This window comes from Acidovorax sp. LjRoot204, from assembly GCF_056175785.1.
This window is the reverse complement of sequence record NZ_JBGFFF010000020.1, coordinates 1-45,187: the sequence shown is the minus strand read 5'-3', so window position 1 is coordinate 45,187 and position 45,187 is coordinate 1. Positions and strand designations below refer to the sequence as shown.

The following is a 45,187-nucleotide window of genomic DNA, read 5'->3' as shown; positions in this document are numbered from 1 at the left end:
GGGACGCGGTCCGGGTCTTGGTGGGAGTGGCAGACATGGCGGGTCCTGGTGGATGAGGCGGGCCCCCGGTAAGGGGGCCGCCGGGGGATCACTGCTCTGCGAACGCGCGCTCGAYCACGAAGTCGCCMGGCTTCGWGGTGTTGCCTTCCTTGAAGCCACGCTCTTCCATCATGTGCTTGAGGTCGCGCAGCATTTCGGGGCTGCCGCAGATCATCACGCGATCTTCGGTGGGGTTGAGTGCGGGCAGGCCCAGGTCGCGGGCCATCTGGCCGTTTTCGATCACGGTGGTCACACGGCCCTGGTGCTTGAAGGGCTCGCGCGTCACGGTGGGGTAGTACTTGAGCTGCTTGGTGACCATCTCGCCCAGGAACTCGTGTTGTGGCAGCTCCTGCGTGATGTAGTCGTGGTAGGCCAGCTCSTYSACCTSGCGCACGCCGTGCACCAGGATGACYTSCTCGAACTTCTCATAMGTSTCGGGGTCGCGGATSAAGCTCAKGAACGGGGCCACGCCCGTGCCGGTGGAGAGCATGTACAGCCGCTTGGCGGGCAGCAGGTAGTCGATCAGCAGGGTGCCTGTGGGCTTCTTGCCGACCACGATGGTGTCGCCCACCTTGATGTGCTGCAGGCGCGAGGTCARCGGGCCGTCSKGCACCTTGATGGAGAGGAACTCCAGGTGCTCTTCGTAGTTGGGGCTCACGATGCTATAGGCGCGCAGCAGGGGTTTGCCGTTTTCGCCGCGCAGGCCAATCATCGTGAAATGGCCGTTGGAGAAGCGCAGCGCGGTGTCGCGCGTGGTGGTGAAGGAGAAAAGGCGGTCCGTCCAGTGGTGGACCGTCAGGACGCGTTCGTCAAGAAAGGCGCTCATGGTGCGTTAGATGGAAAAGTTGGAAGCAAATAAGGAATTTGGCTGAAGAGCAGGGCCCCATGCGCTCTACAGCGCAATGTTCAGGCCTGAAAGCTTGTGGCTCACAACCCTCCATTGTTCCGCATCTGGCAAAGCCGCTTTTCTTTTGGTGATTGTGGGGAGCGTGGGCGCCAGCTTTTTGTTGAACTGCAGAAAGATTTCCATGCCTTCGGGCAGGTCGTCTTCGGCATAGATGGCGTTGGCCGGGCACTCCGGAATGCACACCGCGCAGTCGATGCATTCGTCCGGGTCAATGACCAGGTATTCCGGCCCTTCCTTGAAGCAATCGACAGGGCACACATCGACGCAGTCGGTGTACTTGCACCGAATGCAGGCGTCTGTCACAACGTGCGTCATTTTGGGGCTCCTCATGCACCATTTTTGGGGGCGCAAAAACACCATTGCAGAGTCTGATTGATTCCGCTACATTGACATCGAATGTAGTGTTCACAACATTTAATTTAAGTGAATGCTACACAAAATGCAATGCGCGTACAAGCACTTGCCACAATGCAATGAATGGGCCGCCACGATGACTGAACACACCAAGACCGACGGGCTACCTGGCATGGATGCGCCGGATCTGCCGCAGGTGCTCGAGCGCGCCCGGCCCCGCAACGAGCGCATGAACGCTGCCAAAGTCGAGTGCAATGCGTGTCCGGTGCTGTGCCAGATTTCCGAAGGCCGCGCAGGGGCCTGCGACCGTTATGCCAACCACGCGGGCGTGCTCGTGCGGCTGGACCCGGTGGTGCTGCTGCGCAAGACCCTGGAGGCGGGCGAGGCGACGCTGGTGCCGTTTGCGGGCCGCGCCCCGGCTGCACAAGACGCTGAGACCGCAGTGGTTCCAGCACCCAAATGGAACGGCGACCTGCTGCTGTCTGAAGAGGTGTTCGTGACSGGCGTGGGCTCGTCCACCACCTAYCCCGACTACAAGCCGGCGCCCTTCATCGTGGGTTCCCAGACCGATGGCGTGGACATGGTCACCGTGGTCACCGAGGGCATCTTCAGCTACTGCAGCTTCAAGGTGAAGATCGACACCGACCGCTTCCTCGGCTCCGAGCAGGCCAACGTGCGCTGCAAGGGCGAGGTGGTGGGCCATGTGACCACGGCAGAGTACGGCTCGCAGATGCTGTCGCTGGGTGGTGTGCACCACCTCACGGGTGGCACCAAGAAAGAAGGCCGCATCACCGCCGAGATGATGCAGGCGCTGGGCAACAAGCAGGCGGTGGAGTTCACCATCGACGGCGGCTCGCAGCTCGTGATCCAGGCGGGGCGTGCGCCCATCGTCAACGGTGTGGCCGAGGAGCGCATGCGCGTGGGCTGCGGCTCGGCGGCCATTGGCATCTTTGCGCGCCAGTTCTTCGGCCATGCGGACGAGGTGGTGGTGGTGGACGACCACATCACCGGCGTGCTCACCGAGCACCAGGCGGGCCGTTGCCTCGACATGAAGCCTTCGGGCATCCAGATGCGCGGGCGCAAGTCCACACCGGGCCGTTACTTTCAGGTGGCCAACCCGGGCATCGGCTGGGGCGGCACCGACATTGCCGACCCGCTGTCCATCATTGAGGGTTGGGACGAATCCGTGGCCTGGCCGGGGCTGCGCTTGTTGATGACCTCCACCACCGGGGAGCATGCCTCCTGGTACGTGCTGGACGAGCAACTCCATCCGGTCGAAGCCGAAATGCCGGCCGAGGTGCGCCGCATCGTGGACCGCATCGGCGAAAACTGCGAGCCCTCGCTGGCGTCTGTGCTGTTCCTTGGCGGAGCCGGCGGCAGCCTGCGCGCGGGGGTCACCGAGAACCCGGTGCTGCTCACGCGCTCCATCAAAAACGCGCTGGTCAACGTGACCTGTGGCGGTGCCCCTGCCTATGTATGGCCGGGCGGCGGTATCACCGTGATGGCCGACGTGCTGCGCATGCCGGACAACAGCTTTGGCACCGTGCCCACGCCCGCCATCGTGGCACCCATCGAGTTCAGCATGCGCCGCGCGGACTACGAAGCGCTGGGCGGGCACACCGAACAAATTCGCAGCCTGCGCGAAGTGCTGGAGCGCGGTGCGTGGCACAACGACGGTGCGCCGCAGGCGCGCGTGTGGCAGACCTTGCCCGCGGCCAATCCGTGGCCGCTGGGCCGCCCACCCCTGCTAGGCTGAGTGAGCCGCGCTGTGAACGCTTGCCGCAAACTCCTTTCCGACGGCCGCTGGCATTTCCAGCATGGCCCGATGGACCTCATCCTTCAGGCCGAAGGGGCGCGCGACGCCGTGGCCCACGCGCACGAGCGCGCCTGGCAACGTTTTGAAGGGCTGCTGCAGGAGCTGGTGAGTGAACTCCCTGGCCTGCGGGCGCCGGTGGGTGCGCACTGCACGTTGCAGGGCGTGGTGGCGCGTCGCATGTGGGCGGCCTGCAGCCCCTACCGCGCAGGCTTCATCACGTCGATGGCTGCGGTGGCGGGTGCGGTGGCCCAGGAAATTCTGGCGTGCTACGACCAGCAAGGCATAGACCGCGCCTGGGTCAACAATGGGGGCGACATTGCGCTGCACCTGGCGCCGGGCCAGTCGGTCACGGTGGGGGTGTACGCTGATATCGCTGCACTCAACGCTGCACAGATGCGCAACGGCTTGGTGCTGGATGGGCAGATCCGCATCGACAGCGCCATGCCGGTGCGCGGTGTGGCCACCAGTGGGTGGCGCGGGCGCAGCCAGTCGCTGGGCATTGCGGACAGCGTCACGGTGCTGGCGCGTTCGGCGGCGCAGGCCGATGCGGCCGCAACCATCGTGGCCAACGCGGTGGATGTGGCCGATGCGCGGATTGTGCACAGGCCCGCGTGGCAGGTGCGGGACGACAGTGACCTGGGGGCCATTCCTGTCACCGTGGATGTCCCTGCCTTGCCCAGGGAGCTGGTGGCCCGGGCATTGCACCAGGGGCTGCAAAAAGCGCAAGAATTGCAGTCCAGCGGCCTGCTGTGGTTTGCGCTGCTGGCGTGCCAGGGGCAGTTCGTGGCGACCTCGGCGCCCCAGGCGCTGGCGGATGCGGTATGGCCCCGGGATCCGGCGGTGGCATCGGAAGTTGGTTCAGTATTTGCTTAACGAAATGCACAGGTCTCCAGAATGATCCAGATACGACGCGTTTTCACCCATCTTGAGGAAATCCGGCACGAATTCGGGCCGGTGGCCGACGTGCCGCTGSTGCGCGGTGCCATCGGCGCGGTGCTGACMAAYCCSTTTGCGGGKCGSTACGAGCCCGACATCCTSCCSATGATGGACGCGCTGCAGGACGTGGGGCTGGACATGGCCCAGCGCCTCCTGAAGGCCATGGCGGTGCCTGCCGAGCGCATCGAGACCTATGGCAAAGGCGCCATCGTGGGCGCGGCGGGTGAGCTGGAACACGGCGCGCTSTGGCATGTGCCCGGCGGCTAYGCSATGCGCGAACTGCTSGGYTGGAAGGGCGACCGCRMSGCCTACRCCRMGGGCMAGGCSGAAGAGAAGACCGGSCAGCCCGSSAATGCGCTGTCCATCGTGCCCTCSACCAAGAAAGTGGGCGGCCCCGGTGCAGCGCTGGATGTGCCGCTGACCCATATCAACGCCAGCTACGTACGCAGCCATTTCGACGCGATCGAAGTGCGTGTTCCCGGCGCGCCCTCTGCCGATGAGATCGTGTTCATACTTGCCATGACCACGGGTCCGCGCATCCACGCCCGCGTCGGTGGGCTCAAGGCGGCAGACATCAGCCAGTGGAACGGCCTGCGCTGAGCCGCCCGCCGACCCGCACACCATCGAACAAGACAAGATCCCAAGGAGCCAAAAAATGCCAGCCAAGATTCGAAAGATCATCGTCCAGACCGACGAGGTCCGCGTGGAAATGGGGCGTGACGTTCAGCCCCCGGTGCGCAAGGCGCTGGCCATGGCCGTGATCGAGAACCCCTTTGCGGGACGTTATGTGGAAAACCTCGACGAACTCATCGCCATCGGCGAGGAGCTGGGAGGCCTTCTGGGCGCCCGCTGCGTGCAGGCCCTGGGCATTGCCCCGGGCGATGCGCACAGCTACGGCAAGGCCGCCATCGTGGGCGAGGCGGGCGAGCTGGAGCACGCCGCCGCCATCCTCCACCCCAAGCTGGGCGCACCACTGCGTGTGGCTGTCGAGAAGGGTGCCGCGTTGGTCCCATCCAGCAAGAAGATGGGCGGCCTCGGCACAGCCATCGACGTGCCCCTGGGCCACAAGGATGCGGCTTACGTGCGCAGCCATTTCGACGCCATGGAAGCCCGTGTAGCCGATGCCCCGCGGGCCAATGAAATCGTGGTGGCCGTTGTCGTGACCGACAGCGGGCGGCCGTTGCCACGTGTCGGCGGCCTCACGGCCTCTGAAATAAAAGGCGTTGACGGCCTGCGCTGAGCCCGGCGCGCGTACAACACACACCTGTCCTGTCTCACCCCCGTTCGATCTCTCTCCAACCATCCTTCAGGAGTCTCCCCATGATGATGCGACGAAACCTCATGCGTGCCACGGCTGCGGCTGCATTGGCCCTTACCCTGGCCCCTGTTTTTGCCCAGGGCGTGATCAAGATTGGCGAGGTCAACAGCTACAAGGCGCAGCCCGCTTTCCTSGAGCCCTACAAGAAGGGCATGGAGCTGGCGGTTGATGAGATCAACGCTGCGGGCGGCGTCAATGGCAAGAAGATCGAACTGATCACGCGCGACGACAACGCCAACCCCGGCGACGCTGTTCGCGTGGCCGAAGAGCTGGTGTCGCGCGAGAAGGTCGATGTGCTGGCTGGCACCTTCCTGTCGAACACCGGCCTCGCAGTGGCCGACTTTGCAAAGCAGAAGAAGTTCTTCTTTCTCGCGGGCGAGCCGCTGACCGACAAGATGACCTGGCAGGGTGGCAACCAGTACACCTTCCGCCTGCGTCCCGGCACCTACATGCAGGCCGCCATGCTGGTACCCGAGGCCGCCAAGATGAAGAAAAAGCGCTGGGCCGTGGTCTACCCCAACTACGAGTACGGGCAGTCTGCCGTGGCGGCGTTCAAGCAACTGCTCAAGGCCGCCCAGCCCGACGTGGAGTTTGTGGCTGAGCAAGCCACACCGCTGGGCCGCGTGGATGCCGGCAGCGTCGTGCAAGCGCTGTCCGATGCCAAGCCCGACGCCGTCTTCAACGTGCTGTTTGGCGCGGACCTGTCGAAGTTCGTGCGCGAAGGCAACACGCGCGGCCTCTTCAAGGGCATCGAGGTGGTCAGCGTGTTGACGGGCGAGCCCGAATACATGGACCCCCTGAAAGACGAGGCCCCCAACGGCTGGCTGGTGACCGGCTATCCCTGGTACGGCATCAACACCCCCGCACACAAGGCGTTCGAGCAGGCATACCAGGCCAAGTTCAAGGACTACCCGCGCCTGGGCTCGGTGGTGGGCTACAGCATGATCAAGTCGGCTGCAGCCGGTATTGCCAAAGCCAAGAGCACTGACACCGACAAGCTGGTCGCAGCCTTCAAGGGTCTGCAGGTAGACACCCCGTTCGGCAAGATCACCTACCGTCCTGAAGACCACCAGGCCACCATGGGCGCGTTTGTTGGCCGCACCAAGAACGAAGGCGGCAAGGGCGTGATGGTGGACTACGTCTACCTGGATGGCGCCGATGCCAAGTACCAGCCTTCCGCTGCCGACGTGAAGAAGTCACGAAGCGCTGATTGATTCCCCTAGGAGTCTGAGGCGCCTGCTGCGCCTCGGTCCCAGCAGACGCTACCGGCAGTCCGGCGCAGCCGGATTTCTGGTGGCGCTGGCGGGGGCGCGCCTGGCTTCTTTCATGTGCTGCGAGCGATGCGCAACACGGGTGGTGATGACTTGAGGGTTTTTCGAACATGAGTTTTTCGGGTTTCATCGTCCAGCTCATCAACGGGCTGGCGAGCGCGTCGTCGCTGTTCCTCGTGGCGGCGGGTCTGTCGCTGATCTTTGGCGTCACCCGCATCGTGAACTTTGCCCATGGCTCGTTCTTCATGGTGGGCATCTACGTCGCGTACTCGCTGGTCGAGCGCCTGAGCGGTGCCCTGGGCTTCTGGGTGGCCTTGCCGCTGGCCGCGCTGATCGTCGGCGTGCTGGGGGCGCTGATCGAGRTGGTGCTGCTGCGCCGCATCTACAAGKCGCCCGAGCTGTTCCAGCTGCTGGCCACSTTTGCRCTGGTGCTSGTCATCAAGGACGCCGTGCTGTGGCTCTGGGGCCCTGACGAACTGCTGGGCCCGCGCGCGCCGGRCCTTTCAGGCTCCGTGAGCCTGCTCGGGCGGCAGTTTCCCAGCTACGACCTGTTCCTCATCGTGGTCGGTCCGCTGGTGCTGGGTGCGGTCTGGCTGCTCCTCACGCGCACCCGGTTTGGCACGCTGGTGCGTGCCGCTACACAAGACCGCGAGATGGTGAGCGCCCTGGGCGTCAACCAGGCCTGGTTGTTCACGGCCGTGTTTGCGCTGGGCGCGATGCTGGCCGGGCTGGGTGGCGCACTGCAACTGCCGCGTGAGCCCGCGACGCTGGAGATGGACCTGCACACCATCGGTGCTGCCTTCGTGGTGGTGGTGGTGGGTGGCATGGGCTCCATTCCGGGCGCGTACGCCGCCGCCCTGCTGATCTCCGAGATCAAGGCCATCTGCATCTGGCTGGGTGTGGTCGATGTGTTTGGCCTGAGTGTGTCGTTTTCCAAGCTGACCCTGGTGGTGGATTTTCTGGTGATGGCGGTGGTGCTGGTSTGGCGCCCSTGGGGCCTGYTCGGCMGSCCGCAGGCGCCCAGCCGCTACGTGGGCATGCAGGARGAGCCGCTGCGTCGGCCTGGCAGGGCCTACCTGGTGGCGGCCGCCGTGCTGGGCCTGCTGCTGGCGGCAGCCCCGCTGCTGACCGCGCAGTCGCCGTACACCACGGTGTTGCTGATTGACCTGCTGATYGCAGCGCTGTTTGCGGCCAGCCTTCACTTCATCATGGGGCCTGCGGGCATGCACTCCTTCGGCCATGCCGCCTACTTCGGGCTGGGCGCCTATGGCGCGGCCCTGCTGGTGCGCTCGCTCGGGCTACCGATGGAGATCGCACTGGTGGTGGCGCCGCTGGTGGCGGCGGCCGGGGCGTTTGTCTACGGGTGGTTTGCGGTGCGGCTGTCGGGTGTGTACCTGGCCATGCTGACGCTGGCCTTTGCCCAGATCACCTGGGCCATCACCTACCAGTGGGACAGTTTCACGGGGGGCAGCAACGGCCTCACAGGCGTGTGGCCTGCGGCCTGGCTGGCAGACAAGCGCATGTATTACTGGCTCACGCTGGCGTTGGTGGGGGCAGGGGTGTGGTGGCTGCGCCGCGTGCTGTTCTCGCCGTTYGGCTATGCRCTGCGCGCGGGGCGCGAYTCKGTGCTGCGSGCCGAYGCSATCGGCATCGACGTCAAGCGCATGCAGTGGRCGGCGTTTGTSRTKGCGGGYRCGGCKGCWGGGYTGGCMGGGGCGCTSTATGCKTTYTCSAAGGGCAGCATTTCGCCGGAGTCGCTGGCCGTGGGCAAATCGGTGGACGGGTTGGTGATGGTGCTGCTCGGTGGCATCCAGACGCTSGCGGGCCCSGTGGTGGGCGCGGTCACCTTCACCTGGCTGCACGACACCGTGGCGCGCAACACCGACTACTGGCGCGCCATGCTGGGCGCCATCATCCTCATCCTGGTGCTGCTGTTTCCGCAGGGCATCGCTGGCACCATCAAACAGATTTTTGACAACATGCGCGACGCCAAGAACACCAAGGAGGGCGCAGCATGAGCCTCCTCAAAGTCACCGGTCTGGGCAAATCGTTTGGCGGCGTCAAGGCGGTGGATGGCATCCACTTCGAACTGGCGGCTGGCGAGCTGCTGGCGCTGATTGGCCCCAACGGCGCGGGCAAGTCCACCACCTTCAACATGGTCAACGGCCAGCTGCCTGCCGATGCAGGCTCCATCCAACTCAACGGCCAGGAGCTGGTGGGCCGCAAGCCCCGCGACATCTGGCGCAWGGGSGTGGGCCGCACCTTYCAGATCGCCGAAACCTTTGCMTCGCTSACSGTSGYSGAGAACGTGCAGATGGCACTGATCTCCAACGACGGTCTGCTGTTCTCCATGTGGCGCAGGGCTGCCGACCACAAGCGCGAMGAAGCSCTGGCGYTGCTCGACCAGGTSGGCATGAAGKCGCAGGCCGACCGGCCCTGCAGCGWGCTSGCCTATGGCGAYGTSAAGCGCGTMGAGCTSGCGATYGCSATGGCCAACGCKCCCAAGCTGCTGYTSATGGACGARCCCACCGCCGGCATGGCGCCSAAGGAGCGCAACKMRCTSATGGCGCTGACCAAGSAGCTSGTGRTCSASCGYARCMTGGCSGTGCTSTTCACCGAGCACAGCATGGACGTGGTGTTYGCCTATGCGGACCGCATGATCGTGCTGGCGCGCGGGCGGCTGATTGCCGAGGGCAAGCCGCTGGAGTTGCGCGACCACCCCAAGGTGCAGGAGGTCTACTTCGGCACCGGCAAGACGTTTGAGAAGAAAGCCGCAGCCAATGCGGAGGCGGCATGACCATGACGACCCACAACCCCAAAGAACTGCTGCTCCAGGCCAAGGGCCTGCAGGCCTGGTACGGTGCCGCGCAAATCCTGTACGACGTGGACCTGGACGTGCGCCGGGGCGAAGTGGTTGCGCTGATGGGCCGCAACGGCGCAGGCAAATCCACCACGCTCAAGACGCTGATGGGCATGCTGGCCAAGCGCAAGGGCAGTATCCAGTTCATGGGCAAGGACCTGTCCAGAACCGACCCGCACGACGCTGCCCGCCTGGGCCTGGGCTTTGTGCCCGAAGACCGCCGCGTGTTCACCGACCTCACGGTGATGGAGAACCTGGAAGTGGGCCGCCAACCCGCCCGCACCTGGCCCGACGGCACAGCCGCCCCGGTGTGGACGCCCGAGCGCCTGTTCAAGCTCTTCCCCAACCTGGGCGAGATGCCCCAGCGCCCCGGTGGGCGCATGAGCGGTGGCGAGCAGCAGATGCTTACCGTGGCCCGCACGCTCATGGGCAACCCCTATCTGGTGCTGCTGGACGAGCCCTCCGAAGGTGTGGCGCCCGTCATCGTGGAGCAGATGGCGCACATGATCCTGGAGCTGAAAGAGCAGGGCGTGAGCATCCTGTTGTCCGAGCAGAACATGCACTTTGCCGAGCTGGTCTCCGACCGCGCCTATGTGCTCGAAAAGGGCCAGATCCGTTACCAGGCCAGCATGGAAGAGCTGGCCGCCAACGAAGAGGTGCGGCGCGCCTACCTCAGCGTGTGAAGCAGAAGTTCCCCGGCCCTGGCCCTACCGGGCCATGGCCGATGTGTCAGTGCGTTCCCAACCGGAGTGTTCACCATGCAAACTGCGCAACGTCGTCGCTTTCTTCTTCAATCGGCCGCGCTTACCGTGGCCGGGGCCAGCTTCCCCGCCAGCTGGGCGGCAGGCAAGATCAAACCCGGTGAGCGAGCGGCGCTCATCGTGGTCGATGTGCAGAACTGTTTTGTCCCCGGCGGCACGCTGCCCGTGGCCAAGGGGGATGAGGTGGTGCCCGTCATCAACCGCATTGCCACAGCGTTTGAAAACGTGGTGGTCACGCAGGACTGGCACACCCAGGGCCACGCCTCTTTTGCCAGTGCTCACGCGGGCAAGAAGCCGTTTGAAACCACCAAGCTGAGTTACGGCCAGCAGGTGCTGTGGCCCGACCATTGCGTGCAGGGCACCGACGATGCCGCCCTGCACAAGGATCTCCAGGTGCCCAAGGCCCAGGTGATCCTGCGCAAGGGCTTTCACCAGCATGTGGACAGCTACTCSGCCTTTGARGAGGCCGAYCGCAAGACCKCCACCGGCCTGGSSGGCTACCTCAAGCAGCGYGGCATCAAGACSGTMTWTGTSRCSGGSCTGGCCACCGACTTCTGCGTGGCSTGGACSGCGCTGGACGCCAAACGCCTGGGCTTCGAAACCTATGTGGTCGAAGATGCGACCCGCGCCATCGACCTCAACGGATCGCTCGATGCGGCCTGGAAAAACATGAAGGCCAAGGGCGTCAAACGCATCCAGTCCAGCGACATCGATGTCGCCTGATGGCGCCCCACCCCGGCGCTTCGGCGCCGGGGTTTGACGGATTCACAACACCCCGCAGAAATGGTTGCGCAGCCGCTCCGCTTGCAGGGAAACTTGCGCCTTTGATGTAAGGAGCGTTTCATGAAATGTCGTGGGATGGAGGAGGGCAGCATCGACCGCCGTGTGGTGCTGACGGCCCTGGCCGCCGCTGCTCTGGGGGCCGCGGGCCCGGCTGCTGCCGAGACCGGGGTGACGGACACCCGCATCAAGGTGGGACAGTCGGCCGTGTTCACCGGTCCGGCCAAGGATTTCGGAGTGGACTACAAGGCGGGCATTGCGCTGGCGTTCGACAAGGTGAACAAGACCGGCGGCGTGCAGGGGCGCACGCTGGAGCTGGTGTCGCACGATGACGCGTACGAGCCCAAGAAGACCGCCGAGAACACGGCCAAGCTCATTGACGAAGACAAGGTCTTCGCCCTGATCGGCTATGTGGCCACCGGCAACCTTATCGCCGCCATGCCCCTGGCAGAGAAGGCGGGCGTGCCCATGTTCGCGCCGCTGGTGGGCACCACCTCGTTYCGCACCACACACAACCGCTACCTGTTCCACGTGCGCGCCAGCTACGAGACCGAGCTGCGCAAGATCGTGGGCCACCTCGCCACGCTGGGCATCAACAACATCGCCGTCATTTACCAGAACAGCGCGTTTGGCAAATCCAACCTCGACACCTGCCTGCAGATCGCCCAGGGCCTGAAGGTCAAGGTGGTCGATTCCGTGCCCATGGAGATCGCCGCCACCGACGCCAAGCCCCAGGTGGCGCAGCTCACCAAGGCCCAGCCGGGCGCGGTGGTGATGATCATGGCGGGCAAGATGGTGGAGGTGTTCCTGCGTGACTACCGGGCGGCGGGCGCGGCGTCGCCGCTGTACACCATCTCGGTGGGTATCACTGACGCACCGGGGTCTGCCCAGCGCCTGAACGGCGGCATCGAAGGGCTGGTCACGGCCAGCATCGTGCCCTCGCCGCAGGCCRKSCGCSTGGCCATCGTGGCCGACTACCGCAAGGACCGCGCGGATGCAGGCGAGAAGATCGACAGCTACACCATGCTGGAGGGCTATATCGCCGCGCGCGTGTTTGTGGAGGGCCTCAAGCGCGCAGGCAAAGCGCTCACGCGTGAAGGCTTCATCAAGGCCATGGAAGACATGGGCACCACCAAGATCGGCGACTTTCCGCTGGTGTACGGCCCGGGCAACCACAATGGCTCCAACTTTGTGGACCTGGAGATGTACACGCGCAGCGGGTCGCTGCGACGCTGAGAAAAAACCACCGAGACATGCACGCGCCCGCTTCACTCTCCCCGGTCGTCGTTAATGGCCAGCCGTTTGCCCTGCCGCAAAGCACTTTGGCCAGCGCCACGTTGCTGCACGTGCTGCGCAACGACTTGTCGCTCAACGGCCCCAAATACGGCTGTGGCCTGGGGCAGTGTGGTGCCTGCACGGTTCTGGTGGATGGTATTGCCGCGCGGGCCTGCGTGATCCCGGCGCAGGGCGTGGCAGGCCGCGAGGTGACCACGCTGGAGGGGTTGCCCCGGCGTTGCAGCGTTACCGAGGGACTTCACCCGGTGCAGCAAGCCTTTGTGGATGAGCAGGCCGCGCAGTGCGGCTAYTGCCTGAGCGGCATGGTGATGATGGCCGTGGCCTTGCTGGAGCGCAATCCAGACCCCGATGAAGCCGCCGTGCGCCGCGAGCTGTCGGGCAACCTGTGCCGCTGCGGCACGCATGTCGAAATCATCCGCGCCGTGCTGCGCGCGGCCCAGCTGATGCGCGAGGCCCAGGCATGAGCGCCACACCTGACAACGCCGCGCCTCTGCGCTCCCACAGCCCGCTCACCCGCGCCGACTTCCATGCCGCCCAGGGCGTGCTGTTGGTGGTGCGCAACCCGCCGCCTGCACCGCGGCCCGTCAAGGGCCAGCCCGCGCTCGTGGCGGGCAACCCGGCCGAGGGCGTGGAGATCCTGATCGCCGTGTGGGACGACGGCAGCGTGACCGCACTCAACGGCCATGTGGACCTGGGCACCGGCATCCGCACCGCCCTCGCGCAGATCGTGGCCGAAGAACTCGACGTGCCGCTGGCGCAGGTGAACATGGTGCTGGGCGACACCACACGCGCGCCCAACCAGGGCGCCACCATCGCGAGTGCATCCATCCAGATCCACGCCAAGCCCCTGCGCACCGCTGCCGCGCAGGCACGCCACTGGCTGGTAGCGCAGGCCGCAGAGCGGCTGGGCGTGTCGGTGGAGGCACTGCAGGTGCGTGCGGGTGTGGTGCAGCTCACTGCAGACCCGTCGCGCCACGTGGCCTACGGCACGCTGCTGGCGGGCGCACACACCACGCTGGAGCTGGTGGATGCCACGCCCACCAAGGCGGCGGCTGATTACACCGTGGTCGGCCAGTCCGTGCCGCGTGTGGACATCCCCGCCAAGGTCAGCGGCGAGCTGGTGTTYGTGCACGACATGCGCGTGCCCGGCATGCTGCAYGGCCGYGTGGTGCGCCCGCCGTATGCGGGGGCCGACCATGGCGACTTCATCGGCAACACGCTCGAATCGGTGGACCAGCAGTCCATCGCGCACATCCCCGGCATYCGCGCSGTGGTSGTGATCCGCGACTTYGTGGGCATCGTGGCCGAGCGCGAGGAACAGGCCGAGCAAGCCCTGCGCGAGCTGAAAGTGCACTGGAAGGACTGGCCTGGCTTCCCGCGCCAGGACAGCGCCGAGGCGCTGGAACAAGCCATCCGCGCCAACCCCGCCACGCAGCGCCGCCTGGTGGACGAGGGCGATGTGGATGGCGCCCTGGCCGCGCTGTCTGCCGACGGCCAGCCCATGCCGCGCACCTATGTATGGCCCTACCAGATGCATGGCTCCATCGGCCCATCGTGCGCGGTGGCCGAATGGCGCAGTGATGACAGCACGGGCCGCCAGCGCATGACGGTGTGGGCCGGCACGCAAAACCCCCATGTGCTGCGCGCCGACCTGGCCCGCCTGATGGGCCTGCCCGATGTGGACATCGACCTCATCCGCATGGARGCKGCRGGCTGCTACGGCCGCAACGGCGCCGACGATGTGGCGGCCGATGCCGCGCTGCTCTCGCGCGCCGTCGGTGCGCCGGTGCGCGTGCAGCTCACGCGCGAGCAGGAGCATTTGTGGGAGCCCAAGGGCACGGCGCAGCTCATGCAGGTGCGCGGCGGGCTCAAGGCCGATGGCACCGTGGCGGCGTACGACTTTGAAACGTCCTACCCGTCCAACGGCGCGCCCACGCTGGCCCTGCTGCTCACCCGCACCATCGAGCCCGTGGCCCAGGCCTACGAGATGGGCGACCGCACCGCGCGCCCGCCCTACCAGTACGACAACCTGCGCGTGGCCGTCAACGACATGCCGCCCATCGTGCGCGCATCGTGGTTGCGGGGCGTGTCGGCCCTGCCCAATTCGTTTGCGCACGAATCCTATGTGGACGAGCTGGCGACAGCGGCGGGCGTGGACCCGGTGCAGTTTCGCTTGCAGTTGCTGAACGACCCGCGCGCTGCCGAGCTGGTGCAGGCCACGGCCGAAAAGGCGGGCTGGATTCGCCGCACCGGCCCGCAGCAGCGCCCCTTGGAGGGTGACAACAAAGGTGAGTGGGTCCAAGGCCAGGGTTTTGCCTACGCCCGCTACATCCACAGCAAATGGCCCGGCTTTGGTGCCGCCTGGGCGGCCTGGGTGGCCGATGTGGAGGTCAACAAAAGGACCGGCGAGGTGCATGTGCGCCGCGTGGTGGTGGGGCACGATGCGGGCCTGATGGTGAACCCCGCCGGTGTGGAGCAGCAGGTGCACGGCAACGTGCTGCAGACCACCAGCCGCGCGCTCAAGGAGCAGGTGACGTTCGAGCCCGTCAAGCAGGCCGTGGACAACCGCGARTGGGGCAGCTACCCSATCMTSARYTTCCGCGASGTGCCGGTSATCGAGGTCATGCACATGCCCCGGCAGGACGAGGCGCCGCTGGGCTCGGGCGAGTCGTCGTCCGTGCCGGGCACGGCAGCGATTGCCAACGCGATTTTTGACGCCACGGGCGTGCGCTTTCGCGCGCCGCCGTTCACGCCCGAGGTGGTGCGCGCCGGGCTCAACCCCTTGCCCGGCGGCGCAGGCGAGGCGGCTGCAGGCAGCACCGCACCCACCGAGCAGGCCGAGGTTTTGCCCACGCTGGAGCTGCCCGCACCCACCGTGCCCGCCAGCGCCACATGGCCCACCCAGCGCAGCGCCTGGGCGCGCGCCCTGGCCCTGGCCGCTGGTGGCATCGCCATGGGCGCCGCGCTGCTGGGCTGGCGCCCCTCCATCGCGCCCGTGGTGCAGACGGCGGGTGCATCGGTCTACAACGCCGCCACCATCGAGCGGGGCCGCCTGCTGGCCGCTGCGGGCGACTGCGTGGTGTGCCACACCGCCCCCGGCGGCACGCTCAACACGGGCGGCCGCGCCATGGAAACGCCCTTCGGCAAGGTCTACACCACCAACCTCACGCCCGACGCCGAGACGGGCATCGGCCAGTGGTCCTTCAGCGCCTTCCAGCGCGCCATGCGCGAAGGCATCTCGCGCGACGGCAAACACCTGTACCCCGCGTTCCCGTACACGTCGTTCGCCAAGATGAGCGACGACGACCTCACCGCGCTGTACGCCTACCTCATGGCGCAGCCCGCCGTGCGGGCCGAGGTGCCGAAGACCGAGTTGACCTTCCCGTTCAGCGTGCGCCCCCTCATGGCGGGCTGGAACGCGCTGTTCCACGACGCGACCCCGTTCAAGCCCGACCCGACCCGCCCGCCCGAATGGAACCGCGGCGCCTACCTGGTGCAGGGCGTGGGCCACTGCGGCGCCTGCCACACGCCGCGCAATGCGCTGGGCGCCGAGCTGGGCGGGGCTGCGTTCCTCTCGGGCACCATGGTGGATGGCTGGGAGGCGCCTGCGCTCACCGGCCTGTCGAAGGCGCCCGTGCCCTGGACGGCCGATTCTTTGTATGGCTACCTGCGCCACGGCCACAGCCCGCAGCACGGCAGCGCCTCCGGCCCAATGGCGCCTGTGGTGCGCGAGCTGGCCCACTTGCCGGACGAAGACATCCGCGCCATGGCGGGCTACCTGGCCTCGTTCACCGGTAAGGACGTGGCTACCCAGCCAGCCACCCTGCCAGTGTCTGACCCGCAGCAGCGCGCCCAAACCGCTGTGGCCCAGGCCGCTGCGCTGGCCCCGCAGCCCGGCCAGGCCCAGCGGCTGTTCGACGGTGCCTGCGCCGCCTGCCACCACGACGGCGACGGCCCGCGCCTGCTGGGCGTGAACGTGCCCCTGGCGCTCAACAGCAACCTGCACAGCGACCGGCCCGACAACCTGCTGCAGGTCATCGTGCACGGCATCCGAGAGCCCGCCGCGCGGGACATCGGCTTCATGCCCGGATTTGGCCACGCGCTCAGCGACGCGCAGATCACCGAGCTGGCGGGCTACATGCGCCAGCGCTACGCACCGGGCCGCCCGGCGTGGCGCGATGTGCCCGAGGCGCTGGCCCGTGTGCGGGCGGGGCCCGCACATCCGTAGCCTGACGATCTCGCAGGCCCCTCTGGGCGATCGTCAGCACGGTTTTGGAGCCTTGTGGTGCTGAGGCGCTAGTGGAATATGCGCAATCTGCTATCAAAAATAGAGCGACCGTAGGTGCAGTGTTCGGCCCGACAATCGGGCTTCACCACGCCCTGACACCATGACAGCTGCCGCTCCCTTGCCATCGCACAGCGCTTTGCGCACCCCGCACCGGCGTGTGCAGCGCATCGGCGGCGCCGCAACGCTGGCCCTGTGTTGCCTGGCCCTCACGGCCTGCGGGCCGGATGTGCAGGGGTCGCCCAAGCCGCCCCCGGCGTTTGGCCCCGTGCAGAGCAGCTGGTTCGGCTGCCCGTCCTTGCAAGGGGTGTACGCCTGGCCGCCGGTGGAGCCCGGTGGTGTGCGGGGCAGCCTGCCGTTTTTCACCGGCTCGGCCGAGATGCAGGTCTGGGTGCAGCAGCAGCGCGGCGAAACCACGCTGCGCACGCGCACCGTCAACCGCGCGCGCAACGTGCGCACCTCGCTCACCCGGCAGTGGAGCCTCGTCACCTACAGCGGCGCGCAGGCCCGCTGCAGCTCCGGCATGCTCGACCTGGTCCCGCAGACCGTGTCGCCGGACAAGGAGCCTGGGGCCTCGGGCGTGCTGCAGGGTTTCAGGCTGGCGCTGCTCAAGGATGGCGGGCTGGCCGTGGGCAAGCGCACCGTCAGCACGGGCAACAAGGGCTCGTACTTCTCGTGGGGTGGGCAGTCCTACGGCAGCTACGACGCGCCCGATGTGGAGACCTGGACCTGGTTCAAGTTGGCCCGCACCGCTGCGGGGGACAGCGAGCCACCGGTCATCGACGCCTACGTGCCCGGGGCCACCTCGCCTTAGGCTTTTTGCTTGTAGAGCGGCGCGCGAAAAAGGCCGCGAACTTCCCCGTTTATTGCGCCACCGCCTGCGCCGCCTCCTCGGCACAGTGGCATCGGGGCTTGGTCCATGGTGGGGCAGGCCCGGTCGCCCGCCTCTTTTTGTCGTGGCTGGCGCCCATGTCATCGGCCAGCCCCTGCGGCGGCCGCCCACTGTTGCCGTTCAAGGAGAAGACCATGCCCGCTAGCGAAATTGAAATCCACGCGATCGTGCTGCGACTGCTGCGTGAAGGCTATGCCGCCCTGACCGCCGCCCAACGCCGGGTGGTGGACACGCTGATGGCGGTGTGCTGACGCCTGCCTGCGGCTGTTCGAGGGCCCCACGGGGCTGTTTGCGATTCTCTTGAAGCCTTTTGGGCCGGATGCGCTAGTGCTGATTGCCTGAATAGCTATCAAAAATGTAGTGACTGCAGCTCGGCCTGCATCGCCTGCGCAATCAGGCGCATGTCGCCGTCGCTCACGGCAAACAACCCAAAGCGGAACTTGCTGCCCCAGCGCTGGCGGTCGTCCACAAACTCCAGCGCGTCCAGCAGCGGCGCAATCGCCGCCTCACGTGCAGGCACATAGGCCACATCCCGCCGCGACGGCACAAACCCACCGCCCATGTCAAACGCATACGGCGCGCCCGGCAACACGATGCCGATGGAGACAAACGCCTGCAGCCGGTCCTTGCCGCCCATCGTGACGGTGGGCGCGTAGTACGCCACGCGGTCGCCGGGGCGTATGCGCTGCAGCGGCGCCACCTTGCCATGGCACACCTGCATGTAGCCCGCGCCCGGCGTGGCGCAGCCCCGGCGGGCGTGCTGGGCGCAGGCCACGGCGATCCAGTTGCGGCGCGTGGCGGCCGCAGAGGTCGCTGCCAAAACAGGCATGTCGCTGCGCGCAGGCGCGGCATCCGGCCAAAGGGGGTGTTGCAGCACGGCGTCGGTCATGAGAATAGCTCCGGGTCAAAGAAGCCACCGATGGTGCTGGCCTGCTGCTGACACCACAGTGTCAGTACCTTTGCAGCATCCCTGTCAGCACCGTACAAGCCTCAGACCAACTGCCCCCACTGCCACAACGCAAACCCGCCCAGCAGCAGGGCGGATGCCCGGTTGATGCGCTGGCGCCAGGCGGGCGTAAAGCGCTGCCGCTGGTAGGCAATCGCGCCGGTCAGCAGCAGCCACCAGGCGGCAGAACCCACCAGCACGCCCGCCACCATCCACAGCGGCGACGGCAGGTTGGGCCGGCCGCCGCCCAGCGAGCCAAACACCGCAATGAACGACACGATGGTGGCCGGGTTGGCCAGCGTCAGCGCAAATGTGCCTGCCGCCAGGCCCAGCAGGCCCCGCGCATCGCGCGCCGGGGCGGCGGTGTGGGCCACGGGCGCGTGCCAGGTGCGCCAGGCCAGCACCAGCAGCAGTGCGCCGCCGCCCAGCGCCAGCGGCGTCCTGGCCTGCGTCAGCCCATCGATGAGCCAGCGCACGCTGAAAGCGCCCACGGCGCCATACACCGCATCGGCCGCAGCCGCGCCCAGGCCGGTGGCCAGCCCGGCTGCCAGGCCCCGCTCCAGGGTGCGTTGCATCGTCAGCAGGCCAATGGGGCCCACAGGGGCCGCAATGAGCACGCCGATGACGGCGGCTTGCAGAAACACGGTGATTGAAGTGAAGTCCATGCACCGATGCTAGGGCGGCGTCTGGCGGTGGAGAATGCAGAAAATTCGGCGAATCCAGATTTAGGTTTCGCTTTTTTCTGTGCCAACCGATAAAGGCTTGTATGGAAGTCGATGACAAAGCCTGGCGCCTGATCAGCGCGCTGCAGGCCGATGGCCGCGCCTCGCTCAAGGAACTGGCCGAGGCCGTGGGCCTGTCAGTGCCCGCCACGCTGGAGCGTCTGCGGCGTTTGCAGGAAGTGGGCGTGGTGCGTGGCGTGCATGCCGACATCGACCCCGCCAAGGTCGGCTACGGCGTGCGCGCCGTGGTGGGCATCAACGTGCCGCAGCCCGGCAAGAAGGCGCTGATCGACAAGCTGCGCCAGTCGCCCCAGGTGCTCGAATGCCACCACGTCAGCGGCAACGACTCGTATGTGATGCAGGTCGTGGCGCGCGATCTGCCCGATCTGGAGCGCTTTCTGGGCGACATCAACGGCTATGGCGAAACACGCACGTCCATCGTGTTCTCCACTCCCATCCCGCTGCGCGGCCTGGCCCGCCCGGAGGCGGGCTGACCCACCCCTCAGAACGTGATCTTTACCGACGCCGCACTGCGCTGCGCGTCGCCATGGAACACCGCCTCGATGTTGTTGCCATCCGGGTCCAGAACAAAGGCGGCGTAGTAGCCGGGGTGGTAAGCCCGCTCGCCCGGCGCGCCGTTGTCGGTGCCGCCGTGGGCCAGCGCAGCTTGGTAGAACGCATCCACCATCGCCCGGTCCCGGGCCTGAAACGCCAGGTGGTGGCGGCCTGTCAGGTGGCCCTGCGCGGCAGGGCTGTCGGCCGACGACACAAACAGCTCGTCGGCCCAGAAGTAGCCTTCGTCCGCCCCGCCCATGGGCACCTGCAGGGCCTGCAGCACCGCCGTGTAGAAGGCCTGGCTGGCCGCCAGGTCGCGCACGACCAGTTGCACATGGTCAAACAGCCTGCCCCGGTGGATTTCTTGCGCTTCCATGCTGTGCTCCTTTCGTAGACCGTCGGTGCGTTCTGGCTTCAAGCCAGCGCGTGCAGACCCACGCGGTTGCCATCCAGGTCATGGATGTGCGCAAAGAAGCCCATTCCCGGCGGCAGCGCCTGGCGCGGCAGGGCCACGCGGCCGCCCTGGGCCACCGCGCGGTCCAGCGCGGCGTCGAGCGAGGGCGATGCGTCCAGGTACACCAGCGTGCCGCTGCCCGACACCTGGGGCGCCGTGGGGCCCATCATCAGCGCGCCGCCTGCACCATCGGCTTCGGGGTCGTAGGCAAACACGGCGCCTTCGCTCGGGCCCATGTTCTCGCGGCGCATGGGCTGGCCCAGCACGGCTTCGTAGAAGGCCTGGGCGCGGTCCAGCTGGGTGGTGGGGATCTCAAACCAGGCGATGGCATTTTTCATGGGGGCTCCTTGTGTGTGAAAGAAAGAATCAACGAACAGACAAACAAACGAAGCCCCGATGGTGAGCGGGGGCTGCTGACAGCGGAGTGTCAGCAGCCTGTCACCCCGCATCACATTGCCGGAGCGGGCGCTGACGCCGCCACCTGCGCCCGAAACGCACGCGGTGACAGCCCCGCATCGCGCGTGAAGGCGCGGGTGAAGTACGCCGGGTCGGCATAGCCCAGCGTGTAGGCAATGGTGGCCACGCCCAGGTGGGTGTAGGCCAGGTTGCGCCGCGCCTCGCGCATCAGGCGCGCCTCAATCAGCCGCTGGGCCGACACGCCCGTGGCAGCACGCGCCACGCGGCTCAGGTGCGTGGGCGACACCGCCAGCGCCCGCGCGTAGTCGGCCACCTGCCAGTGCTCCAGAAAATGCGCCTCGATCAGCGCCTCCAGCCGCTGCACCAGGCTGGACTCTGGCGCGTGGGTGTCGTCCGGGCTGTGCTCTTCCATCGCGCGCGCCACCCAGCCCAGCAGCGTGGCGCTCAGGCCCCGCAGCACCAGCGCACGCGCCTTGGCACGGCCCGAGAACTCCTGCCAGACCTGGCCCATGGCCTGGTGCAGCTCTGGCGGCGCAGGCGCCACAGCGGGCCGCGCCAGGTCGCGCCGCACATCGCCCACGCGCACAAAAATCTCGTCCATCAATTCATCCGCCAGCGTGGCCACCCAGCCCTGCGTGTGCTGCGTAAAGCGGAATGCGTGCACATGCCCCTGCGGCACGTTGATGAGCGCCCCGGCAAACAGCGCAATCCGCTCGCCATCCAGGTGCGCCACGCCCCCGCCCGAGGTGATCAGCAGCACCTGGTGCAGCCGCGTGTGCCGGTGCGGCGCCAGCTCCCAGTCGTGCAGCGCCGACCGCTCGGCAATCGTCTCGCAGTGCAGCACATCGGGCAGGTGCTGCGACTCGCCGAACAGGCTGTACGAGTGGATGGTTCCGATGTTCGAAAAGTGCATGTTCTGGCTCCATCCGTCCATTCAACGCGGCGACTGTGCCACGTATCTTTGGGTGGTCGTTTTGACCCATGTCATCAACCCAACAGAGCGGCTCACACAACTCAGCGAAGCGCCCTGGCCAGGCGTCCTGCCGCAGACAGTACAAGTAGTACGGCAAGGCGGGACAACAACGCCAGGGGAGTTTTGTGAGTCGCTCGCCACAAAGGAGACACCATGAAAACCCAGGTTTGCATCATCGGCGGAGGCCCCTCGGGCCTCATGCTCTCGCAGCTCTTGCACCTCAAGGGCATCGACACCATCGTGCTGGAGCGCCAAAGCCGTGAATACGTGCTGGGCCGCATCCGCGCCGGCGTGCTGGAGCATGGCTTTGCCGCGCTGATGCGCGAAGCCCAGTGCGGCGAGCGCATGGACCGTGAAGGCGAGATCCACGACGGCTTCATCATTGCCCACGACGGCCAAATGAACCGGGTCGATTTGCACAAGTACAGCGGCGGCAGCTCCGTAGTGGTCTACGGCCAGACCGAGCTGACGCGCGACCTGTACGAAGCACGCGACCGCATGAAGGGCATCGTCATCCACAACGCCGAAGACGTGCAGCCGCACGACCTGAAAAGCGCCAACCCGTATGTGACCTACCGCAGTGGCGACGAGGTGGTGCGCATCGACTGCGACTTCGTCATCGGCGCCGACGGCTTCCACGGCGTGAGCCGCAAGTCCATTCCGCGCGACGTGCTCAAAGAGTATGAAAAGGTCTACCCCTTCGGCTGGCTGGGCGTGCTCTCGCGCACCAAGCCCGTCTCGCCCGAGCTGATCTACGCCAAGCACGAACGCGGCTTTGCGCTGTGCTCGCTGCGCTCGCAGGTGCTGAGCCGCTACTACATCCAGGTGCCGCTGACCGACAACGTGGAAGACTGGTCTGACGAAGCCTTCTGGGCCGAGCTGAAACGCCGCCTGCCCGCCGAGGTGGCCGCACAGCTCACCACCGGCCCATCCATCGAAAAGTCCATCGCCCCCCTGCGCTCCTTCGTGGCTGAGCCCATGCGCTACGGCAACCTGTTCCTGGCGGGTGACGCCGCCCACATTGTGCCGCCCACCGGCGCACGGGGCCTGAACAGCGCGGCGTCCGACATCTACTACCTGTACCACGCCATGGTGGCGCACTACAAGGATGGCGACAGCACCGGCCTCGACAAATACTCCGAAAAAGCCCTGGCCCGCGTGTGGAAGGCCCAGCGCTTCTCGTGGTGGATGACGACCATGCTGCACACCTTCCCCGAGTCGCTGGCCTACGACCAGAAGCTGCAGGACACGGACCTGGCGTACCTCTTCTCGTCCGAGAAGGCGCTCGGCTCGCTGGCAGAAAACTACGTGGGGTTGCCGTTCTGAGCGCCTGGCAGTAGCGCTGCCGCCCAATCCAAGGCCTGCATGGGGTTCTCTCATGCAGGCTTTTTCTTATGGGGATGCCTAGTTGGCGTTGCTCGCAATCGGCGCTCCGTCTGCTCACGCGGCGCACCCTACGGCCTGCGCATTGCGGCTCCATGCGGCCCTCATGACAACTCCGCTTTCCATGCAGCCGCCCTGCACGGCAATTGCCATCTGCTACGGAAAATTTAGGCAGAACTGATGCTTACGCCCGCACAGCAGGCCCGATAGCATCACACCAAGTTTTCAGATCATTGGCCCCGTGCTGTCGATGTGCAATTCGACGATGGCTTGAACACGATGAAGCTGCTGACGCAGCGTTTTGAGGCAGTGCACTGGCCGGTAGCGGGTGCCCATCAACAACTAGGAAAGCCATCAAAAATGGATTGGGTCCCGATAGTCTTCATCACCTTCAAGGTGCTCGTGTTTGGTACCTGCATGTTCTACGCCATCAAGTGGCATCACGACCAAGGGAAGAAGGCGAAAGAAGAGGCCGGCAGATCGCCAATGCCAACGGAACGCACGCCGGGCACGGGGGAGTAGGCAGCTAACGCCCTGCGATGGTCGGCGGAGCATCGGACTTCTATCTACCTGCACCACGCCATGGTGGTCCGCTACCAGAAAAACGGCGATCGTGCGAGGCTCGATAAATACTCCGAAAAGGCTCTGGCCCACGCTTCTCGTGGAGGCATGGCGACCATGCCGCGCACCGTCCCCGAATCGCTGGCGTATGACCAGAAGCTGCACGACATGGATCTGGCGTCTACGGTCGGAAGCTGCGCACTTGAATGAAGCTTAGAGCGCCTTGTGCAAACGGAAGCAGTTCAGCGTCAGTTACCTCATTCCGCGGATAGCCACCGGAAGTATCGTGATGAAAGGCTGACGCAAAGTCATTGAAGCTAACAAGTTCGGCGCGAAGCGGTTGCAGCTTCACTAACGGATGGGGAGCTGTGGCTGTCCTGACCAACTCAAGCATTTCGCCCACTGTCTGTCCTTCCTTGAACTTCTTCGGGAAGCAACGGTGTAAGTGGCCTTCGACTAGCAAGCGGAGAGCCTTAGCGACCTCTAATCGGTCGATACCCGCCTCGGCAGCGATGTATCGCTCCACCAAAACATAGTGCTTGTAGTACTCGGAACTACAGTAGTCATCAAGGTCGAAGCTACCGTCTAAGTAGCTGAGGTCTTGCGCGTCACGTTGCAGAGCAAGTTCAACCGACTCAGCCAGGTTTTTTTTCGTGGCCCGTTTCTTCAGCTCTCGTAAGAAGTGGGCGTCATGCCCGAGCGCAATTACCTGAGAGCACTCAGTGAGCATTCGAAGGACGGCTTCGATAGTGTTGTGTCTACGATGCTTGTCAAGACTCGTGAATACATCGTCCAGCACAACGACAGCGCCCGCTTTGTTCGGGTCTGCAAAGAGCTTTGCTAGGAAGAATGCAAAGGCCAGTGTTCGCTTATCGCCCTCACTGAGAGCTGAATGGAACGACATGTCGCCACCGCCTCTGGGGCCAACCTTCACCGTCGCACCGCGAACCCTGAGAACGTACTCTGAACGGGCCGGTCCGCCGACGTAAGTGGTAGCCAGATTTTCGACCTTGAATGGTGCTGCAAACTTGGTGAGCCAGTCGTTGATTGCAGACTGAAACTTCGTCAAGGTCTCAGACATTACCTTTTCTAGTTCAACACGTGCTGCGTTCTTTGCCTTCTCTGCAGCTTTGTGAGCTTCGCGAGCTGTCCTGTAGTCTTCTACGCGCTCAATAGCATCTGGTTCATATCGGTTTTTACGAATCAAGAGTCCCTTGCGTTTCTTCTCCAGCTCTGACACGTTAGGCGCCGACATTCTCCGCTTGTACTCCTCCAGCTTGTGGTTGTGCGCTTCAACTGTTTTGTTGTACCTTTCGCTCTGCTCCACGACCTTTGAAAGCGCGGCCTTCGTAGCATCGAGTGCTGAGATGTCGATAGTCGAGTGGGGAGCGTCAACTTTTGCTTGAGCGAGGCCGCGCAGCGTAGCCTTCGCAGCTTTCAGCACCGCGTTAGCTCCCTCCAAATCCAAGGGAGGAAGTCGGTCTAGTTCTAGACTTTCTGACCATAACTCCGCGACGCTCTGGTTCGCCTCAAGCGTTCCTACCCATTGAATGAGTTGTCTATCGCCCACTTGGCGATTGATGTCAAGCTGGAGGTTCGCTACACGGCTCAGGTGTGCCGTGTATTCCCCGTCGAAGTACTCTCTGTAGGACTTGAGTAGATCCACGTCGGATGTCTTCTGACCACAGAAGGGGCACTCCTGATCAGGCATGTGGCGTAGCCCCTCGGCAACCCAGCGCTCAGTCTCGGCGCCGTTGTGCTTGGCAAAGTGTGCCTTGGCCTCCTGCTCGGCCTTGATAGCCAAACTGCTGAATGAGCCAACTAAGACCTCTTCGATATCGGACAGGTCAAACGAGGGGACAGGAACAGTTCTGAAGGACGAGCGGGTTGCAATTCGCGAGGAGGCGCGAGCCTCGCTGATTTCCTTGTCTACCGTCTCAAGTTGAGCCTCAACGTCTTTAAGTGACTCTAGCCTAATGAACTCCTCGACACTTAGTTCGCCTCGATACCCAGCCAGCGCAGCTTCAGCGGCAGCGAGCTTCGTTGAGCACTCCTTTTGTGCTGTTCCGAGCTGTTCATATTTGGCACGCTCCACCACGGCGGCTTGCCCCAATGCTAGGTTTAAGAGCGACTCGCGCTGCTCCGGCAGGACTTCACCCTGAGCGTAGATGTTTCTCTCAACGAAGGTCTGATTGAAGACGTGTAGATTGGGCTTGGCCCCAGACCAGCCCGCCGCTGAAAACTCAGCATTGAAGGCCGCCGTCCCAGGGGGGGAAAAGCGCATAACGACCTTCTGATCAGCGGTGCTTCCAAATGTTTTGCGGCTTTTCAGTTCATCAGCATCGGTGTTCGCGCAGGCAAGCAATACAGAGGATAGAGTTGACTTCCCTCTTGCGTTATCGGCATATATGAGCGCAAGTTTCTTGAGGGTCGAGACCTTCTGCACGGCGCTTTTGAATACACCGCGTTTTCGATGCTGATGATTCGTTCTAACACTTCTTGGCTCCTCCCATGAAGATGTGTGGCAAGCCTTTGAAATGTAACAATCTTGTGAGATTGAGCTCGTCGCTAACCATCTAGTCTTGATCTGTGGCGCGCAGAACAAAAAAGCCCGGCACAAGCCGGGCTTCCCACTTTCAGGTGGCCATCACTTGCAGCTGAAACTGCTTGCGCTCTCCACATCCCCCGTGCCGTTGTAACGCGCCACCTTGGGGTACACGCACAGTGGCCGGGTGCGGTTGGCAGACCAGCTGGCGGGCAGCTCGGTGTTGACCACGTTGGCGCCTGCGCCGCGTGCCTTTGCCGTCACGCTGTCGGGGGCCTTGCCTTGTTCCACCCACGCCACCAGCGGGGCCAGCATGTCGAACTGGTCGGTGGCGGGGCCGCCGGAGCAGTGGTTCATGCCGGGCACCAGGAACAGGCGGGCAAAGGCGTCGGCCTTGCCGCGGTGGTTGGCCTGCAGGCGGTCCATCCAGTTGGCGGTGTCCATGGGCGAGAACACGCCGTCGGCCACGCCGTGGAAGACGATCATCTTGGCGCCCCGGTTCTTCAGGGCGCTCAGGTCGGCTTCGTTGGGCGGGGTCATGTACGACCAGGGCGACTCGGTGTAGGTGGTGTTGGTGGCGAACATCTTGGGGTAGTCGGTCTCCATGCTGAAGTTCAGCGCGTACTGCATGCCGGGGATGGCGGTGAATGCGGCCACGCTGGATGGGGGCGACGTGAAGATGAAGGCCACTGCACCTGCGTCGCGCGTGGCGGGCGCGCCAAAGTGCCACGATGCAAAGTTGGCGCCCGCAACGCCGGGGTCCCACCAAGTGCCGGTGTACAGCGCCTCGCCCTTGCTGTTCTTGGGGCCCGCAAAGATGCTGGCCAGCACGCCCTTTTGCTCGCTGGTGATGCAGCTGCCGTCGCGCGCGCCGSTGCAGGWGGGCACGTCGGTCTGCAGGTTGAAGGCGGCCTGGCAGGCGGCCACGTCATTGACCTGGCCGTCGGCCACGCCGTCCAGCGCGTCGCACTTGGCGACGATCTTGCTGCTGATGAGTTTGAACTCGGCCGGGCTCACGGCGGTGTTCAGGTCGGGCAGCCCGGTGGTGGCGTCTTTGGTGGACACCTTGGCGTATTGCTGGGCTTTCCACAGTTGCGTGGTGGCGGCCTTGGGCAGGTGAAAGCCGGGGTTGCCCGCCAGGATGCCGTCGTACTGGTCGGCATAGCGCGATGCGCCCACCATGGCGTGGCGGCCGCCGTTGGAGCAGCCGGCCAGGTACGAGCGGTCGGGCGCCTTGCCGTAGGCGCTCTTGATGAGGTTCTTGGCCATGGGGGTGAGGGTGCCCACGGCCTGGTAGCCGTAGTCCAGCCGGGCTTGCGGGTCCACGCCAAAGAAGGGCGTGGGTGCGCCATGGCCTGCGTCAGAACTGAGCACTGCAAAGCCTTGCACCAGGCCGGGTGCCACGGGTGCGGCGCCGCTGACCGAGCCCAGCGCGGTGACCACGCTACCGTCCAGGCCGCCGTTGGCCTGGTGCAGAAAGCGGCCGTTCCACTCCACGGGCAGGCGCATTTCAAAACCAATGGCGTAGCTGGCGCCGTCCACCGGGCCGGTGCGCTCTTTCATCTTGCCTTTGACGAGGCAGTGCGCGGGCGCCTGGGTGGTCACGCCCTGCACGGTGATGGGGCCTGCGGGCACCTGTTCGGCCGAGGTGATGCGCGTGTCGGGCAACGCCAGGCTGCTGGCCAGCGTGGCGCACGACTGCAGGGTGGCCGGTGTGGCGGCGGAGAGCTGGGGCAGGGCGGCGTCGGACGAGCCGCCACAGCCCATGAGCAAGGCAGCAGCCGCCGCCGAGATCGCCAGGGGGTGGTGGGCACGCATCCGGTTTCTTCTCATCTTCAAGCGCATGGTGTTGTCTCCAGTGGTTTTTTTGAGGCGCAAGGAACCCCGCAACGTGGCCTCAACACGCTGTGGGTGGGAGATGGATGAAGCTTGTGTTTTGCTACTGAATCAGGAGCTGCTCGTGCATATAAATCATGCGCTTGCGGCCTCCTGGGGCCTGAATTCAAACGCCTGGGCAATGCGCTGGCGCAGGATGGTGGTGCGCAGATCGAACTCGGGCAGCACCCATTGGGCGAAGGCCTGGGCGGGTGGGGTCCAGCGGTCTGTGGCGGCCGTGGATTGTTCCGCGCGGTGGGGGCGTGCGGCGCCGATCTGGGCCCAGGCCCATTCCAGCAGCACCAGCGCTACGGCGCGCAGGTAGTCGTCGGCCACCCAGTAGGGCAGCTCGGGGTCGGACTGGGCGGCAATCGCCAGGGTCTGCGTGATCTCCACCAGGGCATGGCGGCGTGCGCTGGCAGCGGCGCTGGGGGCTGCGCCGGGCAGTGTGGTCAGCAGCGTTGCCAGGCCTTGGCCGCCRTCGGSCAGCACCTTGCGCACCAGCAGGTCGATGGCCTGGATCTCGTTGGTGCCCTCGTAGATCATGGCCACGCGCGCGTCGCGCACGATCTGCTCGATGCCCCATTCACGCACATAGCCGTGGCCGCCAAACACCTGTAGGCAGGCGCTGGCGCCGTGGAAGGCCTGGTCGGTGAGTGCAGCCTTGAGCACGGGCGTGACCAGCGCGCACCAGCGCTGCGCGGCGGCGCGTTCACCCGCGTCGGTGCTGTGTTTGGCCACATCGAGTTGCAGGGCCGTGTGGTAGGCCAGCACGCGGCCGCCGTCGATCCAGGCGCGCTGTGTGTGCAGGATGCGGCGGATGGCAGGGTGGTCTTGAATGAGGCTGGTGTCCTTGGCGCCGGGCGCGCGCATCTGGCGGCGCTCGGCCGCATAGGTGCTGGCCTTTTGCCACGCGGCTTCCAGCAGGCCGATGCCTTGCAGGCCCACGTGCAGGCGGGCGGCGTTCATCATCACGAACATGGCGTTCAGGCCCTTGTTCGGCTCGCCCACCAGCCAGCCGGTGGCGTCGTCAAAGCGCATCACGCAGGTGGGGCTGCCGTGCAGGCCCATCTTTTCTTCGATGCGCTCGCAGACCACGGCGTTGTGGCTTCCATCCTGAAGAATCTTGGGCACCAGGAACAGCGACAGGCCCTTGGGCCCCGCAGGCGCATCGGGCAGGCGGGCCAGCACCAGGTGCACGATGTTGTCCGTCAGGTCGTGTTCGCCGCCGGAGATAAAAATCTTGCTGCCGTTCACCCGCGCGCTGCCGTCGGGCTGGGGCACACCGCGTGTGCGCACCATTCCCAGGTCGCTGCCCGCATGGGCTTCGGTCAGGCACATGGTGGCCAGCCATTCGCCGGTGGCGACCTTCTCCAGGTACTGCGCCTTCAGGGCATTGCTGGCGTGGTGCTTGATGCATTCGTACGCGCCGTGCAGCAGGCCGGGCGCCATGGTCCAGCCGTGGTTGGCACCGGCCAGCCATTCAAACAGCACACACTCCAGCACCGCAGGCAGGCCCTGGCCGCCATCGTCGGGCGCGCAAGACAGCGACGGCCAGCCCGCCTGCCAGAAGGCCTGGTACGCATCGCGAAAACCTGCGGGGGTGTGCACGCGTCCACCGTCAAAGCGGCAGCCTTCTTCGTCGCCGCTGCGCTGCAGCGGGGCGATGGCGCTGTCCACGAACTTGGCCGCCTCGTCGAGCACCTGGGCCGCCAGGTCGCCGTCGGTATCCGCAAACGGCGCCAGGCCCTGCCAGCGCGTGGGCGCCTTCAGCACGGTGGTCAGCAGGTGCTGGATGTCGGCAAGGGTCTGGCGGGCTTGCATGGTTTGCTCTCTTATTAGTAGCTGTTTGCGCTTGATGGTTGGGCGCTAGCGGCTGTTTCTTCTATTTTTTGCCATGCGGCGGCCCGGACTGGGGTGCCAGTCCGGACCTGCGGCGCAGGGGAAATCAGGACTCTGCGGTGAAGCCGATCTTCTTGATCAGCGGGCCCCAGCTGTCGTACTCGGCCTTTTGCCAGCGGGCCTGTTCTTCAGGGGTGGAGCCATGGGGCATCAGGCCCACGATGGCCAAGCTGTCGATGACCGACTTTTCCTTCAGCGCGGCGTTGATGGCGGCGTTGGCAGCAGCAATCACGGGCTTGGGCGTGGCGGCCGGGGCGTAGAAGCCAAACCATTCTTCAGTGGTCAGCTCAGGGAAGCCCTGTTCGGCAAACGTGGGCACATCCGGCACGTAGATGGAGCGCTTGGGGCCCGAGGTGGCCAGGATGCGCAGCTTGCCTGCCTTGTAGTTGGCGATGAAGTCGCCGTGCGGCGTGACCATGGCAGCCACCTGGCCGCCCACCACGTCCGTCACGCCAGGGATGGAGCCACGGTAGGGCACGTGGCGCAGGTCCACACCGCTGTTGATGCCCAGCAGTGCGCCCAGGAAGTGGGGCGTGGAGCCCGCGCCGGGCGAGCCGTAGCTGGCGTCCTTGGGGTTGGCCTTGGCCCAGGCCAGGAASTCSKKCACSKTCTTCACGCTGGCGGGCACCRYGGGGCCCACGGCCAGGCCGTGGTGCATGATGGCTGCGATCGACACGGGCGCGAAGTCCTTGTCGGTGTAGTTCATCTTGCTGTAGATGTGCGGGTAGTTGGCCAGGGCCGACACCTGTGCCACGGCCAGCACCGAGCCGTCTGCTGGCGCAGCTTTGAGCGTSTCSAGCGCAATGCGSCCGCCCGCGCCGGGCTTGTTTTCCACCACGCCAGGGTTCTTGCTGAACGCGCTGCCAGCCCACTTCTCGGCCACGCGGCGGGCCACGGTGTCGCCCGAGCTGCCGGCGGGGAAGCCGAAGTACACCTTCACCTGGTCCACCTGGGCATGGGCGGCAAAGGGGTGGAAGGCGCCCAGCGCGGCGCTGGCGCCAAGGGCCTGAACGAATTGACGGCGGGTGGTGGTCATGCTGATGTCTCCTGGTGTGTGTCTGACGGAAATCTCGGGGGTCAAGCTGGAGCGCTTTCGCGCCCTCTTGTTATTTACTGATGTGTGGCGCTGATCGTTTACCGCGGCGCCATGCGCAGGGCGCCRTCSAGGCGRATSACTTCGCCGTTSAGGTGGCCGTTGGTCACGATATGGCAAGCCAGCTCGGCAAACTCTTCGGGTTTGCCCAGGCGTGGCGGGAAGGGGATGCTGGCCGCCAGCGACTGTTGCACGGCCTCGGGCAGCTCTTTCATCAGCGGCGTGGCAAASAGGCCSGGCGCCACGGTGCASACGCGGATSGCGTGCTGCGCSAGGTCGCGCGCCATCGGCAGCGTCATGCCSRCSAGGCCSSCCTTGGAGGCGCTGTAGGCCTGCTGGCCCACCTGGCCGTCAAAGGCCGCGACGGATGCGGTGAACATCATCACGCCGCGCTCGCCGTTGTCCAGCACGGGCAGCTTGCTGCAGGCGGCGGCAAACAGGCGGCTCACGTTGTAGCTGCCGATGAGGTTGATGTTGATGACGCGCGCGAAGTCTTCCAGCGGTGCGGCGCTGCCGTCGCGCTGCACCACGCGCTTGGCGCTGCCAATGCCGGCCACGTTCATGAGGATGCGGGCGGGGCCGTGGGCGGCAGCGGCCTTCTCCAGCGCGGCGGTCACGCTGGCGGCGTCGGTGATGTCGCAGGGGCAGGCTACGCCGCCAATTTCAGCAGCAACTTTTTCGGCCAGCTCGGCATTGCGGTCGAGCACGGCCACCTTGGCGCCCAGGCGGGCCAGTTCGCGTGCGGTGGCCTCGCCGAGGCCCGATGCGCCGCCGGTCACGAGGGCGGCTTGTCCTTGAATCTGCATGGTGGGTCTGTCCTGTTCGGGGTGGGGTTCAGGCGCCGGGCTTGAGGATGCCCGGTGCTGTGTCGTCGTGCAAGGCCGTGACGAGCGCATCGCGGTGCTTGAGCACGGCRCGCTGGTTGACGGAGCCCTTGTCGGTGATTTCGCCCTTGTCGATGGARGGCGGCTCGGCCATCAGCAGCGCGCGGGCCACGCGGCTGGCGCTGCCGGTGGCTTCGCGGGCCAGCCCGTCCAGCACCGCCTCGATGCGCTGGCGCACGGCGGGGTGCGCCACCACGTCGGCCCAGGGAGCGTCCGGGCCCAGGCCCGCCACTTCGCGGCAGGCGGGGGAAGGGAACAGCAGGGCGCCCACTTCCTTCATGTTCAGGCCGGTGAGCACCACGTCCTGGATGTAGGGTGCGCCCGCCACGATGATCTTGGCGCGCATGGGGCCCACGCTCACGAAGGTGCCGGTGGAGAGCTTGAAGTCTTCGGCAATGCGGCCGTCAAACGCCAGGCCCCGGTGGATGTTGTTCTCGTCGATCCACTTCACGGCGTCGCCGGTGCACAGGTAGCCTTCGTCGTCAAACGCGTCGCGCGTGGCGGCGTCGGAGCGCCAGTAGCCGGGCGTGAYGTTGGGGCCGCGGTAGCGCACCTCGGTCTTGCCGTCSACCTCCACCAGTTTGAGCACCATGCCGGGCACGGGCGCGCCGATGTGGCCGGAGCGCACGTCGGGGCTGTTGCAGAACATGGCCGAGGGGGCGGATTCCGTCATCCCCAGGCCCGTGCACATCACGATGCGCTCGCCAATGGCGGCCTCTTGTGTGGCGTGAAGGCTGTCCCACACGGGCTGGGCCAGGCCGGCGCCCGAGTAGAAGAACAGGCGCACGCGCGACAGCAGGTTGGCGCGCAGCTGGGCGTCGGTCTTCATGGCCTCGGCAATCATTTCAAAGCCGGTSGGCACGTTGAAGTASACSGTGGGYGCGATCTCGCGCAGGTTGCGCAGSGTCTCGCCAATCAGTGCGGCCGTCGGTTTGCCGTCGTCGATGTACAGCGTGCCGCCATGCATCATCGTGAGGCCGAAGTTGTGGTTGCTGCCGAAGGTGTGGTTCCACGGCAGCCAGTCCACCAGCACGGGCGATGCCTCGGCCAGCACCGGCAGCGACAGCGAGATCTGCTGCAGGTTGGCGCACCACATGCGCTGGGTGTTGATGACCGGCTTGGGCATCTTGGTGGAGCCGCTGGTGAACAGGAACTTCACGATGGTGCCGGGGCCGGTGGCGTGCATGGCCGCGTCCACCGCCGGGGTGGCGGTGGTGTGGCGCAGGCTCTGGAAGGTGCCGGCCTTGCGGCCCTCCAGCGCGCCCTGGGCCAGGATCACTTCGACATCGGCCGCCACGGTGGCTGCGATGGCCTTGCCGTAGCGTGCGCCGTCGGCGGCAAACACCAGGCCGGGGGTGAGGGTGTCGATGACGTGGCGCAGCTTGTCGTAGTCCTGGCTCACGGTGGCATAGGCGGGCGACACGGGGCAGTWGGGAACACCGGCGTAGATGCAGCCCAGCGCCAGCAGGGCGTGCTCGACGGTGTTCTCGCTCAGCACCACCACCGGGCGCTCGGCGTTCAGGCCCCGGTCCAGCAGGGCCTGGCCGATGCTGCGCGCGGCGTCGAGCGCCTGGGCGTAGCTCACATGCTGCCAGTCACCCGTCTTGCCACCGGGCAGCTGTTCGCGGCGTGCCAGAAAGCTGTGGTCGGGCGTGGTCTCCGCCCAGTGCACCAGGTAGTCCGTCACGCGGCGGGCAAAGGCGCCCAGGGGCAGGTCCGCCTGCAGGTAACGCACGCCCGGTGCACCGTCACGCAGGCTGACGCGGGTCACGCCGAAAGTCACGGGGCGGTAGCGGGCCGGGGCGAGGGGGGTGGAGAGGTCGCTCATAGGGGGTTCCAGCAGGGGCAAGGGGTGACTGGGGGCGGGCTCAGTCCTTGCGGACCTTGGCGGCGCGGCCTTCCAGGAAGTCGGCGAGGCGGGACTTGGCTTCAGGGGCGCTCTGGGCGATGGCGGCCATCATGGCTTCGGTGAAGAAGCCCTGGTCGGCGGGCTGCTCGGCAATGCGGGGCAGGGCGTGCATCAGCGCGTAGTTGGTCAGCGGCGCGTTCTGCGCCACGCGCACGGCCAGCTCGAAGGCCTTTTCAAAGGCCTGGCCTTCGGGCACGAGGTACTGGGCAAAGCCGACCTTCTCGCCGTCTTGCGCGTTGTAGACGCGGCCGGTGAGCATCATGTCCGTCATGCGCGCAGCGCCGATGAGCTTGGGGATGCGCACCGCGCCGCCGCCGCCCACGAAGATGCCGCGCGATCCCTCGGGCAGCGCATAGAAGGTGGATTCGTCGGCCACGCGGATGTGGCAGGCGCTGGCCAGCTCCAGCCCGCCGCCCACCACGGCGCCATGCAGCGCAGCGATGACCGGCACGGGGCCGTACTGCACACGCTCCAGCGCGGCGTGCCACATGCGCGAGTGGTGCAGGCCCTGGCCGGCGTCACGCTCTTTCAGCTCCGACAGGTCCAGCCCGGCGCAGAAATGCGGGCCGTCGCCATCAATGACAGCGGCGCGCACGGTGCTGGGCATTTTCTCGAACAGGTCGCGCAGCGCGAGGATCAGGCCGTCGTTCAGCGCGTTGCGCTTGGCCGCACGGGTCAGGCGGATCACGGCCACTTCCTGGTGGTCGCCGCGCAGCTCGAAATGGATGTCTGGATGGGTCATAGAGGCTTTCGTGTTGGTTGAATTGTGGTTATAGTTCATAACCAATTCAAGCAAGCCAAGCCCGTTTTTTATTGGTGTTTACCCTTGATCTGCGTCACGCGCCGTGGCGCATGCTGGGGGTTTGACGCTGCACCGGCGGGCGCCAACCCAGGAGACACGCATGGACCACGCCAATCTGATCGCCATCGACATCCACACCCACGCCGAGGTGAGCTGCTGGAACCCGTTTGACAACTACGGCGAGGAGTACGACCGCGCCGCCGACAAGTACTTCAAGAACGGCCGCCGCCCCACCATTGCCGAGACGGTGGCCTACTACCGAGAGCAGAAGATTGGCCTGGTGATGTTCACCGTGGACGCCGAGTCCAAGATGGGCCGCCGCCGCATCCCCAATGAAGAGATCGCCGAGGCCGCCAAGGCCAACAGCGACATGATGACGGCCTTCGCCAGCATCGACCCCCACAAGGGCAAGATGGGCGCGCGCGAAGCCCGCCGCCTGATCGAGGAGTTCGGCATCAAGGGCTTCAAGTTCCACCCCACGGTGCAGGCCTACCACCCCTACGACAAGATGGCCTGGCCTATCTATGAGGTGATYGCCGAGYACRRSMTGCCSGCCATCTTCCATACCGGCCAYAGCGGCATYGGCWSSGGCATGCGCTGCGGCGGCGGCCTGCGGCTGGAGTACAGCAACCCCATGCACCTGGACGACGTGGCGATTGACTTCCCCGACATGCAGATCGTGATGGCCCACCCCAGCTTTCCGTGGCAGGACGAGGCGCTGTCGGTCGCCACGCACAAGCCCAATGTGTGGATCGACCTGTCGGGCTGGAGTCCCAAGTATTTTCCGAAGCAGCTGGTGCAGTACGCCAACACGCTGCTGAAGGACCGCGTGCTGTTTGGCAGCGACTACCCGCTGATCACCCCCGAGCGCTGGATGAAGGACTTCCAGGAAGCGGGCTTCAAGCCCGAGGTGATGCCCGGCATCCTGAAAGGCAACGCCGTGCGCTTGCTGGGGCTGGACAAGGCCCCGGCAGCGCCGGCCGCCTGATACGCATCCAGGCCTCTTGTGGCCGGCTGAGCGGCCGCTGGATCAGTCGTAGACTTTTTGCAGCAGCCGGATCAGCGTCTTGCGCTCGGCCGCCGTCAAGCGGTTGGTGGCGTCTTCTTCCAGTTGCGCGGCCGTCTGCTCGGCCTGCGCCGTCAGTTCCACCCCGGCGGGCGTCAGGTGCACGCCCATGGCGCGCCCATCGCTCGGGTGTGGGCGCCGCTCGATCAGGCCGCGCCGTTCCAGCGCCGCAATCAAGCCCACCATGTTGGGCGGCAGCACGCTGAGCGTGGCGCACAGCTGGCGCGAGGTGATGCCCGGGTTGTGCGCCACCAGTGACAGCACCGAGAAATCCACCACCTTCAGGTCGTACACGGCCATGCGTTCCATGAACACGGCAATGATGGACAGCGCCGCGCGCCGCGTGTTGTAGCCCACCAGCGTGCGCAAAAAGCCGGTGTCCACGGGCTCGTTGGCGGGGGCTGCGGTGTCTGTGGGGGCGGGGACCGACGGGGATTTCTTGGGGGAGCGGACGCTGGACATGGGGGGAGATTGTGCCGGGCGCCCGGGCCCCTGCGGCCGGTGCGCAGCGCCCGCTGGGTGCTGCGCACCCTCTTTTTGATCAAAATCAGCCGCAGGCGCTAGTGATACATGCGCCAGGCGCTATCAATTTGATATCTGTCTCCGTCAAGGTGCTGATGTGCCTCAAGGGCCGCCAGCGCTACTCACACCGGGCTGCGCAGTACGCGGCGGTATTGCACGGCCTCGGCGACATGGCTGACCTCGGTGGTGGGCGCGCCCGCCAGGTCGGCGATGGTGCGCGCCACCTTCAGCGCCCTGTGCGTGCTGCGTGCCGACCAGCCCAGGCGCGCGGCAGCGGTGTTGAGGAACTTGGCGGCCGCATCGTCCAGGTGCAGGTGGGCGTCGATGGCCTGCCCCTGCAGCGCCTGGTTGGTGCTGCCCTGGCGCGCCAGCGCCTTGGCGCGGGCCTGCTCCACCCGGGCGCGGATGCTGGCGGTGGACTCGCCCGCAGCCGCCTGCACCAGCTGCTCGGCGGGCAGGGCGGGCACCTCCACATGCAGGTCGATRCGGTCCAGCARCGGGCCGCTGAGCTTGGCCTGGTAACGGTGCACCTGGTCGGGCGTGCAGCGGCAGGCGCGCTGCGTGGAGCCCAGAAAGCCGCAGGGGCACGGATTCATCGCCGCGATCATCTGGAACCGGGCCGGAAACTCCGCGCGTTGCGCTGCCCGGGCGATGGTGATGTGGCCGGTCTCTAGCGGCTCGCGCAGAGCCTCTAGCGCAGCGCGGGGGAATTCCGGGAGTTCATCAAGGAAGAGCACGCCCTGGTGGGCCAGCGAGATCTCGCCCGGCCGGGGTGGCGAGCCACCGCCCACCAGCGCCACCGCGCTGGCCGTGTGGTGGGGCTGGCCGGTGGGGCGCACGCCAAAAGCCTCGGGCCGAAAGCGCCCCGCCAGGCTGGCAATGGCGGCGCTCTCCAGCGCTTCGTCCACCGTCATCGCGGGCAGCAGCCCGGCAAARCGCTGCGCCAGCATCGACTTGCCCGAGCCAGGTGGCCCGGCCATCAGCAGGCTGTGGCCGCCAGCCGCTGCAATCTCCAGCGCGCGCTTGGCGCCCGCCTGGCCCTTCACGTCGGCCATGTCGGGCCCGGTGGTGCTGGCGGTGAGCGCGGTGGCCTGCAGGCGGGTCCAGCCGTCGTTGGCCACGTCGGCATCGCCACCGGCCGTGCTGCCCGGTGGCAGGAACGCCCGCACCACATCCAGCAGGTGCCGCGCACGCACCACGCGCGCGGCGGGCACCAGGGCGGCCTCTTCGGCGCTGCCGGGCGGCAGCACCAGCTGTGCGTCAATCTGCTGGGTCTGCAGGGCCAGGCTGGTGGCCAGCGCGCCGCGCACGGGGCGCAGCTCGCCGGACAGCGACAGCTCGCCCGCAAACTCGTAGCCTGCCAGGCGGCTGGCATCCACCTGACCGCTGGCGGCGAGGATGCCCAGCGCAATCGGCAGATCGAAGCGGCCCGAATCCTTGGGCAGGTCGGCGGGGGCAAGGTTGACGGTGATGCGTTTGTTCGACGGGAACTCCAGCCCCGCGTTCTGCAGCGCGGAGCGCACGCGCTCGCGGGCTTCTTTCACCTCCACCTCGGCCAGCCCGACCAGCGTGAAGCTGGGCAAACCGTTGGCCAGATGCACTTCGACGGTGACTGCAGGCGCCTGCAGCCCCAGAAGGGCGCGGCTTTGCACCAAAGCAAGACTCATGAAGCGATTTCTCCCCAGATGGGTGCGTTTTGTGGTTTTTTAGCGCGACCTGTTGGGTGTCTGCACCAGTTGGGTGCAACATGCCGGACGCGGTCACCGCCACTGTACTGGGGATTGTTGTAACGCAACGCAACCGTGCAGCGCGCCGTGCACCTTGGTGTGGCACGGTCCGTGCTTAAAGCGCTTGTCCCTACTTTGTCCAACCGGAGGAAACATGACCCGCGCCATCATCAAGACCCTGGGCGTTGCCCTTGTTGCAACCCTTCCCATGCTGGCCAGCGCCCAGCTCACCGCCAACGTCAGCCTGACCACGAACTACAAGTTCCGTGGCCAGGACCAGGACACGTCCAAGGTCAAGGCCGTCAAGCCCGCACTGCAAGGCGGCTTTGACTACACCTTCGGCGAAACCGGCTTCTACGTGGGCAACTGGAACTCCAGCGTCAACTGGCTGTCCGGCAACTCGCTCGAATCCGACATCTACGGCGGCTACAAGTTCAAGGCCGGTGACGTGGACCTGGACGTGGGCCTGCTGACCTACATCTACCCCGGCAACAGCGCGGGCAACACCACCGAAGTCTATGGCGCTGCCACCTTCGGCCCCGTGACGGCCAAGTACTCGCACACCCTGTCCAAGGACTACTTTGCCTACGCAGGTCCTGGCATGAAGGGCCGCAACACCGGCTACCTGAACCTGGCGTTTGCCCAGGAAGTGGCCCCCAGCACCACGCTGAAGGCGTCGGTCGGCTTCACCCGCTTTGGTGGTGACATCACGGCCYCCAACTTCATGGACTACAGCCTGGGCGGTTCGTACGACTTCGGCGGCGGCGTGTCCCTCGGCGCTGCCGTGGTTGGCGCCACCAAGAAGGCCTTCTACGGCCCGGTCAACAAGTCGCGCGTGATCGTCACGCTCACCAAAACCCTGTAAGTCTCAATGGGCGCCGGTGGCGCCCATTCCGGAGGAACTGAAAATGAAAATGGTGACAGCCATCATCAAGCCCTTCAAGCTCGACGAAGTGCGCGAAGCGCTCTCCGACATCGGCGTGCAAGGCATCACGGTGACCGAAGTCAAGGGCTTTGGCCGCCAGAAGGGCCACACCGAGCTGTACCGCGGYGCRGAGTAYGTGGTSGACTTYCTKCCCAAGGTCAAGATCGAGGCSGCSGTGKCCGACGACCTSGTSGACCGCGTGATCGAGTCCATCGAGACCGCAGCGCGCACCGGCAAGATCGGTGACGGCAAGATTTTCGTGACCCACCTGGAGCAGGTGGTGCGCATCCGCACTGGCGAAACCGGCAAGGAAGCCCTGTAAGGGCGAGGCCGCATCCCATACAAGAAGAGAAACGCCATGAAAAAACTGCTTGCTTCCTTCATTCTGGGGCTGAGTCTGCTATCCGGCGGATCGGCTGTCCTCGCCCAGGCGCCCGCCACGGCAGAGGCCTCGGCACCCGCTGCGGCTGCACCAGCGGCTGAAGCCCCTGCCGCAGCGGCTGCACCGGCTGCTGCTGCCGCCGCTGCGCCTGCAGCGCCCGCCGCAGAAGCGCCTGCTCCTGTCCCCAACAAGGGTGACACCGCGTGGATGATGACCTCCACCATCCTCGTGATCCTGATGGTCCTGCCCGGCCTGGCGCTGTTCTACGGCGGCCTGGTGCGCAGCAAGAACATGCTGTCCGTGCTGATGCAGGTGATGGTCACSTTCTCGMTGATCGTGGTGCTGTGGYTCATCTAYGGCTACAGCCTSGCSTTCACCGAAGGCGGTGCCTTCATCGGTGGTTTCGACCGGCTGTTCATGAAGGGCATCTGGGACAACGCCGCAGGCACGTTTGCCAACGCGGCCACGTTCAGCAAGGGTGTCGTGATTCCGGAAGTGGTGTTTGCCGCCTTCCAGGCCACGTTCGCCGGCATCACCTGCGCCCTGATCGTCGGTGCGTTCGCAGAGCGCATCAAGTTCAGCGCCGTCATGCTGTTCATGGTCCTGTGGTTCACGTTCAGCTACCTGCCGATCGCCCACATGGTGTGGTTCTGGATGGGTCCTGATGCCTACGCCTCCAAGGAAGTGGCCGACGCCATGACCAGCAAGGCAGGCCAGATCTGGCAGTGGGGTGCTCTGGACTTCGCTGGCGGTACCGTGGTGCACATCAACGCCGCTGTGGCGGGCCTGGTGGGTGCGTTCATGGTGGGCAAGCGCATTGGTTACGGCAAGGAAGCCATGGCGCCTCACAGCCTGACGCTGACCATGGTCGGTGCCTCGCTGCTGTGGGTGGGCTGGTTCGGTTTCAACGCCGGCTCTGCCCTGGAAGCCAACGGCTTCGCTGCCCTGGCCTTCATCAACACGCTGGTGGCTACCGCTGCTGCCGTGCTSGCATGGTGCATSGGTGAAGCGCTGATGCGCGGCAAGGCYTCGATGCTGGGYGCSGCKTCGGGYGCCGTGGCRGGCCTGGTGGCCATCACSCCGGCYGCMGGCAACGTCGGTATCGGCGGTGCGCTGGTCATCGGTCTGGTGGGCGGTTTTGCCTGCCTSTGGGGYGTCAACGGCCTCAAGAAGCTGCTSGGYGCGGACGACTCGCTCGACGTGTTCGGCGTGCACGGYRTCGGCGGTATCGTSGGYGCSCTGCTSACCGGCGTKTTCAACGCCCCTGGTCTGGGTGGCCCTGGCTACGTGGCCGACTGGGTGACCGCCACCATGGTGACCTCTGCCGACTACTCCATCGCTGCCCAGGTGTGGACACAGGCCAAGGCCGTGCTGCTGACCATCGTGTGGTCGGGCGTGGTGTCCTTCGTGGCCTACAAGGTGGTTGACCTGACGGTGGGCCTGCGTGTCTCGGAAGAAGACGAACGCGAAGGTCTGGACATCACCTCGCACGGCGAAACGGCGTACAACCGCTGATCGCTCTGCGCCCTACGCGCTGCGGTGTCTGGTGGCACCGTGGCGTCGCAATAAGAACAAGCGAGTTACTCCTCTGGTTACTTCAGCCCGCCGACCACCGGCGGGCTTTTTTCGTACCGGTGGGTGACGCGTGTGGGACTGGCGCGCCAGGGGGCCAAAGGTCCCGTGGCATCCGCCAGTCCTTTGCACGTCCGCTGTTCAAAAAATTCACGCCCCCTGCATGCCGTGCGGCGGACCGCTGCCGCTACGATGCACGGATGGACTTTCCCCTCGCCCCGATCACTGAGCGCGTGCGCGCTGCCGCCGCCGACCAGACCCCGTTGCGCATCCGTGGCGGGGGCACCAAAGACTTCCATGGCCTGGCGCTGCACGGCGAGGTGCTCGACACCCGGGTGCTGCGCGGCATAGTGAGCTACGAGCCCAGCGAGCTGGTCGTCACCGTGCGGGCCGGCACCCCGCTGGCCGAGCTGGAGGCCGCGCTCGCCGAGCAGGGCCAGTGCCTGCCTTTTGAACCCCCGCATTTCGCCAAGCCCCCTTCGGGCGCTGCCACCGTGGGCGGTATGGTGGCGGCCGGCCTGTCGGGCCCGGCGCGCGCCAGCGTGGGGGCGGTGCGTGACTATCTGTTGGGCGTGACCCTGCTCAACGGCAAGGCCGAGCTGCTCACCTTCGGCGGCCAGGTCATGAAGAACGTGGCGGGCTATGACGTGGCGCGCCTCATGGCCGGTGCCTGGGGCACGCTGGGGCTGCTGACCGAAGTGAGCCTCAAGGTGCTGCCCGTGGCACCCGGCGAGGCCACACTCCGGTTCGAGGGCATCAACCAGGCCGATGCGTTGCGCAAGCTGCACGCCTGGGGCGGCCAGCCGCTACCCCTCAACGCCAGCTGTTGGGTGCAGGACGAAGGTGCAGGCACCCTGTATGTGCGCCTGCGCGGCGCCGTGGCGGCGGTGGAGGCCGCGTGCAAAACCATGGGTGGCACGCGCATGGACAACGCCACCGTGGCCGCTGACTGGACCGCCTGCCGCGAGCAGACCCTGCCGTGGTTCACCGACCGGGCCACGCGCCCCGACCACGCCCTGTGGCGCCTGTCGGTGCCCGCCACCGCGCCGGTGCTGGCCTTGCCCGGCGGCGTGCAGCCCCTGGTGGAATGGCATGGGGCGTTGCGCTGGGTGCAGGCCCCCGAGTCCGCCGGAGACGCGCTGCGCGAAGCCGCCCGGGCGGCGGGTGGGAGTGCTTCTCTTTTTGTAGCTGCCGAGGCAAATAAATATGGCGCCAGCGGTGCTTTTGACTTGCAATCCAAGGCGCTGGAGCAAATCCACGCCCGCCTCAAGCACAGCTTTGACCCTGCCGGCATCTTCAACCCCGGCCGCATGGCGCGGGCCTGGTAGGCAAGGCAACCCCCCCCCTCACAGCCACCACCGCCACCCTGGCCATGCGACGCCTTTTTCACCTCACCGGACACCACCGCACGGTTGCGAGCAACCAGGTGCTGGGCTTGCTGCTGGCSTTCAACGCCGGSGCMGTGAATGCCGGGGGGTTYCTGGTGSTGCACCTCTACACCTCGCACATGACGGGTTTCCTGTCGTCGCTGGCCGACAACCTGGTGCTGGGGCAGATGAAGCTGGTGCTGGGCGCCGTGGGCGCGCTCTGGGCCTTCATGTCCGGGGCGGGCACCACGGCCATCATGGTCAACTGGGCGCGCCAGCGCAGGCTGCGCAGCACCTACGCGCTGCCGCTGCTGCTGGAGTCCGTGCTGATGCTGCTGTTTGGCCTGGTGGGCGCCATCACCCTCAGCTGGCCCACGCCTTTTGCGGTGCCACTCACGGTGCTGCTGCTGTCCTTCATCATGGGACTGCAGAACGCCACCGTGACCAAGATGTCCTCGTCCCAGATCCGCACCACCCACATGACGGGCGTGGTGACCGACCTGGGCATCGAGATGGGCAAGATGCTCTACTGGAACCGCACGGGTACTGCGCCCGAATCGCAGGTGCGTGCCAACCAGGCCCGGCTGCGGCTGTTTGCCGGGCTGGTGGGCATGTTTCTGGTGGGCGGCATTGCGGGAGCTGCGGGCTTCAAGCACGTGGGCTTTGTGTTTGTGGTGCCGCTGGCGCTGGTGCTGCTGGCCCTGTCGCTGCCCCCGCTGTGGGCGGACCGTGCCCGGCTGCGCCAGCCCTGGCGCAAGGCGCTGGCGCTGCAGGCGCCGCACGATCCGCCGCTGGACCCGCCGACAGCGCGCTGAACCGGCCCCCTCTTTTTTGTTCCTTCGCCCAGGCATGCCCGATGCAAACCCAGCTATCCCCTGAATACCGCGCCCGCGCCGATGGCCTGGAGGCCGAATCCATCCTGCGCAAATGTGTGCACTGCGGCTTTTGCACCGCCACCTGCCCCACCTACCAGCTGCTGGGCGACGAGCTGGACGGCCCGCGCGGCCGCATCTACCTCATCAAGCAGGTGCTCGAAGGCGCCGAGCCCACGCGCAAGACCCAGATGCACCTGGACCGGTGCCTCACCTGCCGCAACTGCGAAAGCACCTGCCCGAGCGGCGTGCAATACGGCCACCTGGTGGACATCGGTCGCAAGATCGTCGATGAAAAAGTGCCCCGCCCTGTGGGCGAAAAAGCCCTGCGTTGGGCGCTGAAGGAGGGCCTGCCTTCGCCGCTGTTCGCTCCTGCCATGAAGGCAGGACAAATGGTGCGCGGCCTGCTGCCCGAGGCGCTGAAGGCCAAGGTGCCCGCACTGCAGGCCGCTGGCGCCTGGCCCACGCGTGAGCATGCGCGCAAGGTTCTCATGCTGGCGGGCTGCGTGCAACCGGCCATGATGCCGAACATCAACACGGCCACCGCCCGCGTGCTCGACGCGGTAGGCATCCAGACCGTGATCGCATCCAAGGCGGGCTGCTGCGGCGCCGTCAAATTCCACCTCAACGACCAGGCTGGCGGCATGGCAGAGATGCGCGCCAACATCGACGCCTGGTGGCCGCTGGTGGCCGCAGGTGGGGTCGAGGCCATCGTCATGAACGCCTCGGGCTGCGGCGTCACCGTCAAGGAATACGGTCACATCCTGAAGGACGACCCACAGTACGCGACCAAGGCCGAACGCATCAGCAGCCTCACGCGCGACCTGTCGGAGCTGCTGCCCGCCCTGCTGCCCGAGCTGGCCACCAAGCTGCAGGGCCGTGTGAACCAGCCGGACACTCTGTACGCCTACCACCCCCCTTGCACGCTCCAGCACGGCCAGAAGCTGCGCGGCGGGGTGGAGGCGCACCTGAACCAGCTGGGCTTCAAGCTGCGCACCGCGCGCAACGATGCCCACCTGTGCTGTGGCTCGGCAGGCACCTATTCGGTGCTCAACCCCGACCTGTCCTACCAGCTGCGCGACCGCAAGCTCGGCGTGCTCGGCGAGGCCTTCGGCAACCAGCCGCCCGACATGATCCTGTCGGCCAACATCGGCTGCATCACCCATCTGCAAAGCGGCACGGGGACGCCTGTGCGGCACTGGGTGGAGGTGCTGGACGAGGCCCTGTGCACGGGTTGACGGCGCGTTGGGCGAGACGCGGGGCGCTCACGGCGTGCTCCGGAATCCGGCCCATTTGGTGCCTGTAGCCCCGAGGCTGGCATGATCGAGGGTTTTGTCGCCTCTCATTTGCCCCCGAACTGCACCGCCATGACCGACTCCGTGTTCGCACAAGAACAACCCCAAACCGCACCCGTCGCGCCCGTAGCGCCTGCCGCTCCCCAGGCAGCGCCTGTGCCGACCGAGGCTGCTGCGGTCGCTGTGGCGGCCTCTGAACCTGCTGCGTTGGCCGAAGCCGGCGCGCCCCAGCGGCGCCAGGACGGCTCGCGCCGGGGTGGCCGCAACCGCCGCAAACCCGAAGGGCGCCAGGCGCCGCAGGGCCGTGCAAGCGCCGACGGTGCGGCAGACGCTGCAGCGCCCGCAGGTGGCCCGGGCGCAGGCACGCGCGCGCCGCAGCGCGTGCACCCCGCGCTGGAGCAGCTGGCAGGGCTCTACCCCCACCTGTTTGGCGCCGTGTTCCGTCCGCTCAAGCGCGGCATCTTCCAGGACATCCTGGCGGCCCACCCCGAGCTGTTCGAGCGCGAGGCGCTCAAGGTGGCGCTGGGCCTGCACACCCGCTCCACGCGCTATCTGCAAAGCGTGGCGGCAGGCGATAAGCGCCACGACCTGCAGGGCCAGCCTGTGGAAGACATGGCCCCCGAGCATGTGCACCATGCGCTGCTGGAGGTCTACCGCCGCAAGAAGGCGCGCGCCACCGAAGACCTGCTGCCCAAGCTGCGCAACCGCATGATGGCTGCGTTCGAGGCCTCGGGCCTCACGCGCGAGGCATATACCCAACTGGTGTTGAGCCGCGACGAAGCCGCCAACGCCATCCTCGAAGAAGCCTTTGCCGAATGGTCGGCCCGCAACGCCAAGGATGAAGCCTTGCTGCGCGCCTTTGAGGCCAGCGGCCAGACCCTGGACGCCTTTGCCGATATGTACGGCATGGTGCCCCGCACGGT

41 protein-coding genes are annotated in these 45,187 nt (G+C 66.2%); 25 read left to right on the top strand and 16 right to left on the bottom strand.

Features of this window, described 5'->3' with window-relative positions:
• Positions 1 to 88 precede the first annotated feature (88 nt).
• Complete coding sequence (locus AC04MI_RS06405) at positions 89 to 865, bottom strand: ferredoxin--NADP reductase (protein ID WP_476497388.1); 777 nt, start codon at positions 863 to 865, stop codon at positions 89 to 91.
• A 66-nt stretch (positions 866 to 931) separates the two neighbouring features.
• Positions 932 to 1,261, bottom strand: a complete 330-nt coding sequence (gene fdxA / locus AC04MI_RS06400; protein WP_056057161.1) for a ferredoxin FdxA — start codon at positions 1,259 to 1,261, stop codon at positions 932 to 934.
• Positions 1,262 to 1,436: 175 nt separating this feature from the next.
• On the opposite strand from fdxA, the gene AC04MI_RS06395 reads away from it, so the two are divergent.
• The 13 genes from AC04MI_RS06395 to AC04MI_RS06335 all read left to right on the top strand — a co-directional run bounded on the left by AC04MI_RS06395 (position 1,437) and on the right by AC04MI_RS06335 (position 17,437).
• Positions 1,437 to 3,056, top strand: coding sequence for a 6-hydroxynicotinate reductase (locus AC04MI_RS06395; RefSeq protein WP_436076581.1), 1,620 nt, complete (start codon positions 1,437 to 1,439; stop codon positions 3,054 to 3,056).
• A gap of 12 nt (positions 3,057 to 3,068) precedes the next feature.
• Complete coding sequence (locus AC04MI_RS06390; protein WP_476497386.1) at positions 3,069 to 3,989, top strand: UPF0280 family protein; 921 nt, start codon at positions 3,069 to 3,071, stop codon at positions 3,987 to 3,989.
• A 21-nt stretch (positions 3,990 to 4,010) separates the two neighbouring features.
• On the top strand, positions 4,011 to 4,652 hold the full coding sequence (locus AC04MI_RS06385; RefSeq protein ID WP_476497385.1) for an amino acid synthesis family protein: 642 nt from the start codon (positions 4,011 to 4,013) through the stop codon (positions 4,650 to 4,652).
• Between the two features lie 55 nt (positions 4,653 to 4,707).
• On the top strand, positions 4,708 to 5,292 hold the full coding sequence (locus AC04MI_RS06380; protein WP_063461058.1) for an amino acid synthesis family protein: 585 nt from the start codon (positions 4,708 to 4,710) through the stop codon (positions 5,290 to 5,292).
• An 80-nt stretch (positions 5,293 to 5,372) separates the two neighbouring features.
• Positions 5,373 to 6,584 carry an ABC transporter substrate-binding protein gene (locus AC04MI_RS06375; protein WP_436076579.1) on the top strand — a complete coding sequence of 404 codons (1,212 nt, stop codon included), beginning with the start codon at positions 5,373 to 5,375 and terminating at the stop codon, positions 6,582 to 6,584.
• A 167-nt stretch (positions 6,585 to 6,751) separates the two neighbouring features.
• Entirely contained in the window at positions 6,752 to 8,659 is a 1,908-nt protein-coding gene (locus AC04MI_RS06370) for an ABC transporter permease (RefSeq protein ID WP_476497383.1), read from the top strand.
• Positions 8,656 to 9,438: an ABC transporter ATP-binding protein gene (locus AC04MI_RS06365; protein ID WP_476497381.1), complete on the top strand. Its 783-nt coding sequence runs from the start codon at positions 8,656 to 8,658 to the stop codon at positions 9,436 to 9,438. Before AC04MI_RS06370 ends, AC04MI_RS06365 begins: the two co-directional genes overlap by 4 nt.
• 2 nt (positions 9,439 to 9,440) lie before the next feature.
• Entirely contained in the window at positions 9,441 to 10,184 is a 744-nt protein-coding gene (locus tag AC04MI_RS06360; RefSeq protein WP_056743121.1) for an ABC transporter ATP-binding protein, read from the top strand.
• A 75-nt stretch (positions 10,185 to 10,259) separates the two neighbouring features.
• On the top strand, positions 10,260 to 10,985 hold the full coding sequence (gene pncA, locus AC04MI_RS06355) for a bifunctional nicotinamidase/pyrazinamidase (protein WP_476497380.1): 726 nt from the start codon (positions 10,260 to 10,262) through the stop codon (positions 10,983 to 10,985).
• 120 nt (positions 10,986 to 11,105) lie between these two features.
• A complete protein-coding gene (locus AC04MI_RS06350; RefSeq protein ID WP_476497379.1) occupies positions 11,106 to 12,278 on the top strand; it encodes an ABC transporter substrate-binding protein in 1,173 nt (390 codons plus the stop codon).
• A 17-nt stretch (positions 12,279 to 12,295) separates the two neighbouring features.
• Entirely contained in the window at positions 12,296 to 12,802 is a 507-nt protein-coding gene (locus AC04MI_RS06345; protein ID WP_436076578.1) for a (2Fe-2S)-binding protein, read from the top strand.
• Complete coding sequence (locus AC04MI_RS06340; protein WP_476497378.1) at positions 12,799 to 16,566, top strand: molybdopterin cofactor-binding domain-containing protein; 3,768 nt, start codon at positions 12,799 to 12,801, stop codon at positions 16,564 to 16,566. The genes AC04MI_RS06345 and AC04MI_RS06340 overlap by 4 nt, the downstream gene beginning before the upstream one ends.
• 160 nt (positions 16,567 to 16,726) lie before the next feature.
• Positions 16,727 to 17,437, top strand: coding sequence for a hypothetical protein (locus AC04MI_RS06335; RefSeq protein WP_436076576.1), 711 nt, complete (start codon positions 16,727 to 16,729; stop codon positions 17,435 to 17,437).
• A gap of 427 nt (positions 17,438 to 17,864) precedes the next feature.
• Here AC04MI_RS06335 and AC04MI_RS06330 read toward each other — a convergent pair whose 3' ends face one another.
• Together AC04MI_RS06330 and AC04MI_RS06325 are read right to left on the bottom strand one after the other, a co-directional pair.
• On the bottom strand, positions 17,865 to 18,404 hold the full coding sequence (locus AC04MI_RS06330) for an EVE domain-containing protein (RefSeq protein ID WP_436076575.1): 540 nt from the start codon (positions 18,402 to 18,404) through the stop codon (positions 17,865 to 17,867).
• A 101-nt stretch (positions 18,405 to 18,505) separates the two neighbouring features.
• Positions 18,506 to 19,126, bottom strand: a complete 621-nt coding sequence (locus tag AC04MI_RS06325) for a LysE family translocator (RefSeq protein WP_436076574.1) — start codon at positions 19,124 to 19,126, stop codon at positions 18,506 to 18,508.
• 101 nt (positions 19,127 to 19,227) lie between these two features.
• On the opposite strand from AC04MI_RS06325, the gene AC04MI_RS06320 reads away from it, so the two are divergent.
• Complete coding sequence (locus AC04MI_RS06320) at positions 19,228 to 19,677, top strand: Lrp/AsnC family transcriptional regulator (RefSeq protein WP_121941668.1); 450 nt, start codon at positions 19,228 to 19,230, stop codon at positions 19,675 to 19,677.
• An 8-nt stretch (positions 19,678 to 19,685) separates the two neighbouring features.
• Here the strand turns inward: AC04MI_RS06320 and AC04MI_RS06315 are convergent, their stop codons facing one another.
• From AC04MI_RS06315 to AC04MI_RS06305, 3 genes are all read right to left on the bottom strand, one after another.
• Positions 19,686 to 20,114 carry a VOC family protein gene (locus AC04MI_RS06315; RefSeq protein WP_436076573.1) on the bottom strand — a complete coding sequence of 143 codons (429 nt, stop codon included), beginning with the start codon at positions 20,112 to 20,114 and terminating at the stop codon, positions 19,686 to 19,688.
• Between the two features lie 38 nt (positions 20,115 to 20,152).
• Entirely contained in the window at positions 20,153 to 20,530 is a 378-nt protein-coding gene (locus tag AC04MI_RS06310; protein ID WP_015012067.1) for a VOC family protein, read from the bottom strand.
• Positions 20,531 to 20,640: 110 nt separating this feature from the next.
• Positions 20,641 to 21,522: a helix-turn-helix domain-containing protein gene (locus tag AC04MI_RS06305; RefSeq protein ID WP_436076572.1), complete on the bottom strand. Its 882-nt coding sequence runs from the start codon at positions 21,520 to 21,522 to the stop codon at positions 20,641 to 20,643.
• A 213-nt stretch (positions 21,523 to 21,735) separates the two neighbouring features.
• Between AC04MI_RS06305 and pobA the strand changes: the two genes are divergently transcribed.
• The 3 genes from pobA to AC04MI_RS06290 all read left to right on the top strand — a co-directional run bounded on the left by pobA (position 21,736) and on the right by AC04MI_RS06290 (position 23,736).
• Positions 21,736 to 22,908 (top strand): 4-hydroxybenzoate 3-monooxygenase, encoded by a 1,173-nt coding sequence (gene pobA, locus AC04MI_RS06300; protein ID WP_436076571.1) that lies wholly within the window; start codon positions 21,736 to 21,738, stop codon positions 22,906 to 22,908.
• Positions 22,909 to 23,244: 336 nt separating this feature from the next.
• Complete coding sequence (locus tag AC04MI_RS06295) at positions 23,245 to 23,487, top strand: hypothetical protein (RefSeq protein WP_436076995.1); 243 nt, start codon at positions 23,245 to 23,247, stop codon at positions 23,485 to 23,487.
• 60 nt (positions 23,488 to 23,547) lie between these two features.
• Positions 23,548 to 23,736: a hypothetical protein gene (locus AC04MI_RS06290; protein WP_436076570.1), complete on the top strand. Its 189-nt coding sequence runs from the start codon at positions 23,548 to 23,550 to the stop codon at positions 23,734 to 23,736.
• Here AC04MI_RS06290 and AC04MI_RS06285 read toward each other — a convergent pair.
• The 7 genes from AC04MI_RS06285 to AC04MI_RS06255 all read right to left on the bottom strand — a co-directional run bounded on the left by AC04MI_RS06285 (position 23,708) and on the right by AC04MI_RS06255 (position 34,476).
• Positions 23,708 to 26,131: an AAA family ATPase gene (locus AC04MI_RS06285; protein WP_436076983.1), complete on the bottom strand. Its 2,424-nt coding sequence runs from the start codon at positions 26,129 to 26,131 to the stop codon at positions 23,708 to 23,710. The two genes, AC04MI_RS06290 and AC04MI_RS06285, sit on opposite strands and share 29 nt — an antisense overlap.
• 42 nt (positions 26,132 to 26,173) lie before the next feature.
• Positions 26,174 to 27,889: a tannase/feruloyl esterase family alpha/beta hydrolase gene (locus AC04MI_RS06280; protein ID WP_476497376.1), complete on the bottom strand. Its 1,716-nt coding sequence runs from the start codon at positions 27,887 to 27,889 to the stop codon at positions 26,174 to 26,176.
• A gap of 153 nt (positions 27,890 to 28,042) precedes the next feature.
• Complete coding sequence (locus AC04MI_RS06275; protein ID WP_476497375.1) at positions 28,043 to 29,770, bottom strand: acyl-CoA dehydrogenase family protein; 1,728 nt, start codon at positions 29,768 to 29,770, stop codon at positions 28,043 to 28,045.
• A 124-nt stretch (positions 29,771 to 29,894) separates the two neighbouring features.
• Positions 29,895 to 30,884: a Bug family tripartite tricarboxylate transporter substrate binding protein gene (locus AC04MI_RS06270; protein ID WP_476497374.1), complete on the bottom strand. Its 990-nt coding sequence runs from the start codon at positions 30,882 to 30,884 to the stop codon at positions 29,895 to 29,897.
• A 98-nt stretch (positions 30,885 to 30,982) separates the two neighbouring features.
• Positions 30,983 to 31,747, bottom strand: coding sequence for an SDR family NAD(P)-dependent oxidoreductase (locus AC04MI_RS06265; protein ID WP_476497373.1), 765 nt, complete (start codon positions 31,745 to 31,747; stop codon positions 30,983 to 30,985).
• Positions 31,748 to 31,775: 28 nt separating this feature from the next.
• Positions 31,776 to 33,653: a feruloyl-CoA synthase gene (locus tag AC04MI_RS06260; RefSeq protein WP_476497372.1), complete on the bottom strand. Its 1,878-nt coding sequence runs from the start codon at positions 33,651 to 33,653 to the stop codon at positions 31,776 to 31,778.
• A gap of 40 nt (positions 33,654 to 33,693) precedes the next feature.
• The gene (locus AC04MI_RS06255; RefSeq protein ID WP_099731537.1) at positions 33,694 to 34,476 is read right to left on the bottom strand and encodes a crotonase/enoyl-CoA hydratase family protein; all 783 of its coding nucleotides are present in this window, start codon (positions 34,474 to 34,476) and stop codon (positions 33,694 to 33,696) included.
• 160 nt (positions 34,477 to 34,636) lie between these two features.
• Here AC04MI_RS06255 and AC04MI_RS06250 point away from each other — a divergent pair, with 160 nt between their 5' ends.
• On the top strand, positions 34,637 to 35,524 hold the full coding sequence (locus AC04MI_RS06250) for an amidohydrolase family protein (protein WP_476497371.1): 888 nt from the start codon (positions 34,637 to 34,639) through the stop codon (positions 35,522 to 35,524).
• A gap of 42 nt (positions 35,525 to 35,566) precedes the next feature.
• Here the strand turns inward: AC04MI_RS06250 and AC04MI_RS06245 are convergent, their stop codons facing one another.
• Together AC04MI_RS06245 and AC04MI_RS06240 are read right to left on the bottom strand one after the other, a co-directional pair.
• Complete coding sequence (locus AC04MI_RS06245; protein WP_056057218.1) at positions 35,567 to 36,064, bottom strand: MarR family winged helix-turn-helix transcriptional regulator; 498 nt, start codon at positions 36,062 to 36,064, stop codon at positions 35,567 to 35,569.
• A gap of 182 nt (positions 36,065 to 36,246) precedes the next feature.
• Entirely contained in the window at positions 36,247 to 37,791 is a 1,545-nt protein-coding gene (locus AC04MI_RS06240; RefSeq protein WP_099731536.1) for a YifB family Mg chelatase-like AAA ATPase, read from the bottom strand.
• A 214-nt stretch (positions 37,792 to 38,005) separates the two neighbouring features.
• On the opposite strand from AC04MI_RS06240, the gene AC04MI_RS06235 reads away from it, so the two are divergent.
• The 7 genes from AC04MI_RS06235 to AC04MI_RS06205 all read left to right on the top strand — a co-directional run.
• Positions 38,006 to 38,716, top strand: a complete 711-nt coding sequence (locus AC04MI_RS06235; protein ID WP_476497370.1) for a TorF family putative porin — start codon at positions 38,006 to 38,008, stop codon at positions 38,714 to 38,716.
• 43 nt (positions 38,717 to 38,759) lie between these two features.
• Positions 38,760 to 39,098 carry a P-II family nitrogen regulator gene (gene glnK, locus AC04MI_RS06230; RefSeq protein WP_476497368.1) on the top strand — a complete coding sequence of 113 codons (339 nt, stop codon included), beginning with the start codon at positions 38,760 to 38,762 and terminating at the stop codon, positions 39,096 to 39,098.
• A gap of 36 nt (positions 39,099 to 39,134) precedes the next feature.
• The gene (gene amt / locus AC04MI_RS06225) at positions 39,135 to 40,673 is read left to right on the top strand and encodes an ammonium transporter (RefSeq protein WP_476497367.1); all 1,539 of its coding nucleotides are present in this window, start codon (positions 39,135 to 39,137) and stop codon (positions 40,671 to 40,673) included.
• Between the two features lie 257 nt (positions 40,674 to 40,930).
• A complete protein-coding gene (gene glcE / locus AC04MI_RS06220) occupies positions 40,931 to 42,058 on the top strand; it encodes a glycolate oxidase subunit GlcE (protein WP_436076534.1) in 1,128 nt (375 codons plus the stop codon).
• Positions 42,059 to 42,102: 44 nt separating this feature from the next.
• Positions 42,103 to 42,912, top strand: coding sequence for a YoaK family protein (locus AC04MI_RS06215; protein ID WP_476497366.1), 810 nt, complete (start codon positions 42,103 to 42,105; stop codon positions 42,910 to 42,912).
• Positions 42,913 to 42,953: 41 nt separating this feature from the next.
• A complete protein-coding gene (glcF, locus tag AC04MI_RS06210; protein WP_436076533.1) occupies positions 42,954 to 44,207 on the top strand; it encodes a glycolate oxidase subunit GlcF in 1,254 nt (417 codons plus the stop codon).
• A gap of 129 nt (positions 44,208 to 44,336) precedes the next feature.
• Positions 44,337 to 45,187, top strand: an 851-nt coding sequence (locus tag AC04MI_RS06205; RefSeq protein ID WP_476497365.1) for a ProQ/FINO family protein, incomplete at its 3' end; no start/stop codon positions are given.

Bases quoted from the DNA above. Each gene is read 5' to 3' on its own strand.
- AC04MI_RS06255 (WP_099731537.1), bottom strand. From the start codon at position 34,476: ATGACCCATCCAGACATCCATTTCGAGCTGCGCGGCGACCACCAGGAA.
- fdxA (WP_056057161.1), bottom strand. From the start codon at position 1,261: ATGACGCACGTTGTGACAGACGCCTGCATTCGGTGCAAGTACACCGAC.
- glcE (WP_436076534.1), top strand. From the start codon at position 40,931: ATGGACTTTCCCCTCGCCCCGATCACTGAGCGCGTGCGCGCTGCCGCC.
- glcF (WP_436076533.1), top strand. From the start codon at position 42,954: ATGCAAACCCAGCTATCCCCTGAATACCGCGCCCGCGCCGATGGCCTG.
- AC04MI_RS06290 (WP_436076570.1), top strand. From the start codon at position 23,548: ATGGTGGTCCGCTACCAGAAAAACGGCGATCGTGCGAGGCTCGATAAA.
- AC04MI_RS06380 (WP_063461058.1), top strand. From the start codon at position 4,708: ATGCCAGCCAAGATTCGAAAGATCATCGTCCAGACCGACGAGGTCCGC.
- AC04MI_RS06330 (WP_436076575.1), bottom strand. From the start codon at position 18,404: ATGACCGACGCCGTGCTGCAACACCCCCTTTGGCCGGATGCCGCGCCT.
- AC04MI_RS06245 (WP_056057218.1), bottom strand. From the start codon at position 36,064: ATGTCCAGCGTCCGCTCCCCCAAGAAATCCCCGTCGGTCCCCGCCCCC.
- AC04MI_RS06320 (WP_121941668.1), top strand. From the start codon at position 19,228: ATGGAAGTCGATGACAAAGCCTGGCGCCTGATCAGCGCGCTGCAGGCC.
- AC04MI_RS06310 (WP_015012067.1), bottom strand. From the start codon at position 20,530: ATGAAAAATGCCATCGCCTGGTTTGAGATCCCCACCACCCAGCTGGAC.
- AC04MI_RS06360 (WP_056743121.1), top strand. From the start codon at position 9,441: ATGACGACCCACAACCCCAAAGAACTGCTGCTCCAGGCCAAGGGCCTG.
- AC04MI_RS06325 (WP_436076574.1), bottom strand. From the start codon at position 19,126: ATGGACTTCACTTCAATCACCGTGTTTCTGCAAGCCGCCGTCATCGGC.
- AC04MI_RS06295 (WP_436076995.1), top strand. From the start codon at position 23,245: ATGAAGCTGCTGACGCAGCGTTTTGAGGCAGTGCACTGGCCGGTAGCG.
- AC04MI_RS06305 (WP_436076572.1), bottom strand. From the start codon at position 21,522: ATGCACTTTTCGAACATCGGAACCATCCACTCGTACAGCCTGTTCGGC.
- AC04MI_RS06315 (WP_436076573.1), bottom strand. From the start codon at position 20,114: ATGGAAGCGCAAGAAATCCACCGGGGCAGGCTGTTTGACCATGTGCAA.
- pobA (WP_436076571.1), top strand. From the start codon at position 21,736: ATGAAAACCCAGGTTTGCATCATCGGCGGAGGCCCCTCGGGCCTCATG.
- AC04MI_RS06335 (WP_436076576.1), top strand. From the start codon at position 16,727: ATGACAGCTGCCGCTCCCTTGCCATCGCACAGCGCTTTGCGCACCCCG.